General features: G+C 61.1%; 34 protein-coding genes and 1 riboswitch. Of the genes, 17 read left to right on the top strand and 17 right to left on the bottom strand.

Going from position 1 to position 48982, the window contains the following annotated elements:
* Window positions 1-309 (bottom strand): fibrinogen-like YCDxxxxGGGW domain-containing protein (locus HMPREF3055_RS06405; protein ID WP_256387803.1); only part of this gene is annotated, 309 nt, incomplete at its 3' end.
* A gap of 555 nt (window positions 310-864) precedes the next feature.
* Here HMPREF3055_RS06405 and mfd point away from each other — a divergent pair.
* Entirely contained in the window at window positions 865-4614 is a 3750-nt protein-coding gene (gene mfd / locus HMPREF3055_RS06400) for a transcription-repair coupling factor (RefSeq protein ID WP_070738611.1), read from the top strand.
* Window positions 4615-4768: 154 nt separating this feature from the next.
* On the top strand, window positions 4769-6187 hold the full coding sequence (locus tag HMPREF3055_RS06395; protein ID WP_049355952.1) for an NAD(P)H-quinone dehydrogenase: 1419 nt from the start codon (window positions 4769-4771) through the stop codon (window positions 6185-6187).
* A gap of 156 nt (window positions 6188-6343) precedes the next feature.
* Here HMPREF3055_RS06395 and HMPREF3055_RS06390 read toward each other — a convergent pair whose 3' ends face one another.
* The 4 genes from HMPREF3055_RS06390 to HMPREF3055_RS06375 form a co-directional block, all read right to left on the bottom strand.
* Window positions 6344-7744 (bottom strand): MFS transporter, encoded by a 1401-nt coding sequence (locus tag HMPREF3055_RS06390; RefSeq protein ID WP_070738610.1) that lies wholly within the window; start codon window positions 7742-7744, stop codon window positions 6344-6346.
* A 388-nt stretch (window positions 7745-8132) separates the two neighbouring features.
* A complete protein-coding gene (locus tag HMPREF3055_RS06385; protein WP_070738608.1) occupies window positions 8133-9953 on the bottom strand; it encodes an acetyl/propionyl/methylcrotonyl-CoA carboxylase subunit alpha in 1821 nt (606 codons plus the stop codon).
* Between the two features lie 151 nt (window positions 9954-10104).
* Window positions 10105-10812 (bottom strand): Maf family protein, encoded by a 708-nt coding sequence (locus HMPREF3055_RS06380; RefSeq protein ID WP_070738606.1) that lies wholly within the window; start codon window positions 10810-10812, stop codon window positions 10105-10107.
* A gap of 333 nt (window positions 10813-11145) precedes the next feature.
* Entirely contained in the window at window positions 11146-12561 is a 1416-nt protein-coding gene (locus HMPREF3055_RS06375; RefSeq protein WP_070738604.1) for a dicarboxylate/amino acid:cation symporter, read from the bottom strand.
* A 440-nt stretch (window positions 12562-13001) separates the two neighbouring features.
* Here HMPREF3055_RS06375 and HMPREF3055_RS06370 point away from each other — a divergent pair, with 440 nt between their 5' ends.
* Window positions 13002-13934 carry a hypothetical protein gene (locus HMPREF3055_RS06370; protein ID WP_049349992.1) on the top strand — a complete coding sequence of 311 codons (933 nt, stop codon included), beginning with the start codon at window positions 13002-13004 and terminating at the stop codon, window positions 13932-13934.
* A gap of 100 nt (window positions 13935-14034) precedes the next feature.
* Entirely contained in the window at window positions 14035-15327 is a 1293-nt protein-coding gene (locus HMPREF3055_RS06365) for a glutathionylspermidine synthase family protein (protein ID WP_070507805.1), read from the top strand.
* Window positions 15328-15457: 130 nt separating this feature from the next.
* On the opposite strand, the gene HMPREF3055_RS06360 is transcribed toward HMPREF3055_RS06365, so the two are convergent.
* The 6 genes from HMPREF3055_RS06360 to HMPREF3055_RS06335 form a co-directional block, all read right to left on the bottom strand.
* A complete protein-coding gene (locus tag HMPREF3055_RS06360; RefSeq protein ID WP_070738602.1) occupies window positions 15458-17215 on the bottom strand; it encodes a DUF885 domain-containing protein in 1758 nt (585 codons plus the stop codon).
* 232 nt (window positions 17216-17447) lie between these two features.
* Window positions 17448-19907: a restriction endonuclease gene (locus HMPREF3055_RS06355; RefSeq protein WP_070738600.1), complete on the bottom strand. Its 2460-nt coding sequence runs from the start codon at window positions 19905-19907 to the stop codon at window positions 17448-17450.
* 463 nt (window positions 19908-20370) lie between these two features.
* Complete coding sequence (locus tag HMPREF3055_RS06350; protein ID WP_246826908.1) at window positions 20371-21459, bottom strand: restriction endonuclease; 1089 nt, start codon at window positions 21457-21459, stop codon at window positions 20371-20373.
* 298 nt (window positions 21460-21757) lie between these two features.
* Complete coding sequence (locus HMPREF3055_RS06345) at window positions 21758-22156, bottom strand: acyl-CoA carboxylase subunit epsilon (RefSeq protein WP_012903982.1); 399 nt, start codon at window positions 22154-22156, stop codon at window positions 21758-21760.
* Between the two features lie 65 nt (window positions 22157-22221).
* A complete protein-coding gene (locus HMPREF3055_RS06340) occupies window positions 22222-23823 on the bottom strand; it encodes an acyl-CoA carboxylase subunit beta (protein ID WP_044150688.1) in 1602 nt (533 codons plus the stop codon).
* A gap of 318 nt (window positions 23824-24141) precedes the next feature.
* Entirely contained in the window at window positions 24142-24423 is a 282-nt protein-coding gene (locus HMPREF3055_RS06335) for a YciI family protein (protein WP_049341641.1), read from the bottom strand.
* A gap of 231 nt (window positions 24424-24654) precedes the next feature.
* Between HMPREF3055_RS06335 and HMPREF3055_RS06330 the strand changes: the two genes are divergently transcribed.
* The 9 genes from HMPREF3055_RS06330 (at window position 24655) to gatB (ending at window position 36110) form a co-directional block, all read left to right on the top strand.
* Window positions 24655-25596: a biotin--[acetyl-CoA-carboxylase] ligase gene (locus HMPREF3055_RS06330; RefSeq protein WP_070688309.1), complete on the top strand. Its 942-nt coding sequence runs from the start codon at window positions 24655-24657 to the stop codon at window positions 25594-25596.
* 106 nt (window positions 25597-25702) lie between these two features.
* Window positions 25703-26191: a glucose ABC transporter permease gene (locus HMPREF3055_RS06325; protein WP_070688307.1), complete on the top strand. Its 489-nt coding sequence runs from the start codon at window positions 25703-25705 to the stop codon at window positions 26189-26191.
* Between the two features lie 324 nt (window positions 26192-26515).
* Window positions 26516-27667, top strand: coding sequence for an adenylate/guanylate cyclase domain-containing protein (locus HMPREF3055_RS06320; protein WP_070688305.1), 1152 nt, complete (start codon window positions 26516-26518; stop codon window positions 27665-27667).
* Entirely contained in the window at window positions 27664-28557 is an 894-nt protein-coding gene (locus HMPREF3055_RS06315) for a PP2C family protein-serine/threonine phosphatase (protein ID WP_070634121.1), read from the top strand. The genes HMPREF3055_RS06320 and HMPREF3055_RS06315 overlap by 4 nt, the downstream gene beginning before the upstream one ends.
* 283 nt (window positions 28558-28840) lie before the next feature.
* Entirely contained in the window at window positions 28841-31024 is a 2184-nt protein-coding gene (gene ligA / locus HMPREF3055_RS06310) for an NAD-dependent DNA ligase LigA (RefSeq protein WP_070738694.1), read from the top strand.
* A gap of 696 nt (window positions 31025-31720) precedes the next feature.
* On the top strand, window positions 31721-32473 hold the full coding sequence (locus tag HMPREF3055_RS06305; RefSeq protein WP_070738596.1) for a transglycosylase family protein: 753 nt from the start codon (window positions 31721-31723) through the stop codon (window positions 32471-32473).
* 215 nt (window positions 32474-32688) lie between these two features.
* Entirely contained in the window at window positions 32689-32985 is a 297-nt protein-coding gene (gene gatC, locus HMPREF3055_RS06300) for an Asp-tRNA(Asn)/Glu-tRNA(Gln) amidotransferase subunit GatC (protein WP_005507016.1), read from the top strand.
* Window positions 32986-33000: 15 nt separating this feature from the next.
* The gene (gene gatA / locus HMPREF3055_RS06295; protein WP_070634997.1) at window positions 33001-34605 is read left to right on the top strand and encodes an Asp-tRNA(Asn)/Glu-tRNA(Gln) amidotransferase subunit GatA; all 1605 of its coding nucleotides are present in this window, start codon (window positions 33001-33003) and stop codon (window positions 34603-34605) included.
* A complete protein-coding gene (gene gatB / locus HMPREF3055_RS06290) occupies window positions 34605-36110 on the top strand; it encodes an Asp-tRNA(Asn)/Glu-tRNA(Gln) amidotransferase subunit GatB (protein WP_070738594.1) in 1506 nt (501 codons plus the stop codon). The genes gatA and gatB overlap by 1 nt, the downstream gene beginning before the upstream one ends.
* A 490-nt stretch (window positions 36111-36600) precedes the next feature.
* Here gatB and HMPREF3055_RS06285 read toward each other — a convergent pair whose 3' ends face one another.
* The 5 genes from HMPREF3055_RS06285 to HMPREF3055_RS06265 form a co-directional block, all read right to left on the bottom strand.
* A complete protein-coding gene (locus HMPREF3055_RS06285) occupies window positions 36601-38778 on the bottom strand; it encodes a S9 family peptidase (protein ID WP_070738592.1) in 2178 nt (725 codons plus the stop codon).
* A gap of 221 nt (window positions 38779-38999) precedes the next feature.
* Complete coding sequence (gene rsgA, locus HMPREF3055_RS06280; protein WP_070738590.1) at window positions 39000-40232, bottom strand: ribosome small subunit-dependent GTPase A; 1233 nt, start codon at window positions 40230-40232, stop codon at window positions 39000-39002.
* Window positions 40233-40340: 108 nt separating this feature from the next.
* Window positions 40341-41171 (bottom strand): ABC transporter, encoded by an 831-nt coding sequence (locus tag HMPREF3055_RS06275; RefSeq protein WP_070738588.1) that lies wholly within the window; start codon window positions 41169-41171, stop codon window positions 40341-40343.
* A 1-nt stretch (window position 41172) separates the two neighbouring features.
* On the bottom strand, window positions 41173-41943 hold the full coding sequence (locus HMPREF3055_RS06270; RefSeq protein ID WP_246824606.1) for an ABC transporter permease: 771 nt from the start codon (window positions 41941-41943) through the stop codon (window positions 41173-41175).
* Window positions 41944-42029: 86 nt separating this feature from the next.
* Window positions 42030-43016, bottom strand: coding sequence for an ABC transporter ATP-binding protein (locus HMPREF3055_RS06265; RefSeq protein WP_070634114.1), 987 nt, complete (start codon window positions 43014-43016; stop codon window positions 42030-42032).
* A gap of 340 nt (window positions 43017-43356) precedes the next feature.
* A riboswitch (SAM riboswitch) is annotated at window positions 43357-43469 on the top strand.
* A 103-nt stretch (window positions 43470-43572) separates the two neighbouring features.
* On the opposite strand from HMPREF3055_RS06265, the gene HMPREF3055_RS06260 reads away from it, so the two are divergent.
* From HMPREF3055_RS06260 to HMPREF3055_RS06250, 3 genes are all read left to right on the top strand, one after another.
* A complete protein-coding gene (locus HMPREF3055_RS06260; RefSeq protein ID WP_070634113.1) occupies window positions 43573-44919 on the top strand; it encodes a bifunctional o-acetylhomoserine/o-acetylserine sulfhydrylase in 1347 nt (448 codons plus the stop codon).
* Between the two features lie 189 nt (window positions 44920-45108).
* Complete coding sequence (locus HMPREF3055_RS06255; RefSeq protein ID WP_210399386.1) at window positions 45109-46422, top strand: homoserine O-acetyltransferase MetX; 1314 nt, start codon at window positions 45109-45111, stop codon at window positions 46420-46422.
* 354 nt (window positions 46423-46776) lie between these two features.
* The gene (locus HMPREF3055_RS06250) at window positions 46777-47127 is read left to right on the top strand and encodes a MerR family transcriptional regulator (RefSeq protein ID WP_049355077.1); all 351 of its coding nucleotides are present in this window, start codon (window positions 46777-46779) and stop codon (window positions 47125-47127) included.
* Window positions 47128-47258: 131 nt separating this feature from the next.
* Here the strand turns inward: HMPREF3055_RS06250 and HMPREF3055_RS06245 are convergent, their stop codons facing one another.
* Window positions 47259-48074 carry a MerR family transcriptional regulator gene (locus HMPREF3055_RS06245; RefSeq protein WP_070738586.1) on the bottom strand — a complete coding sequence of 272 codons (816 nt, stop codon included), beginning with the start codon at window positions 48072-48074 and terminating at the stop codon, window positions 47259-47261.
* 94 nt (window positions 48075-48168) lie between these two features.
* On the opposite strand from HMPREF3055_RS06245, the gene HMPREF3055_RS06240 reads away from it, so the two are divergent.
* Window positions 48169-48921, top strand: coding sequence for an alpha/beta hydrolase (locus tag HMPREF3055_RS06240; RefSeq protein ID WP_049338867.1), 753 nt, complete (start codon window positions 48169-48171; stop codon window positions 48919-48921).
* Window positions 48922-48982: the final 61 nt, after the last annotated feature.

Here is a 48982-nt window from a genome sequence, read left to right as displayed (position 1 = left end):
CCAGCCGCCGCCATCAGTTTCCTGATCGCAGTAGAACTGCGCCGGGCCGCTCATCTGCGGGGTGTACAGCCAATAAGTGCCAGAAGAGGCAGAAGGATTAACCTGCTTGACCTCGTAGCAGGAAGCAGCCGCCTTATCGCTGCTGGAACCATCATGGGTGCCGGTAGCAGCCGAAGCGGGAGTAGTAGGAGTAAGCGGTGCCGCAGTGAAAGCGGTACCAAAAGCGAGTGCGAAAGCGGCCCACTTTTTAGCAGACCATGAATGGGCATGGCGCTTTTCAGCGGGTTTGTTCGTGTATGTGGTTGTCATATGCGTCTTTCTGATGCGACGTTCCGGAAGAAACATCGAAAGATACGGTGAATTTAGCGCACTAGAAAAACCGCAGTAAATACTGAAAACCTGAGGTTGGTTGGAAGAGGTAAACAGAATCCGGAAGGGGATATACTGTCTGGTTTTTCTGTAAGCGTTAATGATTAGGGTACAGGATTAAGCTGTGAAAATAATGGTGCACAAAGTGCAAAGATGCCCGTGAGTGTGTGATTTGCGCCCCATGCGATGAACGTTGTGGCACAGGAACAGACACGGAAGAAAACCATACTCAAATATCACCCACGAAAGCGACAATCGAGTGCAAAAAGGAATATATTCCGTCACAGAAGAGTACAAGAGAAAAATGCCAGAAAAAGCAGACAAGTCCTACAATGGAAAAGCCGCAAAAAACACCCCAAAACGCACAAAAAGCACCGTGAGATAAAGGCAAATTCACTCGGACACCCCAACCGGCACCGCCCAATACCGACCATCCATAGAAGCCCTCCACCAGCTCAACCGCCGCAAGCGAAGACCCCAGATTCAGGAGAACCCGTGAGCACCACCCGAAAAGCTACCGCACAGCCCCTCGAGGCACCCCTGCACCCCCTCCTGAACACCCTCAACCAACTCAGCAGCTGGGCCGCAATCCGCACCGCCGCCTCCGCGAAGCCCACCGAACGTAGCGCACGCACCCTCATCGGCGCCGTCGCCGGAACCCACGCCGCGCTCATTGCAGACATCTCCACCGCAGTACGCGACACCACCGCTGAAGCGCTCAGCCTCATTATCGCCCCCACCGACCGCCAAGCAGAAGACCTCGCCGCAGCCCTGCGTTCCTACCTGCCCGCCGCAGACATTGCGCTCTTCCCCGCCTGGGAAACCCTGCCCCACGAACGCCTCTCACCGCGTTCCGACACCGTAGGCCGCCGCCTGCAGGTACTGCGCGCCATGACCGGGGATGCGGCTAACCGCCCGCAGGTCGTCATCGCGCCCGTGCGTGCCGTCATCCAGCCCATCGTCACCGGCATCGAAAAGCTCGAACCCGTGCACCTGGTTCGTGGCGAAGAATACCCCTTCAAGGATGTGGTGCGCGGCCTCAACGACGCCGCATACTCCCGCGTAGACCTGGTTGCCAAGCGCGGCGAATACGCCGTACGCGGCGGCATCATCGACGTCTTCCCGCCCACCGCAACTACCCCCGTGCGCCTCGAATTCTTTGGCGACGAACTCGACGAAATGCGCCACTTCTCCGTCGCCGACCAGCGCACCCTCAGCGGGGGAGAGGAGCTCACCGAACTCACCCTGCTGCCCTGCCGCGAACTGCTCATCACCCCCGAGGTCATGAGCCGCGCCGCACGCCTGAAGGCAGACTACCCGGCAGCCGCAACTATGTTCGAAAAGATTGCCGGCGGAATCTACGTCGAAGGCATGGAATCACTCACCCCGCTACTCATCGAATCCATGAACACCCTCACCGAGCTACTGCCGGCTGGGTCCATGATTATCAACGTCGAACCCGAGCGTGTGCGTGCCCGCGCCGAAGACCTCGTCGCCACCAACGAAGAATTCCTCGCCGCCGCCTGGGACACCTCCGCAGAAGCCGACGCAGTAGCACCCATCGACCTCGGACAGCTCCGCATGAGCGACAGCGGATTCCGCACCATCGACCAAACCACCACACAGGCACTCGAAGACAAACTCAGCTGGTGGGAAATCACCGAACTCGTCACCGACGCAGACCTGCTCGAAGACGCCGCCGCAGGCGCACTCGAAAACCAGAGCATCGCCGACGCCATCGAAGACGGAATCGACACCTACACCGTCAACGCCACCCCCGCAACCGCATTCAACGGCTCCGTCGAACGCATGCTCAGCCAGGTCGGCGACCTCATCCAGCAACAGTGGACCGTCCTCGCCCTCACCAACGGCCGCGGCTCCACCGACCGACTCATCGACCTCTTCCACTCCGGCGAAGGGGCACCCGCCGTACCCGCAGCCCGCCGAACCAGCCTCGAAGCCGACCCCGCCGGCGACCTCGAACACGGCATCGTCGAGGTCTGCGAGGCACCCGCCTCCGCAGGTTTCCTTATCGAGGAGGCTAAGCTCGCCGTCTTCACCGAAGCCGAACTACTCGGCCGCCGCGGAACCTACGCACCCCGAGGCGCCGCAGGACAGAAATTCAAGACGCGCCGCCGCCGCAACGCCGTCGACCCGCTCGCGCTGAATCCCGGTGACTACGTGGTGCACGAACGCCATGGCATCGGCAGGTTCGTCGAGATGACCTCCCGCCCGGTTGCTGGTGCATCCCCGGTCAACGGCGTGCAGCCCATGAAGGAATACCTTGTCATCGAGTACGCCCCCGCCAAGCGCGGTGGCGCGCCCGACCGCCTCTTCGTACCCTCCGACCAGCTGGATTTGATCTCCAACTACGTGGGGGGCGAGAACCCGAGCCTGTCCAAGATGGGCGGCAGCGACTGGGCTAAGACCAAGTCCCGCGCTCGCAAGGCAGTCAAGGAAATCGCCGCCGACCTGGTGAAACTCTACTCGGCACGCCAGGCCTCGCGTGGTCACGCCTTCGCCGCAGACACCCCCTGGCAGCGAGAGCTGGAAGAGTCCTTCCCCTACAACGAGACTCCCGACCAGCTCACCGCCATCCACGAGGTAAAGGAGGACATGGAGAAAGAAATCCCCATGGACCGTCTCATCTCCGGCGACGTGGGCTTCGGCAAAACCGAGGTCGCCGTACGTGCCGCGTTTAAGGCGGTACAGGACGGCAAGCAGGTCGCGGTGCTCGTGCCCACGACCCTGCTCGCCCAGCAGCACTACGAGACGTTCAGCGAGCGCTTCTCTGGCTTCCCCGTGAAGATTCGCGTGCTCTCCCGCTTCCAGAAGGCGAAGGAAACCCGCCAGATTACCGAAGAAATCGCCTCCGGCGCGGTGGACGTGGTGATCGGTACCCACCGCATTCTCTCCGACAGCGTAGTGTTCAAGGACCTGGGCCTGGTCATTATTGACGAGGAGCAGCGCTTTGGCGTGGAGCACAAGGAGAAGCTCAAGCAGATGCGCACCAACGTGGACGTGCTCGCCATGAGTGCAACCCCGATTCCGCGCACCCTGGAAATGTCGCTAACCGGTATTCGTGAGACCTCCACCCTTGCCACCGCGCCGGAGGAGCGCCACCCCGTGCTGACCTTCGTCGGCCCGCGTACCGACAGCCAGATTACCGCCGCGATCCGCCGCGAGATCATGCGTGAAGGACAGGTTTTCTTCGTGCACAACCGCGTGGCTGACATCGACGATGTTGCCGCCGAAATCGGCAAGCTCGTGCCGGAGGCGCGCATCGCCACCGCCCACGGCCGCATGAGTGAATCGCGCCTGGAGCAGATTATTGTGGACTTCTGGGAGCGCCGCTTTGACGTGCTGGTGTGCACCACCATCGTGGAGACCGGCCTGGATATTTCGAACGCGAATACCCTCATTGTCGACCACGCCCAGAACTACGGTCTGAGCCAGCTACACCAGCTGCGTGGCCGCGTGGGCCGTGGTCGCGAGCGCGCCTACGCCTACTTCCTGTACCCGGTGGATAAGACCCTCGGCGAGATTGCGCACGAGCGTCTGAAGGCGGTGGCGACCCACAATGAGCTGGGCGCTGGCCTGCAGCTTGCGATGAAGGACCTGGAGATTCGCGGTGCCGGCAACCTGCTTGGCGGCGAACAGTCCGGTCATATTGCCGGTGTTGGTTTTGACCTGTACCTGCGCCTGGTCGGCGAGGCGGTCGCAAACTACCGCGGCGAGAAGGAAGAGCGCGAGGTCGAGACGAAGATTGACCTGCCCGTCAACGCGCATATTCCGCACACTTACATTGATTCTGAGCGTCTGCGCTTGCAGGCATACCGTCAGATTGCTGCCGCCGATACCGAAGAGAAGATCGCGGAGGCTCGTGAGGAACTGGTCGACCGTTACGGCGAGCTGCCGGAGGCGGTAGAGAACCTGCTTGCCGTGGCGACGGTGCGTATGCACGCTCGTGCCGCCGGTATTCATGAGCTGGTGGTGTTGGGGCCGAAGGTTCGCGTGGTAACCGCTACGCCGCTGCCGGAGTCCCGCCAGATGCGTCTGAAGCGCGTGTACCCTGGCTCCACGCACGCCCAGCCGAAGGGTATGGACACCTGGCTGACGCTGGTTCCGCGCCCGAAGACCATGCCGGTGGGCGGCAAGGACCTGGTGGACGGCGCGATGCTGCAGTGGGCTGAGAAGTTCATCAACTCGATTTATGCCGAGAAGCCGCAGGCTCTCGAGGAGTAGAGACCTACAGGGGTAGGTGTCGCCCTGTCATATCGGGCGGCCGAACCATGATGCCGAACCATGAAGATGCTCGCCGTGCAGGTTGCCACAATATGGCATATCTGCACGGCGAGTGCGTTTGCCCCGTAGGGGCGGCATAGCTCACAATTAAGGCATGACTTCAAAGGTGAACTACGCATCTCAGCGAATTGTAATTATTGGTGGTGGCCCCGGCGGCTATGAGGCAGCGATGGTGGCTGCCGCATCCAACGCGGACGTGACTTTGATCGAACGCAACGCCATTGGTGGCGCCGCCGTTCTGACTGACGTTGTGCCCTCTAAGACGCTGATCGCTACGGCGGATATGATGACCCGCTTCTCCGAGGCGGGTAGCTTGGGCATTGAAAACACGAAGGGTAAGGCGCCGCAGCTTCGTGTTGATATGGACCGCGTGAACCGCCGAGTCCGCGACCTGGCCCAGCAGCAGTCTGCCGACATTAAGCGTGCCCTGGCCTCTGCTGGTGTGAAGATTATTCACGGTACCGGTAAGCTTCTTGACCGCCACACCGTGCAGGTGACCGATGAGGCGGGCCTCGTCTACCCCCTGCACGCAGACTTTGTGCTGTTGTCGGTGGGTACGCATCCGCGTGAAATGGCGACCGGTATGCCCGATGGCGAGCGCATCCTGACCTGGACTCAGCTGTACAACCTCTCCGAGGTTCCCGAGGAGCTGATTGTGATTGGTTCGGGTGTGACCGGTGCCGAGTTCGCGTCGGCGTATAACGGTCTGGGCTCGAAGGTGACGCTGGTGTCTTCGCGTGACCGCGTGCTTCCCGGTGAGGATGAGGACGCAGCTCGCGTGCTGGAGGACGTCTTTGAGCGTCGCGGCGTGCGAGTGATGCCGCGTTCCCGTGCGGCTGCTGTTGAGCGTACTGAGGATGGCTCCGGCGTTATCGTGACCCTGTCGGATGGTCGTAAGGTTTCTGGCACTCACTGTCTGGTTGCTATTGGTTCGATTCCGAACACTGAAGATTTGGGCCTGGAAGACATCGGTGTTGAGCAGACCCCGAGCGGCCATATTAAGGTGGACGGCGTGTCCCGCACGAGCGTGAACAGCATTTACGCCGCCGGTGACTGCACGGGTGTGTACCCGCTGGCTTCCGTGGCTGCGATGCAGGGCCGTATCGCTATGGCGCACATCCTCGGTGATGCGGTGCGTCCGCTGCGCACCGATAAGGTTGCCGCGAACATCTTCACCTCCCCGGAAATTGCGACCGTGGGTGTGAGCGAGAAGGACCTTGCCGAGGGTGCCTACCGCGGTGACGCGGTGACCCTGCAGTTGAGCACCAACCCGCGCGCGAAGATGATGGCGATGCGCGATGGCTTTGTGAAGATTTTTGCTCGCCGTCACTCCGGCACCGTCATTGGTGGCGTTGTGGTTGGTCAGCGTGCTTCCGAGCTGATTTACCCCATTGCCCTGGCGGTGGAGAAGAAGCTCGCGGTGGATGATCTGGCGGATACTTTCACGGTCTACCCCTCGCTCTCTGGCTCTATTGCTGAGGCGGCACGCAAGCTGCACACTCGCGGTCTGTAAGGCTCAAAACCTGTTAGGTGCTGAGCTGGGCGTTCCCCGCCTGGCGCAGCATCCCGGAACAGTATAAAAGCGGTGGGGGCCGCCTCCTGAATTCCTTGGATTCAGGAGGCGACCCCCACCGCTTTGCCGTAGAGACGCTTTAGCCCCTGCGAAGTTTTACTTCGTGGTGCTGACAGCGTTCATGTCCACGTCACGGGTCTCGTGAGTGAGCAGGATGAAGACAACGCTCAGGATCGAGGCGAACGCCAGGTAGCCGCCCACGGCACCCACACCGTAGGAGGTGTTCAGCCAAACAGCCACAAACGGGGTCAGCGCCGCACCGAGGATGGACGCCACGTTGTAGGCAATACCGCTGGCGGTGTAACGCACGTTGGTGGGGTACAGCTCCGGCAGGTATGCGGACATGGAACCGAAGGACAGACCCATCAGGCACATACCGATAAAGATGAAGAGGGTAACCACAGCGGCGTTTGCGTTCGCGCCGGTACCAACAACGGAGGGGGAGATGAACAGACCGAAGGACAGGCCGAAGACAGCCATCGCGATGGTGGTCCACAGCTGCTGGATGCGGCGGCCGTACTTATCAGCCAGCCAACCCGAGATCGGGATGAAGATCGCGAAGCCAGTAATGGAGATCAACTGAATAATCAGGAACTCGCGGTAGGGGATAGCCAGGCCGCCCTTATCGGCCTTGCCGATACCGTAGGAGAGAACCCATGCGGTCATCAGGTAGAACAGCACGTAGCACGCCACCATGATGAAGGTGCCCTGAATCATGGGCCACCAGGCGACCTTGAACGCCTCAACGAGCGGGGTCTTAACCTTCTCGTTGTTAGCGGCAGCCTTGGCGAAGACGGGGGTCTCCTCCAACTTGAAACGAACGTACAGACCAACGGCGACCATCACGATGGACAGCAGGAACGGAATACGCCAACCCCAAATGAGGAAGGGGTGCTCGAGGTTCTTCGCATCGGTTGCGGAGTTGAAGGTAATCCAGCTGGTCAGCAATAGCATGAAGCCGTTCGCAAGCACGAAGCCGATGGGCGCGCCGAGCTGAGGCCACATGGCGGCGCGTGCGCGCTTGCCGTCCTCAGCGTATTCGCTGGCGAGCAGTGCCGCACCGGACCATTCGCCGCCCAGACCCAGGCCCTGGCAGAAACGCATAATGGTCAGCATGGTCGGTGCCCACAGACCAATCTGGTGGTAGGTGGGCAGCAGGCCGATGATGAAGGTCGCCAGACCCATGGTCAGTAGCGCACCAACGAGGGTTGCTTTACGACCGATCTTGTCACCGAAGTGACCGAAGATTACGGAACCGAGGGGGCGGGCAATGAAGGCGACGCCGAAGGTCGCGAAGGAAGCCAGAAGCTCGGTGGTTGCGTCCTTCGCGGGGAAGAACAGCACGGGGAACACAGCCACTGCTGCGGTGGCGTAAATGTAGAAATCGTAGAACTCGATGGTGGTACCAACGAGCGAGGCGAGAATAACTCGACTGCGAGGAGTCGTATTCTTCACCGATGCAGCAGACACTTTCGTGTCGGGTGCAGAGGTGCTCATAAGGAAAACTCCCGAAATGGTGAACTGTGTGTACAGGTGGAGCCGGGGCGTCCGTTACCGGTCAGCGCGTGAGGCGGGTGTGCCGTAGGCGCGTATCGGGTGCCGTGACCGCATCGGGTGGGTGCGGTAGGCGTAGGAATCTGAAAGGCTCCTCTAAAGTGCAACATTATAACTCTGTTCAGAAAAGACCCAACAAATACAGCCACTATCTGGACGTAATCGCAATAAGGGGGCCGCTCAAACCCCACAGAAGCAGACAAGAGCGGACATAGAAAATCCCCCGGAAAGATACGAGACATTACCTCATACCCTTCCGGGGGATTCGTATAGCCTATAGCGCTCGCAGTCGCGAGACCGCGGTATCGAGACCTCAGTACCGAGCGAAGCGTTACTTAATGGTCGCCAGCACCGCACCGGAGGTGACGGTATCGCCAGCCTTAGCGGACAGGCCCGAAACCTTACCCGCCTTATGCGCGGTAATGGGCTGCTCCATCTTCATCGCCTCCAGCACCAGAATCAGGTCGCCCTCAGCGACGGTGTCGCCGTCAGATGCGGCAACCTTCACGATGGTGCCCTGCATGGGGCTGGTCAGCTCGTCGCCGCCACCCTTTGCCGCGCTACGTGCCGAACGGGACTTGCGGGTCTTGGCGGCAGGCTTAGCGGCAGGCTTAGCACCACCGCCCAGATCGGGCAGGGACACCTCCATGCGCTTGCCGTTGACCTCAACGACCACGGTGGTGCGCTCGTCCTCATCGGAATCCACAGTGCCGGGCGCACCGGAGTACATGGGGATGGCGTTGTTGAACTCGGTCTCAATCCAGCGGGTGTGCACCTTAAACTCGCCGCCCTCAGCCGGCGCGAAGGCGGGATCATCCAGCACGACGCGGTGGAACGGAATGACGGTGGGCATACCCTCAATGGTCAGCTCAGCCAGGGCACGGCGGGCACGCTGCAGAGCCTGCTCACGATCCGCGCCGGTAACAATGAGCTTAGCCAGCATGGAGTCGAAGTTACCGCCGATAACGTCGCCAGCCACGAAGCCAGAATCCCAGCGAACACCGGGGCCGGTGGGCACGGTCATCTTCTCGATCGTGCCGGGGGCGGGCATAAAGGAACGACCCGCATCCTCACCATTAATACGGAACTCGAAGGAGTGACCGCGCAGAACCGGGTCCTTCTCCTCAATCTTCTCACCGCGGGCAATACGGAACTGCTCACGAACCAGGTCAATACCCGAAATCTCCTCGGAAACGGGGTGCTCCACCTGCAGTCGAGTGTTGACCTCAAGGAAGGAGATGGTGCCGTCGGTGCCGACCAGGAACTCACAGGTGCCGGCACCCTGGTAGCCAGCCTCACGCAGAATTGCGCGGGACGCCTCGTACAGGCGCTCGTTCTGCTCATCGGTCAGGTAGGGGGCGGGCGCCTCCTCAACGAGCTTCTGGTTGCGGCGCTGCAGGGAGCAGTCACGGGTGGAAACCACCACGACGTTGCCATGCGCATCCGCCAGGCACTGGGTCTCAACGTGGCGGGGCGAATCCAGGAAGCGCTCGATGAAGCACTCACCGCGACCGAACGCCGCGGTAGCCTCGCGAACAGCGGACTCGTACATCTCAACAATGCTCTCGCGGTCGCGTGCCACCTTAATGCCGCGGCCACCGCCACCAAATGCGGCCTTCACCGCAATGGGCAGGCCGTGCTCATCCGCGAAGGCGACAACCTCATCGGCGGACTTGACCGGGTCCTTGGTGCCGGGCACCAGGGGAGCACCTACCTTCTGCGCGATGTGGCGTGCCGCCACCTTATCGCCCAGCTGGGTAATGGACTCGGGGGAGGGGCCAATCCAGGTCAGGCCCGCGTCGATGCACTTCTGCGCGAACTGCGCGTTCTCAGAGAGGAAACCGTAGCCGGGGTGCACGGCGTCAGCACCGGAGCGGATAGCAATCTCAATGAGCTTGTCCATCACCAGGTAGGACTGTGCCGCGGTGGCACCGCCGAGAGCGTAGGCTTCATCGGCGAGCTTTACGTGCTGGGCGTCGCGGTCGGGGTCAGCATAGACGGCGACGGTCTGCAGACCCTCATCGCGGGCTGCACGAATCACGCGGACAGCAATTTCGCCGCGGTTAGCGATCAGAATCTTGCTGACCGGGCCGGTGTGACGGCCGGGGACTGCAGTAAATTTCTTGGCGGCTTCTGCCTGGTGCTGAGTCACTTAAAGCTCTCCTTTAATCTCCTGCTCCAAGGATACATCGGCAGGATTGGCGAATATAACGCGCATCATACTGTTCTATCTTATCGATTGGTGTTCAATAATGTGTATTTCAGGGCGCGCTTTGAGACAGATTTATACGATTGCGCTGGATCTAATCTTCATTTTGGGGCGCCAGCCACAGCTCGGTTACCGCGACCTCGCGGCGGCGCAGCATATCGCGTAGCGCGTGGATGGACAGGCCCACCACCGTGTGGAACTCACCCTCAATACCGCGAATAAACGCCGAACCGTAACCGTCCAGGGTGAAGGAACCGGCTACCCAGAGCGGCTCGCCGGTAGCAATGTACGCCTCGATTTCCTCGGGGCTGAGCTCATCAAAGTGGACGGTGGCGCTACGTAGTTCAGAAACGGTGGGCAACTCAGAAGTTGCAGGCGGTTCAGTGCCCGGCTCAATACCGCGCAAATCCACTAGAGCGTGACCGGTGTGCAGCACGCCGTGGTTGCCGCTCATTGCGCTGATGCGCTCGCGTGCCGCCTCGGCAGTGTGCGGTTTACCGTAGGCAACGCCGTCAAACTCGAACACCGAATCGCAGCCCAGAACCAGCGCATCCCGCACACCTTCAGCAGCAAGTTCAGCGGCAACTGCCTGCGCTTTCAGCTGCGCCAGCAGGGATGCGGTTTCAGCAGGGGTGAGTCCCGCACGTCCCTGTGCTCGCGCCTGTTCGTTGGCGGTAGCGAGCGCGGCGTCCTCATCTACGGAGGAGACGCGCACCGTGAACGCGATGCGGGAGTCTTCCAGGAGCTTGCGGCGTGCCGGGGATGCGGATGCAAGAATCAAACGGATCGGTGTGGTACTCATAGGTTCTATTTTAGAGCCTTGCGGGTGAGCCTTACCCTCGAGTGCAGATTGAAGGGTGTCAAGAAGCTGGGGGAATGGGTAGAAAAGTAAGGGGGGGGGGACGAAAAGAGCGTGTCCCATCCCCCTCAACCACGTAGGAGATGGAACACGCCGTTCAAAATCATAACTCTTCTCAATCGTTAAAGAAAAAAAGAATCAATAGTGACACTTTTATGACGTTTGACAAATGTATTTTGCCCGTGCTGTGCGCTCATGCTGGGGGCATGGGTAGCGGAGAAGCTACACGGCGCTAAGCGGTACCGCCTAGCGCCGTGTGCGTGGGCCTTCGTCAGATTAGCGGCGTACCGCGCCTGCGTCCTCTACTTCGTGAAGTCGCTGCGCCTCGCCGGCGATGCGCTCATCGTAGAATTCCTGAGCCACGAAGCCGCCCTCCGAACGGGGAGCGTTGTAAAGCTCCTCATCCAGGATGCCCTCGCGGCGAGCCACAATCGCGGGAACCAGAGCTTGACCGGCAACGTTCAGGGCGGTACGACCCATGTCAACGATCGGGTCAATCGCCAGAAGCAGACCCACGCCGTCCAGGGGCAGACCCAGAGTGGACAGGGTCAGAGTCAGCATCACGATAGCGCCGGTCGTACCGGCAGTCGCAGCCGAACCAAGTACGGACACCATCACAATCAGCAGGTACTGGGTGAAGTCCAGCTGAATACCGTAGAACTGAGCCACGAAGATCGCGGCAAGAGCCGGGTAAACCGAGGCGCAACCGTCCATCTTGGTGGTCGCACCCAGCGGAACGGCGAAGGATGCGTAGGCGCGGGGAACGCCCAGGTTACGTTCGGCAACGGTCTGGGTCATCGGCATCGAACCCATTGAGGAGCGGGACACGAAGCCCAGCTGGAGCGCCGGCCACACACCCGAGAAGTACTGGCGGACCGACAGACCGTTCGCGCGAACAATAATCGGGTAGACCACGAGGAAGACCAGCAGCAGGCCAATGTAGAGGGCGATGACGAACGCGACCAGCGAACCCATCGACGCCCAACCGTACGCGAACACTGCCTTAGCAATCAGACCCACGGTACCCAGCGGTGCCAGGCGAATAATCCACCACAGAATCTTCTGAATAATCGCCAGAGCGCTCTTGACCACGTCAATGAACGGCTTGGCTGCCTCACCGACCTTCAGCGCGGCAATGCCGACCGCGCCGGAAATGACCAGGATCTGCAGCACGTTGAAGTTTGCCGAGGCGGTGATGCCGGAATCACCGGACTTAGCGCTGACACCCAGACCCAGGAAGTTCACCGGAATCAGACCGGTCAAAAACGCGGTCCACGAACCGGTCGAGCCGGTGTACGCCTTGCCCTGCACCTGCGCGCCCACGCCCGGCTGAACAATGAGGCCCATCGCAATACCAATGAGCACCGCGAAGAACGCGGTAATCGCAAACCAGATGAGCGTGTTAACCGCCAGACGCGCCGCGTTCGTTACCTGCGACAGGTTAGAGATGGAGGCGACCACGGCGGTGAAAATCAGCGGAACAACAGCCGCCTTCAGCAGGGTGACGTAGGAGGAACCAATGGTATCCAGGGTCACCATGAGCCAGTTGGGGTTGTTCTTCGCGTCCCCGCCCAATGCGAGGGCGAGCGCGCCGAGAACAATACCCAGAATGAGGGAGGCAATGATTTGGTTGCCAAAAGAAGTAGCCCACTTGGGCAGACGTGAACGAGATGATGCATGCGGTGTAGACATGTGGCATACTCTAAAACTTTTGCGCGCTCCGGCGCGAGTTTGTGTGAAGAAGTGTTTCAATCCGGTGCAGTGTAGGGGATGTGTGACGAACCGTGACCATCCTGTGGCATCTTTCGGCTGTACATCCCGCAGTCTAACCAGCAACGCAGCCCAACCCAGCTGCCCAACCAGCAACGCCGCCAGTTGCCCCCCACATAGGCGGTTAAATCGGCTGATAGTTAATTAGGAATCGCCGCCAAAGCAAACAGAAAGGAAACAACTGCGCAACATGCGGCGAAGCTTGCTGAGATTTTGCCGTCAGCTAATAATCCGAAAGCTAGGGCTTGATATGCTGGAATCACACCGATAGTCCGGCGAAAGTCGCCGGATGATGCTGTACCCACTCAGCTTCATGTACGCGTTGAATGTTACGCCACGCACCACCTTTCAAGGAGAGATGCATGAGTTCTGCTCCCCAATACCCCGGCGGAACCACCACCCCTAACGGCTCGAAGAAGCCCCGCAATCGCATGGAGGCGGTTGCAGATTTCGCTACCCGCGCCGCACAGACCTCAGCCCAGCAGACCCTGAACCTGGGTGCGACCCGCCCCGGTATCGCCAAGATGATTGCCGTAGCTGGCGCTGGCGTGCTGCTGGTTGGCGGTGGCATCTTCGCCTACAACTCCATGCACCAGGAAGAGAACGCGTTCCTGTCGCAGGGCGAAGAGTACGCCCGCGTCTGCCAGGACGCAAAGACCGGCCTGCGCGTGGAAGATAGCGAATGTGAGAAGGCAGGCGTTCAGGAGCCGACCGACTCGTCCAGTAGCGATTCCTCGGGCTCGTCGAGCTCGTCGGGTTCTTCCGGTTCCTCCAGCTCCTCGGGCTCTTCTGGGTCGTCGGGCACTTCCGGTTCGACCACCACCCACAATAATTCGAATGCGTTCCTCTGGTACTACCTGGGCCGCCAAAGTGCCGCGAACTCTACCGGCACCCCCACGGTTCCCGGTGTGGGCACCAAGCTCTCCGGAGGCAGCACCACCCGCCCCAACAACGGCACCGTCTACAGCGGTGTGTCCTCCAAGGGCGGTAGCTTCGAAGACTCCTACCGCAGCGCGAAGAAGTCCTCCACCGTCTCCTCCGGCAAGGTGACCAGCACCAATAACTCCGGTAAGACCTCCACGGTGCGTAACAAGACCACCGGCTCGGTCTCCAGCGGTAAGCAGGGCACCAGCAATAGCGGTAGCACTGGCTCCTACAGCAAGTCGAACACCTCCAAGTCGGGTTCGTCCTCGAAGTCTGGTTCCTCGTCCAAGTCTGGCTCTTCCTCGAAGTCCGGTAGCAAGGGCGGTTTCGGTGGCGGCTCGAAGTCCGGTGGCGGCCGCTCCGGCGGCTAAGCCATCAGCCATGACACTGAATGCGGGCAGGGACTGAACGGTCCCGCCCGCATTTTCCTCACTATTTTCCATTCACTACTTCGAAGGAGCCTAGCCCCTCATGCGCCGCGAAGAATTTCCCGTCGGCCGACCCGACTGGGAGAACGTCATCATTGAGGAAGGCCTCACCTACAGCGTGGACGGCCCCCACGACACCGACCACTACTGGAACGAATACGCCGCCTACATTTTTAGCCCGCAAGAAATGGACTCTGTGCGAGCCCAGGCGGAAGAAATGCACCGCATGTGCCTGGAAACCGTCGAGTACATCGCCTCCGGTGCGTTCGGCACCCTCGGTCTGCCCCAGGCGGCGTTCAACCTCGCCGTAGAATCCTGGAACCGTCGCGACGCCGACTTCTACGGCCGCTTCGACTTCACCTACTCGGGTGTGCCCGGCGACCCGATGAAGCTGCTCGAATACAACGCCGACACCCCCACCGGCATCGTGGAGGCGGCAGTCAGCCAGAAAACCTGGGCGAAAGACCAACGCCTCGATACCCGCGGCTACGCCCACTGGGGTGAAATCGGCGAAGCCTTCACCAACCGTTGGCGCCACATCTTCGCAGCCGAAATTGCCGCTGGCGTGCAGCCCGTACTGCACCTGGCGCACGTGAGCCCCGAGATTGACGAGAACAACGAGGACTACAACAACCTCTGGCTCATCGCCTACTCGGCGCAGCAGGCGGGCATCAAAACCCACATGATTCCCATCGACGAAGTCATCTTCAACGAGGACACCAAGAGCTGGGAAGACGCCTACGGACGCGCCATCACCAACCTCTTCAAGCTCTACCCCTGGGAAGACCTGGTCACCGACAGCGAAGCAGGCTACGACAAGCTCCTCTTCGCCTACCATGACTCCATGCAGCGCTGGATTGAGCCGGCGTGGAAGATGTTCCTCTCCAATAAGCTGCTGCTTGCCGCGCTCTGGGATAAGTACCCCGGCCACCCGAACCTCGTACCCACCTACGCGGGCCACCGCGGCGGCATGCGCAACTGGGTTCGCAAACCCATCTTCGGACGCGAAGGCGACGGCGTAGAAATCTACGCCCCCGACTACGACGTCTTCATCAAGCCCGAAGACGATGACTTCTTCGCCAACGCCCCCGAAAGCGAATTCATCTACCAGGAGTACATCCCGGCACCGCGCTACGAGGGCATTATTAACCCGGTCAGCCACCCCATCCTTGGCGTGTGGGTGGTCGACGGACGCACCGTAGGCGTGGGCATCCGCGAATCGAACGGCGCGCTCACCGACTACTGGTGCCGCTTCGCCCCGCACCTGGTGGACCTGAACGATTCCACCGGCATGGGATTCGGCACCACCGACCCCGGCACCGCAAACTTCGGATAGCCCGGAATCCCGATAGATAAACCTTGCATGAAAAGGTGAAGCCCCCGCCTCAGCCGCAAAGCTGAAGCGGGGGCTTCATCTATAGAGTTCCTATGCGGAGGCTCTAGTCCAGAGGGTACTCGTCTAGAGGCTACTCGTCGTCCTCGTCATCGTCATCCTCAGTATCCAGAGGAAGCATCATCTCATCGGTCAGGGCGCGGCGCAGAGTGTCCAGACCCACCGAACCGAGCAGAAGCGCACGAGTGTGGAACGCACGCATGTCATCGCCGCGGCGCAGAGCCTGATCGCGCAGCTCCAGCCAGAGGCGCTCGCCAATCTTGTAGCTCGGAGCCTGACCCGGCCAACCCAGGTAACGCAGGAACTCGAAACGCAAGTGGCCCTCGGACTCGTCCAGGTTCAGCTTCAAGAACTCGTAACCCAGCTCAGAAGTCCAGATGGTGCCCGGCTCAACGCCCAGCTGCTCAGCCCACTCAGCGGGAATCGGCATCTCGCAGTGAACACCAATATCGAAGACCACGCGGGCGGCGCGCATACGCTGAGCGTTCAGCATGCCCATGCGGTCACCCGGATCCTTCAGGTAGCCCAGTTCCTCCATGAGGCGCTCGGCGTACAGCGCCCAGCCCTCACCGTGACCGGACACCCACAGCATGTTCGTGCGCCAGGAGTTCATGGTGCCCTGCAGAGCCGTAGCAATAGCAATCTGCAGGTGGTGACCCGGAACGCCCTCGTGGTACACGGTGGAGGTTTCACGCCAGGTAGTGAACGTGTCCTCACCCTCGGGAACCGACCACCACATGCGGCCAGGACGCGAGAAATCGGGGGAGGGGCCGGTGTAGTAAATACCACCCTCGTTCGTGGGCGCAATGCAACACTCAATGCGGCGCATGGGGCCGCCAATTTCAAAGTGAGTATCCGCCAGGTTCTCCACCGCGGCGTCGGCGAGCTTCTGCATCCACGCCTTCAGCTCATCGGTGCCGTGCAGCTGACGTGCCGGATCCTCATCGAGCAGCTGCTTCGCACGCTCAATGCTTGCGCCCGGCTCAATCTCCTCGGCAACCTCACGCTGACGAGCAATAATGCTCTCCAGCTCCTTCACGCCCCAGGCGTAGGTCTCGTCCAGGTCAATGGTGGTGCCCAGGAACGAACGGGAGTGCAGGCTGTACGCCTTACGGCCCACAGCGTCGCGGGAGGGAGCGACCGGCTGCAGCTTCTCCACCAGGTAGCTGTTGAGGCGGCGGTAGCCTTCCTTCGCAGCCTCGGCACCGGCGGCAGCCTCATCCTTCAGGGCGGGGACAGCCTCGGCGACCTCAGCCGCCAAATCATCAAAGAAACCACCGGGAGCGTAGTACGCGGCGGTCTGCTCAATGACAATATCCACCTGGCGGCGCGGGGCAACCTTACCCTCTTCACGAGCCGCCTCAAGAGTCTGGATGTATCCCTCCAGTGCCTCGGTGACGCGGTGCATACGCCCAACAATATGCTCCCAATCCTGCTGGGTGTTGCGCTTCATCAGGTCGAAGACCGAGCGCACTTCCTGCGGGACGGACGCAATATTGTTCAGCTGCCAGCCGCCAAAACCAGCCTTGTACTGCTTGCGGTACAGGCTCAGACGCTCCTGCAGAGCATCCAGGGTGACCAGGTCAACGTCATCAATAGGCAGGACGTTATCGACCTTCTTCAAAGTCTTCTTCGCAAGGCGCGCAAAAGCCTTCTCGCCGGCGGGCGAGTAATCGGGGTACAGGGTCTCTACGCCCTTACGACCAAGCTCGGTTGCATGGACGGGGTTCAGGTCGAGGACCTTTTCAAAGTATTCGTTAGCAATCTGATCGACGTCGGTCAGCGAGCGCTTCAATCGGTAGATGCTGGGAAGTTCCTGGTAAGTGCTCATGTTCATATCCTAACGCAGGGGTGTGCCTCCAACCACGATTTTCGGTGATTTAGCTCGCTTAAACCGGCAATATTACGGGCTGAGCGGCACCGAACACGACGAAAAGGGCTCACCTGTGGACAACTCACCGGGGCGCAGGCGCGAAAATGCCCCGGCTTTCTCCCACCTGAACGTGCAGGAGAGAGAAAACCGGGGCATACCCAAGATGGGCTAAAAGCTGCTAGCTGGTGACTTAGCCGGCGAAGTATTCACCGTTCAGCTCCAGCAGACCGTTTGCGCTCTCGACCACGCCGAGGCGGTGCGCAATGAGGCGGTCCTGCAGCTCATCGCCGGATACCAAGTCCACCAGAATATTCGGGTACTTGGTCGAGCAGCGGATGAACTCGTCGTACGCCTCATCGCTGAACGGTGCGTTCGTGATGAAGGTGCCGAGCTGACCACCGCGGGCGTGAATCGCCAGGAAGAACGCGGTAATATCCTGCGGCTGAACGCTTGCGGACAGAACACCGCCAGCTGCCGGGCGCAGGGTACGCACGTAGAATGCACGTTCTTTTTCGCCGGTGGCGGGGATTGCCACGCCGTCCACGCCCTGAGCATCCAGAGCCTCTACCGTGTAGCCGCGCATCAGGAACAAATCGAAACCAATGCTACGGAAACGCTCCTCAGACACCTGCGCCAGCGCCGGAGCCAGAGCCTCACGGCGGAAGACCTGACGGTAACGCTTCAGAGCCTCACGCACCTGAGTGGCAGCCACCTGCAGAGCAGTCGAGGGCTCAGCAGCAGAAACAGCCGGAGTGGAAACAACCGGCTGGGCAGGAGCCACAACGGGCGCAGAAACAGCAGGAGCGGGCACGGCAGGCTGGGCGGTAGCCGCAGCGACCGGTGCCGGAACCTCAGCGGGCACCTGGATAGTAGCCGGCTGGGTAGTAGTTGCCACCGGCGAACCAGCCGGACGCGCCAACAGCGCCGGAGAAGCACCCGGCACCGGAGCCAACGGCTCACGCGAAGCACCCTCACGAGCCGCCAGACGAGCCTGACGCTCCGTCGCGCGCGCCTCCTTAGCAGCCTGAAGAGCCTCCTCACGAGCCTGCAGCTCAGCCGCAATATCCTGAGGCAGCTTGTGCTTGAGCGACTGCGGCGGCAGCGGCGCCATGCGGGCGGTCACCGCCTCCGGAGCACCCTCCGGGAAACGCTTGAGCAGCTCCTTACCCGCCTCGCTCAGCTCGTAACGCTCCGGGTTCTTGCGGGAGGTACGGCCCGTACCCTCACGCAGAGCGTTCAGGTAGCGTTCGCCCTTGAGCACGTGCATCGCCACCGAATAGCGGTTACGCAGACGCGGGGTCAGCTTATAACGGTGCGGAGCAATCTCACCCTGCAGGTACGGGATATCCAGGGCGAGCTTCAACTCATCGTAGATGTCGTAGTAGGAGATACGCGGGTTCTCCTCCACGAGCTTCAGAATCGGGTACAGCAACTGATGCGGGTACGGCAGAGCATCCACCGCCGCGGGATCCAGCAGAGCCGAAGCCACCAGCTTCTGAACGCTCGGCTCAACCATCTGCGCCAAAGCCGGTGCAAACGCAGGACCCAGCGAGTAGACGGTCTCACGCTCGGAGAGATAGTGGTGGGCAATCAGCACATCGTAGAGGTAATCCTGCGCGTCAATCTGCACAAAATAGGGGTTCGAGGACGCCTGCTGAATGCGCTCGTCGCGGTCAAAGACCTGCTCCAGGCTCGGAAGGCTCAGCTCCACATCGGCGCCGTGGTCGTTGAGAGTATCGAGCAGAAGAACGCCCATATGGGTCAGCAGAGCATCGGTTGCGGCAATATCCTCAGCGGTAATCGAGGTGCCCTCATCCTTAACCAGCGCCAGCACGGAGCTCAGCTCGCTTGCGGGCACGCCAGTCTCCTCGTGGCGTGCCACCAGCTCCTTCGCAGACGGGGACAGCGAGTACAGCGTCAGCGGCGAATCCGTGTGCTCGTGAATGGTCTTGGTGCGCAGGTAGCCCTCACGGGTCAGCAGGCTCAACGCCTGAGCAATCACCGGCTCCACGATGCGCTGCTCCAGATACGACAGACCGTACCAACCCTGCACGAAACCGCACTCACGCAGCACCAGCTCGCGAATCTTCACGGGCGCCGCCGCGGGATAGGACGGGGTAACGCTCAGGACAATGGGCAGAAGCTCACGCACCGTAATGTGCGAGAGCAGAACCGGGTAGAACTGCTTCAGATAGTGCAGGTACACGCCGCTCTGCAGAGGCAGAACCGGCAGAAGAGCCTGCGCCTGCTGTTCCTTCGGGGTACCCAAAAGCTCACGGCCAGCCTCGCTGAGGGTGTAGTGCAGGTTGCCCGGATGCAACTGGCTGAGGGACACCTCAAGATAATCAGCATTGACCAGCGCCGCAATCAGCTTATTGAGTGCCTCACGGAAGAGGACATTGTCACCGACCGCAATGAAACGCTGAGTCATGTTGAAACCCAGGTCCACGCCAACCGGGGTGTACATATCGGGGAAGAAAACCTTCTCGCCACGATCCTGCGCGCGCTCAAAATGGCGGAGCAGAGAGAAAGCCGCCGCAATGCTGAGAGTGCGTGCTTCCTCGGGTAGGGCCTCCCACGAAATTTCCTGCTGCAGAGAGTGCAATTCGGAATGATCGATATGGAGCATTGTTTTATTCACAAAAGCCACGCCGGGCTCCTTATCTGGTGTTATTTATCGTGCGGTCGTTCTTCATAAAGTGCAGTCATTCGAGAGGGAAAATATTCACACAATACTGGGCGACACCATCTTTATTTTTGGGTCGACACTTTGGTAATCCCTCGTGAAGAGAAGCGGGAAAGGCAGATTACTCAGACCCTCCCGCTCACGTACCGTCTTCTATGACGAACACTTCAGAAAGAACGCTATAAATTATGGTGAAGCGCTGATACCGTCACGGGTATATACACTTCGTGAAATAATGCGAGTATATATAACGCATTACCCTCCCATTGTATCGGCTGGTTCAAGAAATAACCTAGATTTCTAAAACCAGCCGATATATGAAAAATATCCTCAAGGAAAAGTGAAAATACATTAAGTGAAATAACGCAGGAAATGCGCGAAGACCAGAGACGTTCAGTGAGAAATACTCACCGCAAAATACCCCCGGCTACTCCATGCCGCGAGCAAAATACTCCTCATCAATGCGATAACCGCACTCGCCCTCACCATCAAGCACACCCACACGATGGCGAATCATCAGCTCCACCAAGTGGTGCTGATCAACCAGAGCAATATTGCGTGCGCCCGGCAAGCCCTGCAAATACTCAGGCACCGGATGTGCAAAAGCACCGCAGGTCACCAAAACACCCTGCAGGCCGCCGTGCAGAAGCACTGCACCGGCAAGCTTCTGAATCTCGTTGGGGGTGACCTTCATAGTTCCGCAATAATGCTTCACCTGAATATAAATCGGCGCGAAATCCAGGCCATCAGAATAGCGGGCAATAACGTCAACACCCTTATCATCAGCACCGCCGGTTACCTCGGTGTTAAAACCAAGAGCCGTAAAAATATCGGCAACAATCTGCTCAAAATATTCTGGCGTCACCGCGTGAATATGCTGAATCAAATCCTGCGTAAAATGCTCCGCGAACTCAGCCTGAGCGTGAATCACCGGCGAATCGCTGGCACGCAAAATAATATCCAGAGGTGACTGACCGGCGGGCCAGGACCCCGCAGCCTCCGCAGAATTCAAAGCATGCGCAAGATGCGCCGCGCCGGTTGCCTCATAAGCAGCGGTGGCGGCATCAGCATGATCAGCGCCTGAGAAATGCGGCAGAGCATGAAGGACGCCGGTATCAGGAGTGCCAAAAATGAGGCGATGCTCCTCCTGCGCATTCTCCAGTAGCGCGTTCGCCTGCTTCTTCAGCTTCTTCACGCTTTTTGCCGTCAAACTCTGAGAGCACAACGCCTGCACCTGCTTCACCACACGCGGCGGCACCGAACCGTGCAGATGCGGGGTGCAGGTCAGCTCGGCGCCCAGGGGAGTGAGCAGGTACTTCCTCTTCTCCCACGGGGTCAAACGAGGCATAAGCTGGGCATAACGAAGTGCCACCAAGATTTTCAAGGTGGTACGCACAGCCACCGCAAAATCGGTGGATTCAAGAGCCGGTAGGTTCTTCTTCGACCCCAATGCCTTAGTCTGCTGCCGCAACTGCTCGCTAACATAGGCGGCGGTGCGGGGCACAGTCTTCGACAAGCGCCGTAGCGTCGGCAACAGAAGCGTGATATAGACATCCGGTGGGGGCCTATGGTTTTTATTCAGCATCTTTGCCATGGTCCCTGCCAATTTACTAACACTATTGTGATGGTATATACATCGTAGCATCAGGGCGTATCATCATCGCTTTATCGTTTCTAATATGACAAAACCGCAAGAACCAGCGCATTAGATGTACAATAACGCAATATAAATCTTGAATTTGAGGCAAAACAATATATTCCCGTCACACCGGCTGGCGTGACGGGAATATAAGAAGCATAGTTAGCAGCCCGCATTACATGGGGCGAGCGCGCCTCCACGAACCGGGGCCGGGACGCAACGAAACACCCAGGCGCTGACCGCGGTTCAGGATGCGCGAAGCGGCACCCACCAGCAAGTTCTGCTCCTGCTTTGCGGCGCTCGCCTGCATCATCGCAACCACAGCGGTGAGGGCGGCAATCTCCTCCGGAGTGGGGGAGCCCTTAACCACCTTCAGTAGAGGCTCCTGCTCAGCGTCAGCATCTACCGAAGGCTGAGCAGAATCCTTCGGCGGGGCGCTGGATGCGGTATCTGCGTGCGCAGAAGAATGTGCGGAGCTACGCTCAAGCTGCTCGGGGCTCTCAGCAGCCTCCGAACTATCCTTCTTTTTACCGAATGAGAAATAACTAAGCGGGTTGTAGCCTGCCAAAGGCACGCCTCCTTAGAAAACCTAAATCGTGCGAAGGCCCGCGCCACAGACGGTGCGGGCACAACGGAAGCCTACAGCGGGATGTTGCCGTGCTTCTTTGCCGGGGTAGACGCACGCTTATCGTGCAGGGCACGCAGCGATGAAATAATGCGCACGCGAGTCTCGCTCGGGGCAATAACCTCGTCAATGTAACCCAGCTCAGCAGCCTGGTACGGGTTCAGCAACTCTTCCTCATACTTGGTGATCAGCTCAGCGCGGCGAGCCTCAACATCGCCACCCTCAGCCGCCAGAGCAGCCAGCTCACGACGGTACAGAATATTCACCGCACCCTGAGCGCCCATCACGCCAATCTGAGCGGTGGGCCACGCCAGGTTAATATCGGCACCCAGCTTCTTCGAGCCCATCACAATGTACGCGCCGCCGTACGCCTTACGGGTAATGACGGTAACCAGCGGAACGGTCGCCTCCGCGTAAGCGTAGAGCAGCTTAGCGCCGCGGCGAATAATGCCGTTGAACTCCTGATCGGTACCGGGCAAGAAGCCGGGAACATCCACAAAAGTCAGAATCGGAATGTTGAACGCATCGCAATGGCGCACAAAACGGGCAGCCTTCTCGGATGCAGAAATGTCCAGGCAGCCGGCGAACTGCATCGGCTGGTTCGCCACAATGCCGACCGTGCGGCCCTCAACGCGGGCGTAACCAATCATCACGTTCGGAGCGTACAGCGCCTGCATCTCCAGGAAATGGCCGTCATCGACCACGGACTCAATGACCGCACGCATATCGTAAGGCTGGTTCGCAGAATCCGGGATGAGAGTATCCAAATCCAAATCGTCCACGCACACCTGCGCCTCCTGGTCATGCTCCAGGGGCAGGGACTCTGCAAGGTTATTCGAGGGCAGGAACTCGAGGAGCTCACGCACAAAGTCGAAAGCGTCTTCCTCGTCCTCAGCCAGGTAGGTGCTGGTACCGGTCACCGAGTTGTGCTGACGCGCACCACCGAGGGTCTCCATGTCCACATCCTCACCGGTCACGGTCTTAATGACGTCCGGGCCGGTAATGAACATGTGCGAGGTCTTATCCACCATGATGATGTAGTCAGTCAGAGCGGGGGAGTAAGCGGCACCGCCAGCGCAGGGGCCCATAATGACAGAAATCTGCGGAACCACACCGGAGGCGCGCACGTTCATGCGGAAAATATCGGCAAACATCGCCAGGGAAGCCACGCCCTCCTGAATACGGGCGCCACCACCATCGTTAATGCCGATAACCGGGCAGCCGTTCTTCAGAGCGAACTTCTGCACCTTCACAATCTTCTCGCCGTTCACCTGCGAGAGAGAACCACCGTAAACGGTGAAGTCCTGCGAATACACGGCAACCAGGCGACCGTCCACGGTGCCGTAACCGGAGACCAAACCGTCACCCAGGGGCTTCTTCGCCTCCATACCGAACGCGGTGGTGCGGTGGCGGGCGAGGGCATCAAACTCTACGAAAGAACCCTCGTCCAGAAGCATGTCGATGCGCTCGCGGGCGGTGTTCTTACCGCGTGCGTGCTGCTTCTCAATAGCTGCCTCACCGCTGGGCGCGAAGCTGCGCTCTCGACGTGCATAAAAATCAGCGAGCTTACCGGCGGTGGTGCTCAAATCAAATTCCTGCTGGAGGTTCTCGGACATTATTCCTCGTTCCTGCTCCACCCGATCGTCGGGAGCCAGTGGTTGCGGTGATAAGGTGCTCAGGTGCCCCGAAGAGCACTCTTGAACAATGTGCATATCTTTCAACTATAGTGCGAACTAGCCCACATATGCCAGGTGAGAAGCCAGAATATCAACACTAGATACACTTTTATGCACTCAGTACCCAAGAAGGTGCATATAGTAAACGAAAAGTGCGAAAGCGCGGCTCAAAAGAGCGCAGAAAACCCCCTTTTCGCTTCGGCAATCCTTGTCGACGGAAAGGGGGTTTGCGTTCAAACTTTCAGCGTGAAATGACGCTTAGATGGTGCCCAGGACCGGGTTCCACTCGGTGATGGTGTGAGACAGAACCGCGCCACCAATGTTCATGGGGTCGCCAGCAACCAGCTTCTCAGCTGCCTCAACGGAGTCAACCTTTGCAATCAGCAGAGCGCCAGCGGGGGTCTCGCCGTCCAGCAGAGGACCCGAAACGATCAGGTTGCCCGCCTCAATCTGCGAACCAAGGTACTCGCGGTGAGCCGGACGGTACTTCGCCTGCTCCTCGGGAGCTGCGTAAACGTAAGTAATTGCGTAATAAGCCATAGCGGTCTTCTTTCGAGCAGGGCGGAGGAACCTCCGCAGCCGGTCGGTGCTTGATGCACCCTCACTGTCTAATGTACCGTCTCGGGCGCCGGGTGGGCATCACCGGCGGCAAGAAATTGGTATGGTGAGAAACCAGTGCGACTCGGTAGAAGCTGGCAGGTTTCGACGGTGAGCTGAAAGAGGGTCGGCATACTGCAGAGTAGTTTCGGACAGAGTGGAAAGGCGCAAGCTATGGAGAAGAACATGCACATCGAGAGCGATTATTCGGTTTTGGATGTGCCACGCATCCGCACCATTGCAATGGAAACCGGGTACTCCAGCGTAAACCTCTACGATGAGGTCGACTCCACCACCACCCGCGCCCGCGAGCTACTTATGGACGGCACGGACCCCGAACGCGAACAGCTCGGTGAGCTCTCCGTCTACGCCAGCCTCTACCAAAGCGCCGGACGCGGCCGCCTCGCCCGAGCCTGGACCGCCCCTCCCGGAGCCTGCCTCGCCGCAAGTATCGTGGTGCGCCCGCACGCCTCCGCAGACCCGCTCGCCCGAGAACTCCCCGAAGGCAGCTACCACTGGATGACCCTCATCGCCGGGCTCAGCGTGGTCGATATTTGGCGCAGCTACGGCGTCGATGCTGCCCTCAAATGGCCCAATGACGTCATCGCGCAGGGTGCTAAGGGGTGCGGAATTCTCGCCCAGCTCGTTCCCGAAAGCGGCTCCACCGAGGGGCAACGCAGCATTATTGTGGGCATCGGACAGAACACGAACATGTCCGCCGAGCAGTTGCCCGTACCCACCGCCACGAGCCTGAGCCTGTGCACCGGTACTGTGATTGACTCCTCCGAGGTGCTCACCCGGCTGCTCAGCATCTTCGCCCGCCGCTACCGCGCCTTCGTGCGCGCCGGCGGCGACCCCGAACGCCCCGACCCGCTCACCCCTGATAGCCTCAGCCTGCTTGACCAGGCGCGCGCCGCCACCGCAACCCTCGGCGCCAGCGTGCGCATGAGTCTGCCCGACGGAAGCACCGTAGAAGGCACCGCCAAAGACCTCGACGCGCAGGGGCGCATCCTCATCCGCCGCGAGGACGGATCCCTAGAGCCCTACGCGGTGGGCGATATTGAGCACCTTCGCCCCGCCAACGGTAGCTACGGAGATTTTCAGCAGGCACACTAGAACCAACCCCTAAAATGTCAGCCCGGCACGTCAACTGCATTAACCCACACCACCTCAACCGGCGCCTCCAGCCGGAATATAACAACCAGCACAGCTAAGGAACACCATGCGCCTGCGCGGAAAACTCAACCCCGGTGAGCATGTCATCATCGCCACCCGACAGCACTACGGTGCCCTGCTGCCCGCGCTTGCCTACCTGCTGGTTGCTATCGCCGCGTCAACCTTCGCCTCCACGGCACGGTCCTCACCGATTCTGTGGACTCTTGGCATGATTTGCGCGGTAGGTGCCCTGCTCGGTGCTGTGCGCACCGCCTGGCGTTGGGCAACCACCTACTACCTGCTGACCACCCACCGGCTCGTGGTTCGCCGCGGCGTAATGACCCGAACCGGAGACGAATCCCTCTACCTGGATTCCATGGGGGAGCGTTGGGCAAAACAGCGCGGCCCGGGAGCCTGGCTAGGCTACGGTTCGGTGTACGTAGTCTGCCGCGGCGTGCATCACCGCCTGACCTACGTGCCCGACCCGAAGCGCTTTGAAAAAGAAATTAAAGCCGCCCGACGTGACTGCTACGCCCTGCGCTCTCGCTATATTTAGAGCTTCTTCGCCCCCGCCGCCGACTCGGGCGGGAGCTGTCGGGTTGGCTCAGAGCCTAAATCAGTCGCTAAATCTGCCGAAAAAATGCGGATTAGAGTATTCTTAAATGTGAATTACTCCACTAAACTATCCTAGGGTGCGGGCGCTTTTGTGACCCAAACACCACAGCGGAGGGGTATATTAACAAGGCGCTACACGGTGAGCATCATCGCAGTGACGCAATGCAAAACCCACAGAGTGTAACGAGGCACCTCGTAACCTCGTGCCACCACGGTGTAAACCAGACAGTATTGTCCGGCAGAGATGAAAGGAGCGGCAGCGGCAATGAGCACGGCAGACCACCATGAACCTGCGCACTCTCCGCAGGGCACCGGCGCCACCATGGGCCCCGAAACCCAAATGCTGAACCTCAAAATTCTGCAGAACCTCGCCCAGAACAATATCTACCGAGACGAGGAATCCAAGGCAGGAATCCGAGCCCTCGAAAAGTCGCTCCTGGGACAGGGCCGCCGCTACACCCCCCTAGAAGCCGCAGAATGCGCCGGACTTCCCTTCGAAACCGCCCAGCGCATCTGGCACAATATGGGCTTCCCGACGATTCCCAACCACTCGCCCTACTTCACTGAAACAGACGTGCAGATGCTCGCCGACCTACAGAAGTTGGACGCAGAAGGCGATATCCGCATGGAATATGTGGCATCCCTCGTGCGTGCCGAAGGCCAACTGACCGACCGCACCGTCGCCTGGCAGATTGAGGCGCTCGTGCACAACATCATGGTCACCGAAAACCTCAGCGATAATGATGCCCGCCGCAAGCTCCTCAAAGACTTCCCGCGCTACCTCGAGGTTCTCGAGCGTCTGGCGCTATACGCATACCGTCGCCAGATGTACGCCGGAATCCTGCGCCTGGGATTACGCGAAAACAACGTGACCACCTCCGGCCTCTCCCGCCTGCCCCTGGTACGCGGTGTAGGATTCGTGGATCTGGTCTCGTACACCTCTCTGGTACGTAACCTAGACGCGGCGGCTCTTTCTCAGCTCATCAACCACTTTGAGCAGAGTTGCCTGGACGTTATTGCGCCCCTGGGCGGTCGCATTATTAAGACTCTCGGTGACGAAGTTTTCTTCCTCACCGAAACCCCGGACGCTATCGCAGAGATTAGCCTGCAGCTCTCCGAAAAGATTGGTGCCGACCCGCAACTGCCGGATGCACGTGTCGCCTTCATCTGGGGTGAAGTTCTGGCTAACCGCGGCGACGTGTACGGCTCCAGCGTGAACCTGGCTGCGCGCCTGGTCTCCCTCGCTGAACCGGGTACCGTACTGACCGATAATGAGACAGCAAACACGCTCCGACAGGTGGGAAATCGCTATATTCTCACCTCTCAAGGGACGCGAAACGTTAGAAGCTTTGGTAACGTAGACCCCGTGGCGGTGACTCGTCGCGCGAACTACACAATGGAGATAGACCTCTCATGACTGAACTGAAACTACGTACCGGTGGTGCAACGCACCGCGGCGCACATCGAGAAAATAACGAAGATTCGATGGTCGTTGCCGGTTCCCTTTGCGTGGTCGCGGACGGCATGGGAGGCCACGAAGCCGGCGAAGTAGCATCGCGCCTGTGCGTGCGTCAGCTTGCCTACTCGCCTTTCTTCACCATGCCCGGTGGCCGTAGCGAAGAGGAGCAGCAGGCCTACGCTGAACGCCTCGCCGCCATTGACGACTCCGACCCCGCCAAGCGTCGTCGCCGCGCCAACACCGTCCTCAACAACGAAATCGTGGGCACCCTGAACCGCCTGCACGATATTCTCGGCGAAACCAACGAAGAAATTAAGCAGGCACTCTCCCGCGCTGGCGGCACGACCGTCACTGGCGCCTGGCTGACCAGCATCGGTGACCGTAACCTGTGGGTTATTTTCAACGTGGGTGACTCCCGAACCTACCGTCTGCTGCGTGAAGACGACGGTATTCACCACTCCGCCATGGAGAAGCTGCCCGGCTCTGAGGGTTCCGCCTCGCTGGAGCAGGTCACGAGCGACCACTCCGAGGTGCAGTACCTGGTTGACGAGGGTCAGATTACCGCCCTGGAGGCGCTGACCCACCCGCGCCGCAACGTGATTACCCGCGCCCTCGGTACCGGCAACTACTGGGAACCGGACTTCTGGGTTCTGCCCGCCCGCGCCGGTGACCGCCTGATGCTCTGCTCCGATGGCCTTTCCGGTGAGCTTTCGCACGAATACATGGCGCGCGTACTCACCTCGATTCGCCACCCGCAGGACGCCGCTGACGTGCTCCAGCACGAGGCGCTGCGCTCCGGCGGCCGCGACAACATTACGGTGATTGTTGCTGACGCTGTCGAGGCCTAAACTTCATACCTTATGATTCACCCCCGCTCTCTTCGGGTACTCGTGCGAGTGCCTTCAGGAGGTGGGGGTGAACTGTATCTGCACACAGAAACTAAGGAAGCGCGATTCGGGAAGTGGCTACGGTGTTTTTGCGCCAGTGTTCGCGCGCGAGGAACCTGCCAATATGACGAGCGATAGGGGAGAGGCGGAGCAAAAACGCTAGACTGGACGGGTGACTGAGAACAACACCACCCAGCAGACTGCCACCGCCGAGACTCGAGCAGAGAGCCCCGCAGAAAACTCCGTGGAAAACACCGCAGAAAACACCGTGGAGATTACCGAGGCCCTGCGTGCTGAGTACGCGGAACTGACCGATAAGATTCGTGCCGCCCGCCGCGCCTACTACAACGAGGACGCGCCCTTCCTCTCTGACGCCGAGTACGATAAGCTCTACCGCCGCCTCGAAATCATTGAGGCGGAGCACCCGCACCTGATCGCCAACGACTCGCCCACCCAGGAAGTCGGCGGCGAAGCCATCGAGGCCTTCGCACCCGTCACCCACCTGCAGCGCATGTACTCCCTCGAGGACGTCTTCTCCTTCGAAGAGCTACGCGCCTGGCTGACCAAGACCGAAGAGAGCGCCCGGACCCTCACCGGCAGCGCACCGCAGTGGCTGACCGAGCTGAAGATTGACGGCCTGGCGGTGAACCTGCTCTACCGCAACGGCACCCTCGTACGCGCGGCAACCCGCGGCGACGGCACCACCGGCGAAGACGTCACCCACAACGTGCGCACCATCGCGAGCATCCCGCAGCAGCTGAGCGGCGAGAACCACCCCGAAGAGATTGAAATCCGCGGCGAAGTGTTCATCTCCTCCGCCGATTTTGAGAAGCTCAACGAGTCCATGATTGCCGCAGGAAAGAACCCCTTCGCGAACCCGCGTAACGCCGCGGCAGGCTCGCTACGCCAGAAGGACGCGGCGATTACCGCCTCGCGCCCGCTGAGCATGTACGTGCACGGCATCGGTTCGCGCACCGGCCTGGATATTGCCACCCAGTACGAGACCTACGATTTGCTCGCCTCCTGGGGTCTGCCCGTGAGCCCCTACAGCGAAATCGCCGCCAACACCGAGGCGGTCTTCGACTTCATTAACAAGTACGGCGAGCAGCGCCACTCCCTGGTGCACGAGATTGACGGCATCGTCATTAAGGTCAACGACTTCGCGACCCAGGCTCAGCTGGGCTACACCTCCCGCGTGCCGCGCTGGGCGGTGGCGTACAAGTACCCGCCCGAAGAGGTGCACACCAAACTGCTGGACATCCGCGTGGACGTGGGACGCACCGGCCGCGTGACCCCCTACGGCGTCATGGAGCCCGTGTTCGTCTCCGGCTCGACCGTCGAACGCGCCACCCTGCACAACCAGGACGTGGTCAAGGCCAAGGGCGTGCTCATCGGCGACACCGTGGTGCTGCGCAAGGCAGGCGACGTGATCCCCGAGATCGTCGCCCCCGTGGTTGCCCTACGTGACGGCACCGAACGAGAGTTCGTCATGCCCAGTGAATGCCCCTCCTGCGGTTCGCCCCTTGCCCCCGGCAAGGAAGGCGACGTGGACCTGCGCTGCACGAACCCGCGCTCCTGCCCGGCGCAGCTGACCGAGCGCGTGTACTATGCGGCAAGCCGCGGAGCCTTCGACATTGAGGCGCTCGGCTTCGAAGCGGCAAAGGCGCTCACCAGCCCCGCAACCCCGGACACCCCTCCGCTGACCACCGAAGCGCACCTGTTCAGCCTCAACATTGAGGATTTGCGCGATGTCACCATCGAGCGTGAGAAGAAAGTCAAGGGCGTGGGCACCGGAAAGATGGAACGCGTGCCCTACTTCTACACCAAGCCGACCAAGGCACGCCCCGAGCCGAAGCCCACAAAGAATACGCTGAACCTCTTCGCCGAGCTGGAGAAGGCAAAGCAGCAGCCGCTGTGGCGCGTGCTGGTTGCCCTCTCGATTCGCCACGTGGGCCCGACCGCTGCCCGCGCGCTCGCCGCGGAGTTCGGTTCGATGCAGGCAATCCGCGAGGCTGACCGTGAACGCCTTGCCGCTGTGGACGGTGTGGGAACCACGATTGCCGACTCGATTATTGAGTGGTTCGCTGAGGACTGGCACGCCGAGGTTGTGGACTCCTGGGCTGCCGCCGGTGTGCGCATGGAAGATACTCGTGACGAGTCCGTGGAGCGCACCCTGGAGGGCTTGACCGTGGTCGTGACCGGCACGCTGAACGGTTACACCCGTGATGGCGCGAAGGAAGCCATTATTTCTCGCGGCGGTAAGGCATCTGGTTCTGTATCTAAGAGGACCCACTTTGTGGTTGCGGGCGCGAACGCCGGCTCGAAGCTGGATAAGGCTCAGCAACTGGGACTGAAGGTGCTGGATGAGGATGGCTTCACCGCTCTGCTTGAGGGCGGTCCGGAGGCTGTTGAAGCTACCGCCGAGTAGACCCGGTAGCGGGGTCATCTGAATCTGACCCCTGCAATATATAGAGCATTCAGGCTCTGGAGTGCGTGCTCCAGGGCCTGAATGCCAATTTCTGGCATTTGTAATTACCACAGCTTTTAAGGCGGAAGCGCCTTAAAACACTCCCAAAGCGAAGAAATATTTAAAAAATATTTACACGCTGTTCAAAACCCTTAAAGGTGGTGCCCATCAACCCCGAATCGGAAAACTCAGCAGGGGAGCGCATCCGAGTTAAACCCCTAGAAAACCCCGAAATTCCGGGGTGAAACCCTTAATGTGCGCGGGGCTCAAGGTCTTAAATAATGTTTCCTGCACTTTTAACCTGAAAGAACCCTGGGAGAACCCGGGACGTTCGCTGTGAACTTGAAATCGGGTTGGAATCATAAAAAACCTCGGCTATCTTTGAGACCAGATAGATTCTCGCAAGGGAATCGCCTGTGTGGTTTCAAGCTTGGAACGCTTGAAACGATGCCCGGTTCTACCGCACGTCCCCATCGAGGAAACGCCACCCGGATTCCGCACATAAGTGCAGAATCGCTCACGGTGACATGAAATCGGTGGAGAGCCGCTCACATGGTAGAGCCAGAATATGAGTAACCTACTTCGTTATCAAAGGGTGAGCGGCGGCGCGCTAGAGTTCCGGGGACGGAACGAGCGGGGACGGCCCCAAGGAGCATTATGAAGAACACTTCCATTCGTCGTACCGCAGCAGCTCTCGCCATCGGTGGCGCTGTAGCAGCTACCATGTCGATGCCCGCTGCAAACGCAGTAGACGGTGCTACCTGGGACGCACTGGCACAGTGCGAGTCCGGTGGCAACTGGTCCATCAACACCGGTAACGGCTTCTACGGCGGTCTGCAGTTCACCCAGCAGTCCTGGAACGGCGTCGGCATGTCCGGCTCCCCCGCGACCGCTACCCGTGCACAGCAGATCGAGGCTGGCGAGCGTCTGCTCGCTATCCAGGGCTGGGGCGCATGGCCCGCATGCTCCGCTAAGCTTGGCCTCTACGGCAAGACCGGCGCAGCTCCCACCTACACCGAGCCCACCACCACCGTGGCTGCACAGTCGCAGACCCAGCAGACCTACACCGCTCCCGCGGCACAGGCTGCACCCGTAGCTCCTGCAGCTCAGGCTGCACCCGCAGCAGTTGAGGCACCCGCAGCAGCTCCCGCTGCACCGGTAGCACCCGCTGCACCCGCAGTTGAGGCTCCCGCAGCTCCCGCAGCAGCACCGGCAGTTGAGGCTCCCGTAGCAGCAGCTCCCAAGGCTGCAGCAGGCACCTACACCGTGGTTCCCGGTGACTCCCTCTCGCTGATTGCTGCAAAGCTCGGCGTTGCAGGCGGCTACCAGGCAATCGCAGCTGCGAACACCGACATCATCTACAACGTTGACCTGATCTTCCCCGGCCAGGTTCTGACCATCCCCGCCTAAGGATTAACCCCCAAGCGTAACGTGGACACGTTGTAGCCCAACGCCCCGCACCTCACACGAGGAGCGGGGCGTTGAGCATTTAACCCGAAAATAGGGGAGAGGAGCACCGCCTGACCACGCAAACCAGCAGGTAAACCCTCCAACCCCCAATGAGACGGAAAACGCAACCTCCACTACACTAGAGAAGAGACAAGAAAACAAACTACGGGAGAACCATGTCTGCCATCACCTTTGAACAGGTAAAGCACCTGGCATCGCTGGCACTCATTGAGATGACCGATGAAGAACTCACCGCGATGGCGTCTGAGCTGGACGTCATCGTCGCATCCGTTGAGACCATGTCGCAGAAAGCAACTGCCGACATCCCCGCGACCAGCCACCCCATCCCCCTCGAGAACGTCTTCCGCGAAGACGTACCCGTCACCACCCTCACCCAGGAAGAGGCGCTCTCCGGCGCCCCCGACGCACAGGACGGCAAGTTCCGCGTGCCGGCAATCCTCGACGAAGACTAAGAGGAGAACAACCAAGTGAACGAACTGATCCAGCTCACCGCCGCAGAAGCAGCAGAAAAGCTCGCATCCGGCGAAATCACCTCCGTCGAGCTCACCCAGGCACACCTGGACCGCATCGCAGCCACCGACGGCGCACCCCTGAGCGACAACCGAGCAGACGGCAAGAATGGCCTCAACGCCTTCCTGCACATCAACGCCGAAGAAGCACTCGCCACCGCAGCAGCAGTGGATGCAGACCGCGCAGCAGGCAAGGAACTGCCCCCGCTCGCAGGCGTACCCATCGCCGTCAAGGACCTCATCGTCACCAAGGGCCAGCCCACCACCGCAGCATCGCGCATGCTCGAAGGCTGGATGAGCCCCTACGACGGCACCGTCACCCGCAAGGTCCGCGAAGCACGCATGCCCATCCTCGGCAAGACCAACCTCGACGAATTCGCAATGGGCTCCTCCAACGAGCACTCCGCATTCGGCGTAGTCCGCAACCCCTGGGCACTCGACCGCGCACCCGGCGGCTCCGGCGGCGGCTCCGCAGCAGCCGTCACCGCCTTCCAGGCACCCCTGGCGCTCGGCACCGACACCGGCGGCTCCATCCGCCAGCCCGCCGCACTGACCGGTAGCGTCGGCGTCAAGCCCACCTACGGCTCCGTCTCCCGTTACGGCGTCATCGCCATGGCATCCTCCCTCGACCAGGTAGGCCCCGTCGCCCGCACCGTCCTGGACACCGCACTGCTCCACGAAGCAATCGCAGGTCACGACCCGCTCGACGCAACCTCCCTGCCCGATGAGCCCGGCAACTTCGTTGAAGAAGCCAAGGCAGGCGCAGAAGCCGCACGCAAGGGCGACCTGTCCGGCCTGCGCATCGGCGTCATCAAGGAACTCGGTGGCGGCAACGGCGAAGGCTTCGAAGCAGGCGTCCTCGCACGCTTCCGCGAATCCGTCGAAGAGCTGCGTGCCGCAGGCGCAGAGATCATCGAGGTCTCCCTGCCCTCCGTCACCGAAGCCATCAGCGCCTACTACATGATCATGTCCTCCGAGGTGTCCTCCAACCTGGCACGCTACGACGGCGTCCGCTACGGCCTGCGCGTCGTACCCGAAGACGGCCCCGTCACCATCGAACGCGTCATGTCCGCAACCCGCTCCGCAGGTTTCGGCCACGAGGTCAAGCGCCGCATCATCCTCGGCACCTACGCACTGTCCGCAGGTAACTTCGACGCCTACTACGGCGCCGCACTGCGCGTACGCACCCTCATCCAGCGCGACTACGCGGCAGCATTCGAAAAGTGCGACGTGCTCATCTCCCCGACCGCGCCCTCCACCGCGTTCAAGCTCGGCGAGAAGACCGAAGGCGACCCCATGGCAATGTACCTGGGCGACGTCGCAACCGTGCCCGTCAACCTGGCAGGCGTCCCGGCGCTCTCCCTGCCCGGCGGCCTCTCCGAAGAGAACAACCTGCCCGTCGGCATCCAGTTCACCGCACCCGCACGCGAAGACGCACGCCTCTACCGCGTCGGCGCAGCACTGGAAGAACTGCTCACCGCAAAATGGGGCGCACCGCTCTACAAGAGCCTGCCCGACACCGAAACTCTGATCCGCGACTTTGACTTTGGGGGAACCAAGTAATGAGTGAAGAAGTCCTCAGCTTCGAAGAAGCCATCGAAAAGTACGACCCGGTCCTCGGCTTCGAGGTGCACGTCGAACTGAACACCAAGACCAAGATGTTCGACTCCGCACCCAACGAGTTCGGCGACGACCCCAACACCAACGTCACCCCCGTATCGCTCGGCCTGCCCGGCGCGCTACCCATGGTGAACAAGACCGCTGTTGAGTCCGCCATCAAGCTCGGTCTGGCACTGGGCTGCGACATTGCAGACAAGTCCTACTTCGCCCGCAAGAACTACTTCTACCCGGACTCCCCGAAGAACTTCCAGACCTCTCAGGCTGGCGGCCCCATTGCGGAAAACGGTTCCCTGGACGTTGAGCTCGAAGACGGCACCATCTTCACCGTCGAAATTGAGCGCGCCCACATGGAAGAAGACGCAGGCAAGCTCACCCACGTCGGTGGCGCAGACGGCCGAATCCAGGGTGCAACCTCCTCCCTGGTCGACTACAACCGCGCAGGCGTGCCCCTGATCGAGATCGTCACCCGACCCATCGTCGGTGCTGGCGAGCGCGCACCCGAACTGGCACGCGCCTACGTTGCCGCAATCCGCGACATCGTACGCTCCCTCGGCATCTCCGACGCCCGCATGGAACGCGGTAACGTCCGATGCGACGCCAACGTCTCCCTCATGCCCAAGGGCGCAGAGAAGTTCGGCACCCGCTCCGAAACCAAGAACGTGAACTCCCTCCGTTCCGTTGAGCGCGCTGTCCGCTACGAGATTCGCCGCCACGCAGCGATCCTCGAACGCGGCGAAAAGGTCACCCAGGAGACCCGCCACTGGCACGAAGACACCCGCGAAACCTCCTCGGGCCGCCCCAAGTCCGACGCCGACGACTACCGTTACTTCCCCGAACCGGACCTCGTACCGGTCGTCACCAACAGCGAATGGATTGAGCGTCTGCGCGCCGAACTGCCCGAACCCCCGGCAGAGCGCCGCCGCCGCCTCAAGGGCGAGTGGGGCTACTCCGACGAAGAGTTCCGCGACGTCGTCAACGCTGGCGCACTCGACGTCATCGAAGAGACCGTCGCCGCAGGCGCAACCGCAACTGCAGCCCGCAAGTGGTGGATGGGCGAGATTGCCCGCCGCGCAAAGCAGGCTGAAGTTGAGCTCACCGCCCTCGGCGTGGAGCCCGCAACCGTGGTCGCCCTCGAAGCGCTCATCTCCGAAGGTAAGATCAACGACAAGATCGCCCGCCAGGTGCTTGAGTTCGTCCTCGCCGGTGAAGGCACCCCCGCCGAAATCGTTGAGGCACGCGGCCTCGCCGTGGTCTCCGACGACGGTGCGCTCACCGCAGCCGTTCAGGAAGCCCTGGCAGCAATGCCCGACGTTGCCGACAAGATCCGTGTCGGTAAGGTTCAGGCTGCTGGCGCTATCGTCGGTCAGGTCATGAAGGCTACCCGCGGTCAGGCTGACGCCGCCCGCGTGCGTGAGCTGATTCTGGCTGAGTGCGGCGTGGAAGACTAAGCTCTTCTGCTGACCCGGCTCTAACGAAAGAGGCGCTGTCTCCAGTGTGGGAGGCGGCGCCTCTTTTGTGCTCTCTTGTCCCATTCCAGGTTCTGCACGGTTCCGCATGGAAAGCGGTATTCGTCCTCGTTCCTACAGGGAACCCGCCCTCGCTTCGCTTCGGGCACCCTGATGTCACGTTCGGACGATACCGCCTTTCCTTGCTGGGGTACTGTGCGGGTGCGGCCGCGTTTTCCGGATGCGCCCTCAGGGTGTCACACGGACGCTCTCCGCAGCGCAGCGAGGAGATGACGGAGCGTCCGGGTGACGGGTGCCCCTGCGTAGGCGCGGAGGAAATATGCGGCGCCCCGCCCCTGCTTAGTGAGGGGAGAAATGAGGACGAACACTGTCCCTCCAGTAACGCAACGTATTTAAACGAAGAACGCTCCGTCCGTATCACTTAGATACAGACGGAGCGTTCTTTTTAACGCGTGGCTTGCTTGGTTATAGCCTACTCAGTAACGCCGAGGTTAGTCAGCAGGAACGCGTAATCCCAGGCGATTTCACGCCAACGCGTGTACCGGCCCGAACCACCACCGTGACCGCCCGACATATCAATCTTCAGCAGCGGCACCGGCGAGGACGGGTCAATCTGCTCACGCAGCGCCGCAACCCACTTCGCAGGCTCCACGTAGAGCACGCGCGTATCGTGCAGGCTCGTCACCGCAGCAATTGCCGGGTAGCGGACCGGGCGGATGTTCTCGTACGGGGTGTACGACTTCATGTAGGCGTACACTTCCGGGTCCTCAATCGGGTTGCCCCACTCTTCCCACTCCATCGCCGACAGCGGCAGCTCCGGGTCGAGGATGGTGGTCAGCGCATCCACGAACGGTACGGCAGCCAGGCAGGCGGCGTACTTTTCGGGGGCGAGGTTCACGACGGCGCCCATGAGCAGGCCGCCGGCGCTACCGCCGTAGCAGCCGATACGCGCCTCATCAGCCCACGGCTTAGCCGCAATGTAGCTGGTGACGTCCACGAAGTCGGTGAAGGTGTTCTTCTTCGCGAGCTTCTTGCCGTTCTGGTACCAGGAGCGGCCCATCTCGCCGCCGCCGCGAATATGCGCAATGACGTAGATGACGCCGCGGTCCAGGATCGACAGCATCGGGATGGAGAACATCGGGTCCATGGATGACTCGTACGAGCCGTAACCGTACTGGATGACCGGGTGCGGCTTGCTCATGTCCAGGTCGGCGCGGTGAATCACCGAGATCGGGATGAGCGTGCCGTCCGCCGCCGGTGCCCAGTCGCGGTATGCGCGGTAGTCCTCACGGTTGTAGCCGCCGAGTACCGGGGTTTCACGGCGCAGCAGCAGGGTCTGCGACATGGGGAAGTAGTCGTAGACGCGGCGCGGCGTCAGGTACGAGGTGTAGGCGATACGCAGCACGGGGGAGTAGTTCTCCGCACGCAGCACGGAGGCGGTGTACAGTTCCTCGTCGAAGCCGGCAGGTTCCATGAAGGTCACACCGGCGGGGCGGCGGCGGCGCCACTGGATGGGCAGCTGCTCACGCGGTGCAAGGAAGATGCGGGTGGTCGTGTCCGCGCGGGCGGTAACAACCAGGTGCGTTGCGGTGAAGGTGAAGCCCTCCAGGCGCACGTGTTCGCTGTGGCGGATGACCGGCACCCAACGCTGCGCGTACTCTTCGAGGCTTTCGCCCTCGCGCGGCATATCTGCGAGGACCAGCTCGGAGTTCAACGCATTGTAGTCGTGCTGAATCAGCAGGTGCTGCTCGCCGGCAATGTTGAGCGGCTCGGCATAGTATTCGATGCCCGCGCTCTTGGGGATGAGCAGGGTCGGCTCGCCCTTGGGTTCGCGGGTGGGGATGAGGCGCACTTCCGTGTACTCGGAGTTGGAGCTGGTGATGACTACGGAGGAACGGTCGGAGCTCATGGCGGCGCCGAGCCACATGGTGTTGTCCGGTTCCTCGTAGATCAGGTGGTCTTCGGTGCCCTGCCCGACGTCGTGCACGTAGACACGCCAGGGGCGCCACGACTCGTCGGGCACGAGGTAGATGAGCTGTTCGGCGTGGTTGATGAAGAAGGAGCCCGCCGCAATGTTGGGGATGGTGTCTTCGAGGAAGGTGCCGGTTTCCATGTTGAGGAAGCGCTGCTCGTAGCGTTCGTCGCCCTTCTCATCCACGGAGATGCTCAGCAGCTTGCCGTTACGTGCCGGCTGGAAGCTACCGAGGGAGAAGAACTCCATGTCCTTGGCGTATTCGTTGCAGTCGAGGATGACGACCTCGCCCTCAAGCACCTCGCCGGGGGTGACGGTCGGCGGGGTGTAGCGCACCACCTCGTCGCCCTCGTGCAGGGCGGGGTAGCGGTAGAAGACGGGGTACTGGCCGCCGGGCACCATACGGCTGTAGTACCACCAGTCACCGATACGGTTCGGGACGGTCAGATCCGACAGCAGGGTGCGGTTCTTAATCTCGTTGAAGATGGACTCGCGGAGGGGCTGCTGGTCTGCGGTGACAGCTTCGGTGTATTCGGCTTCTGCCTTGAGGTAGTTGAGGACCTCTTCGCTTTCCTTGTCGCGGAGCCATTCGTAGTGGTCGATGAAGACGTCGCCGTGGTGTTCGCGGCGGTGCTCGACCTTCTTCGGTACGGGCGGGGTGAGGTTCTGTTCAGCCATGCTGCCACCTCTTTCAATGAGTTATGGGTTTGTGAATGGTGTGTGCCGTCTGCGCCCGCCTCTTCTACCGCCGAGGGGACGGGGTGCGGGGGACTGTGGGCACGCCTAGTTCTAGTGTATCGAAGAGTGAGGCAGGCTACTATATTGCCGCCCGTACAGGATTGCCCGGCTCAGCTGGTGGAAGCCCCGCCTAGCCTCGCCGGGGCGTGCGCGTTTATCGGCTAGTTGGCGCGGCCCTTAATGGACATGAGGGTGCGGCGGCCCGCCTTGTTCGCCTTCGTGAAGGCGCGGTTGCTCTGCCGGTACTCGCGCTCTTGAGAGCGTAGGCGCAGGCGTGCAGATTCTGCCATCATCCTGCGGTAGCGTTCAAAACGTTCGGGGTCGAGGGAGCTGTCGGCGAGCGCCTGCTGCACCGCGCATCCGGGTTCGGAGCCGTGGGAGCAGTCGCTGTACCGGCAGGCGGCGGCGTAGCTGGAGACGTCGTCGAAGGTTTCGTCAATGGCAGCGCTATCGCTCGTGGCGGCGAGGGCTCGCACGCCCGGGGTGTCAATCAGCACTGTGCCAGCTGAGGATTCTGTGCCGGAGCCTTCTGCGCCGGATTCTCCAGCACCGAAGTATCCAGCACCGGGCAGAACAATCATTTGGCGGCTGGTGGTGGTGTGGCGCCCCTTGCCGTCAGTGCCGCGAACCGCGGAGGTCGCTTGCACCCGGTTTTCTGAGCTGGCCTCGCGGGGGTCGGCTCCGGGGTTGAGCAGGGCGTTGACCAGGGTTGATTTACCGGCACCGCTACGGCCCAGGAACGCGGCGGTGCGTCCGGCGACGAGCTCCGCCACTGGAGCGGGGTCGTAGCCGTTGTCCGTGCAGACGGCGAGCACCGCATCCACGCCGCCCGCGAGGGATTCCTCGTAGCCGGCGAGCTGTTCGGCCGTCACCAGGTCACCCTTGGTGAGAATCAGCGCGACCTGCACCCCGGAAGCGTGCGCCAGGGCGGTGTAGCGTTCAATGCGCCCGATGGACGGCTCGGGGAAGCACGGCTCAACGATGCAGAGCATATCCACGTTGGCGGCGACGGGCTGATCCGCGGATTCTCGGGTGGCGCTGGGGCGGGTGAGGTAGCTTCGCCGGGGCAGAATCGCGAGGGGCTTATGCTCTGCGGGCTGGGTTTCACCGCCGGTTCCGGGGATGGGCTGGGCGAGCACCCAGTCGCCCACGACGGGGTATTCCTCTTCGCCGTAGTCGTTCTCGACCGGACGCAGGGGAGCGGAGAGCTTCACGAGCTCGCCCCGCTCGCAGGTCAGCAGCTCGCAGCGGGTGCGGTGCACGGCGCTGACGCGGGCGAGGGTGAAATCATCAAGGGTGCCGTCGAGGGTGAACGCGGCGCGAATTGCTGAACCCTGCCAGGAGGGGTCGAAGCCGAGGGCCTCTAAGGTGTATGAAGCGGGAGTAACGGTCACAGGAATAGTCTTTCGTGGTTTCGGCGCCCGGTTGGTTGTCATGCCTGGATAGCGCGCCGGGGGAGAGGGCGTTTAAAAGGTTCGTTCTTTTTATCTCGGGTACGCGCCTTATAGCAGCGAGGCGCGGGCGCCGGCACGGATGCGGCGGGCGGCGAGGAACGTAAGCCCCAACCCCGCCGCGGCGTGGAGTCCCGCCAGGGCTGTGTCCGCCGCCAGGAGCGCGAACAGATCCGGTGCGGCGCCGCTTGCAATACCGCCAGAGGTATCTAGAGCCTGCACCAGCCGGGAGCCGGGAGCCCAGGAACACACCCACGCAAGCCACGCGGGGTAGGTGCTCACCGGAACGATCACACCCGCGCTGACCGGCAGAATAATGGACAGAAAATTGGACCCCGTGTACGGATCTGACAGGTACAGGCCCAGCCCGGCGGCAAAAATGCCCAGGCAGACCCCGCCCAGAACCGCAACCGGCATCAGCGCGATGGCGCCGAGCAGAAGCCCGGAACCCGCCCCGGTAGGGGGTGCCGTGAGGGAGAGCAACCACACGATGCCCACGTTGCTCAGGCCCGTTACGGATGCCAACAGCGCGGGCACCGCCGCCGCACCCAGCCAGTAGCCCGCATCCACCGGGCGTGCCGTGCACACGTACTCGAAGACGCCAATCCACCGGTCGGTGGCAACGCGCGCGACGATGCCGGCGGCCACCGAGCTGAGGGTGGCAATCAGGGCGGTCGCGCAGCCGATGCGTACCGTATCGTTCGCGGCGAGGTCGGCGCCCAAAAGCACCGTAAAAAGCACGTTAAGACCGGGTACGAGCACCAGGGTTGTGATGGCCGTTCCGAGGGTTGCGAAGGTAATAGAAGATGACCAGCCGATAGAGGCGGTAGACAGTGCCCGGCGCACCACGCCGGGCAGGGAATCAGTAGAGAGAACACGCACGCTACATCGCCCCCAGGGTGCCGCGACGACGGGCGGAGGCGAGAGCCTTCCGGGCAAAGAGGAAGGCGCACAACGCCCAAGCGAGGCTCACGGCGAGCGTCTGCGCAACGGGCAGGAGCGCATCCGCCGGGGTAGTGATGGTGGTACGCCCAAGTAGGAGATGAACCGGCGCCTGCAGGGGAATGAGCATGCCTACAGCATCTAGCCAGGCGGGCGCTTCAATGGTCGTGAAGAGAACCCCGGAAAGAATAAAAACCGGCACGAGCAACAGCTCCTCGTAGGCGATAGCGTTCGGTGTGGCCACGAAGAACACCGCAATCATGAACGTTACCGACAGGCACGCAAGCCACAGCAGGGGAACGCCCAGAACGTAGCGCGGCCAGAGTGCTGAAAAGTCCGTGACCTGCGGGTTAAGCGTCACAAGAGCCCAGATGAGCCACGACAGGGGCAAAGCCGCCATACCCACAATGGATGCGCTCGAAACGATAGCCGCCAGCACCCGCACCGGAGAAATCGACCCCGAACACAGGTACACGAGGGTCCCACGGAAACGCTCGAAATTGATGATGCCCGCAGACACGATGCAGACCGACCACATGCCCACAATGCCCGCGCGGGTCCACGCGAGGGTCGGGTCAACGGAGTGACCCGCGGAGCTCTGCGCCGCCGCATGCACCGCAAGAGCCTGAATAATAACCGACCCGAGCACCGTACTGATGAGTAGCTGAATGAAGTAGGGGACCGTCAGGAACTGGCGCAGGCTAAAGCCCATGAGCCGCAACTGACGGGCGCACTCCTGCCGTAGGTCGCCCCCTCGGCTCTGTTGCTGGGAGTCTTTCGGACGCCGTGTCTGAGCGTTCATCGCTTGAGCCCCTCCGCCATTGCCAGGTATGCCTCTTCCAAGGTTGCCGGGCGTGTGTACGGTTCGGTCCGTGCCCCGATACGTGCGGTGGCAAGCCCCTCCGCGAGGATACGGTGCGCCTCGCCCGCCTCGAACGTGGCGCGCTCGCCATGCCAGTAGAGGGTGAGTTCCCAGCCGGAACCGCGCGGGGCGAAGAGCACCGTAGCCTTATCGCCGAGGAGCCCACGAAGCGTATCAAGGCCCTCGGTGGCGGTGGCCTCGACCTGTACCACGGTCGTGGCGGCAATGCCGGCGTGCGCGGCGATGTCTTCGAGGCTGCCGCTCACGGCGACGGAACCGGCGCCTAACACGGTGATGGTGTGCGCCAGGTCCTCGATTTCGCCGAGTAGGTGGCTCGTCAGCAGAACGGCGGCGCCGTCTTCCGCGAGGGAGCGGATGAGGGTTCGCACGGTTAGGGCGATATCGGGGTCGAGCCCGTTGGTCGGCTCATCCAGCAGGAGCAGGGCGGGGGAGCCGAGCAGGGCGCGGGCAATATGTAGGCGCTGCTTCATGCCGCGGGAAAACTCCTGGACAGGCTGCGTTGCCGCATCGGTGAGTTCCACACGGGCTAGGGCATGCTCCACCTCGTGTCGTCGGGTCCGCCCGGAAACCCCCGCAACATCGGCGAAGAACAGCAGATTGTCGCGGGCACTGGCGCGCGGGTAGAAGCCGTTCTCCCCGCCCAACGCGAGGCCCACGTGGCGGCGAGCCCGCTGCGGGTGAGCGATAGCATCCACACCGTTCACGGTGAGGATACCGCCGGTAGGAGTGAGCAGGGTCGAGCACATCTGCACGGTGGTGGTTTTGCCCGCACCGTTGGGGCCGAGGAGGGCATGAATCTCACCGGAACTAACGCGAAGCGACACCCGGTCGACGGCGGTAAAAGCGTTTTCACCTTTGCCAAAGACGCGGCTGAGCTGCGCCGCATCAAGAACAAGAGACATGGTAGGTAACCTTCGGGTATGACCCTCTGGCCCCTATACCGGAGGGATGCTGAGCAGGATAAACGGCGTAGCGAGCCGTAGCGAGTTGTACCCTGCGTGAGTGTATGTGTCATTTCAGTGTACCGAAAAACCGTAGATAAAAGTGATGGGGGTTACTGTGTGGATGGTGGGTGTCCGCCTCCGCATCTCGATTGCCTCGTCCTCGGATTGCCCCGGCACCGTCGTTCGCGTTTTATGACAGACGTTAAAAAACGTCATCTTTGCAATGAAATGTCTTAAAGTACCGCGCACCCACAAAATCCTTGACCCCGCCCCGTGCCCTATGACACTCTAAATAACAGGTCAAGAGCGCCAGCGATAAGCCCCAGCTAGCTGGCCGGCAACCCTCCTCCGCGGTGGGGTGCCCTGGGTGAAGACCGGGCGGCACGCACAAGCGTGACGCAAGCGCGGGACCGATGTGACCGAAACCGGTACATCAATCGTGACAGGATTATTCGACGACGATTCCTGTACCGTCGGCATGCGGCCCCTTAAGAATCCCCAATAGGAGCCACGCATGAGCAACAACACTACCGTCCCGACTCCCGCCAACCCCGCCGGTTGGAAGTTCGAAACCCGCCAGATCCACGCAGGTCAGGCGCCGGATGCCGCAACGGGAGCTCGGGCACTACCTATCTACCAGACCACTTCCTTCGTCTTTGACAGCGCCGAGCAGGCAGCGAACCGTTTCGCCCTCGCCGAGCTGGGCCCCATTTACACTCGCCTCAACAACCCCACCCAGGAAGTCATCGAAAACCGTATCGCTTCCCTGGAAGGCGGCGTAGGCGCGCTGCTGCTGGCATCCGGTCAGGCAGCTATTACCTACGCAATCCTGAACATTGCCGGTGCAGGCGACCACGTTGTTGCTTCGCCCTCCGTGTACGGCGGCACCTACAACCTGCTCAAGTACACCCTCGCCGACCTGGGCATTGAAACCACCTTTGTTGAGGACCCGGACGACCTGGACGCATGGCGCGCCGCAGTCCGCCCCAACACCAAGCTCTTCTACGGCGAGTCCGTGCCCAACCCCCGCAACGACGTGCTCGACATTGAGCCCATCGCCAAGATCGCGCACGAAAACGGCGTACCCCTGATCGTGGACAACACCGTACCCACCCCGTACCTGCTGCGCCCCATCGAGCACGGCGCAGACGTAGTCGTCCACTCCGCCACCAAGTACCTGGGCGGCCACGGCACCTCCATCGGCGGCGTGATCGTTGACTCCGGTAACTTCGACTACGGTGCAGACCCCGAGAAGTTCCCCAAGTTCAACCAGCCCGCCCCCGGCTACCACGGCCTGGTCTACGCACGCGATTTGGGTAAGGACTCCGCGTTCGGCGCGAACCTCTCCTACATCCTGAAGGCGCGCGTCTCCCTGCTGCGTGACACCGGCGCCGCAATCTCCCCGACCAACGCCTTCAACATCGGCATCGGTCTGGAGACTCTCTCCCTGCGCATCGAACGCCACATTGAGAACGCCACCAAGGTCGCCCGCTGGCTCGAAGCAAACCCGCAGGTCGACAAGGTTATCTGGGCTGGCGTGGAATCCTCCCCCTGGTACGAGCGTGCACAGAAGTACCTGCCCAAGGGCCCCGGTGCGGTGCTCGGCTTCACCCTCAAGGACGCAACCCTGGAGGAGACCCGCGACTTCGTGGACGCCCTGAAGCTGCACTCCAACGTGGCGAACATCGGTGACGTACGCTCGCTCGTGATTCACCCCGCCTCCACCACCCACTCCCAGCTTTCCGCTGAGGAACTGGAGAAGATTGGCGTGTACCCGAACTTCGTCCGCCTGGCAGTCGGTATCGAGAACATCGACGACATTCTCGCCGACCTGCAGCTGGGCTTCGACACCCTCTCCTAAACGGTGATGCAACCCGCAGGTGGACCGGCAAGCTACGGCTTTTCGGTCCACCTGCGGATTCCCCGTTACGGAGCATGTTGTAACTGTGCGGCGTTGCTGCCGCCCAACCTGTTGCTTCTTCTACCCACAGACGAGTACCCCGCTCACACCCGGCACCACCTCGCCGACCAACCCAGTGAAGGGAACCCCATGACCACCCAGAGCACTAGCCAGTCCGGCACTACCAGCCAGCCTGTCACCGCACCCATCCCCGTGGCGGGCACCCGCACCGAGCACCCCGAAGCGCAAGGCTATCTGCGTCAGCTGAACATCGGCGACCTGGAGCTCGAGTCCGGCGTGACTCTGCCGCAGGTGACCATCGGTTACGAAACCTGGGGTACCCTCAACGAGACCGGCGATAACGCCATCCTCATCCTGCACGCACTCACCGGTGACACGCATGTCTCCCGCGGCGTGCCCACCCCGGACATGCCCGCCCCGCTGATTCGCGCTATCGAATCGGACGGCTGGTGGGAAGGCGTCGTCGGCCCCGGCTCGGTCGTGGACACCAACCGTTACTTCGTGATTGCCCCCAATATTTTGGGCGGCTGCTACGGTTCGACCGGTCCGGCCAGCATCATTCCCGAAGGCTACCCGGGCGCCGGCGAGCACTGGGGATCCCGATTCCCGCTCGTCACCATCCGCGACTCGGTGCGTGCTGAGGCGCGTCTGGCCCGGGCCCTGGGCATCACGAGCTTCCGCTACGTCATCGGCGGTTCCCTCGGGGGCGCACGCGCCGTAGAATGGGCCGCAACCAACCCCGAACTGGTGCGCGGATGCGCGGTCATCGCCTCCGGTCCTTCGGCCACCGCCGAGCAGATTTCCTGGGCGCACACGCAGAACCTGGCGATTCGCTCCGACGCGAACTTTGCCGGCGGCGACTACTACAACGGCCCCGCGCCGGTAACCGGTCTTGCCCTGGCACGCCGTATCGCGCACACCACCTACCGTAGCCCCGCCGAGCTGGAGCACCGCTTCGGCCGCGAGGAGAACCGCGGCGAAAGCACCGTGGGCGGTTCTCTGGGCGAGCCTCGTGGCCGCTACGCTATCGAAAGCTACCTGGACCACCACGGCGCCAAGCTGGTTGAGCGCTTTGACCCAAACAGCTACCTGGCAGTGAACGAGGCACTGATTTCGCACGACGTGGCGCGTGGCCGCGGCACCCTGGCGCAGGCGCTGGCGCACACCGATTGCGAGTGGACGATTGCGGCGGTGAACACGGACCGTCTGTTCTTCCCGCACGAGTCGCACCGCCTGGCGGAGGCGCTTCCCACCCCGGTGCCCGTGGACATTATCGAGTCGAACCACGGCCATGACGGCTTCTTGATTGAGGCGAAGCAGGTGGAGAAGATTCTGGCGCGCGCCCTCGGCGTTGAAGATGAATCCGCCGCCCCGAGTGAGGCGCAGCGTGAACGTGAAGCTTTGGAATCGATGACTCGTCTGTACGGCGCTGTTAATCGCTAACTCGACCGGCGCCCGAAGGCGTTTCACGCATCCTGCTGAATGTTGTTTTATCCAAACAGTGGGTGTGGGATTGTGAGGGAATGACTGGGTATTCTCAACTGTCCTTCCGCCCACCGTGAATTAACCTTCACCCATAGGGTTATGTAATAAAATGTCGGGCGTTCGTATGATGCGAGTGTCCGGCATTTTTTCTATCTTTATGAAGAGTGTTATGCCAAGTCAGGGAATATTTTCCGGTTTTTCGGGTGTTTTGCGAAACCTCCGCGAGATATCGCGAAGTAACCTCCTGTTGCACCGGAAGGTAAAGGTTCTCGGTTTGCTTTAGACCAGCTCTAACCCCATAGCATTAACGCTGTGGTAAGTATTCAAGAGGTAGCGGAGCAGTTGGGGGTGAGCACCCACGCCCTGCGATATTACGAAAAAGAGGGGCTCATTGCGGTGCCCCGTGATGCTCACGGAACCCGTATTTTTGATGAGGAGTCTATCTCCGCAGCACGGTTTATTGCTACCTGCCGTCAGGCCGGCATGAGTCTTGCCGACATTCGCACGATTTTGAGCAATCCGGACGACCACGCCCTATCCATTGATGTGATGGAGCGTGCCCGTCAGAAGATTGAGGATGAGATTGTGGGGTTGCAGCAGAACCTTGAGCACCTGGATCGCCGTATTCAGGAGCACCGCCGTCACCTCGACAGCACCCGCTAGGTAACTAGTCTTCTGCAGACGCGTATAAACGCCCGGTATTCCCAACGTTGGGAATACCGGGCGTTTTTCTGTGCTCAGCTGGCATGCTCGGCTACTCACCCCTAGCTACTGGGTATTTTCAGCCCGTAGGTTTAACCCCAAGCCGCTTTTTCCGGGTCAATACCGTGGGCACGAGCATTCTCGTAGATGACCTCCCGCAACCATTCCGCGAGCCCGGTCGCAAGCTTCTCGTAGTGCGCCTTGAAACGGGCATCCTCAACGTAGCCGCGGGCCAGAATAGCGTGCTTGGCGGGGGTGACCTCGAAGAAGAACAGGGAGGCGCGGTGCCGCTCGGCGAGCGCGTTCGCCTCCTCACTGCCCGGCTTCACGCCGCGGTTGAACGCCTCGACGAGGGCCTGCTCCACCTCCTCAACCTGCTGTTTGCCGTTCTGCCAGTCGGCACGGTTCATCGTTGCAGTGCGGCGCTGGTATTCAGCCCAGTCGTCAGTATTCACGTAACGTTCCTGCGCTTCCTGCTGGTGGGCGAGGCTGAACCCTTCACCCATAATCTCTGCTTTTTCGGCAGCGGTGAGCTGCTCATTTTTAGGTGTCATAGTGTCCTCCAAAAGACGTTCGATGGTTTCAAGCATGCGACCGTACGCGGCGATTTTGCGTTGAAGCATATCTCGTTGAGCGAGCAGATGCTCGGTGCTGTTCGCCCGATCCTGCAGTATGTTGCGAATAGCGTCAAGGCTCATGCCGATGGCGCGGTATCCCATGATGACGGTGATTCGTTCAAGGTCTGTATCGGTGTAGTACCGGTACCCGTTGAACTCATCATGTGCCGGGTTGAGTAAGCCCCGCTGCTCCCAGTGGTGAAGCGTGCGGACTGTGAGCCCGTGTAGTGATGCCGCTTCTCCCACGGTGTATTCGTGCTGCCCGTCAGGTGGTGTTATGTTCGCGTCCATGGTTTCACTCTAAAACCTCACGTTAGGTGAGGGTCAAGCTAGCGGCGGAACCTGCGGTGCAGGTTTGTGGGGGAGTCCTCGCTAAGATGGGTGCATGAGCGAAAACAAATACGTCGTCGAATACACCCGCCCCGAGAACGAACGTGCAGGCACCCACCTGGTGCTCATGCTGCACGGCTACGGCTCCCAGGAGCACGATTTGCTGTCTCTGGCGGCGCACCTTCCGCAGGAGGGCTTCACCTACGCCTCCATGCGTGCACCGCAGCCGGTTGGCACCCAGTTCTCCGCGGACTCGAGCGGCGCCTACATTGCCGCAGACGCTATCGGCTACCAGTGGTACCCGCTGAACCAGCAGCTCGAATCCGACCAGCGCGCTATTGAGCAGGCGAGCGACTACGTGCTGGAGTGGGTGCGCGCGAACCGTGAACCGTATGCTTCGGTGACCCTGCTGGGCTTCTCGCAGGGTATGGGTATCGCAACTTCGATGGTGCGTCACGCCCCCGGCGAGTTCGCCGCCGTAGTGGGGCTGTCCGGCTACGCCGTGGACTCGGATTCGCCGTACTTCAAGGACGAGGAGCTGAAGAAGACCGAACTGCCGGTGTTCTTTGGCCGCGATCAGGAAGACCCCGTCATCCCGCAGGAGATGGTGAACTACACCTACGACTGGATCCGCAAGTACACCGACGGCATTAAGGTGCTGTACGCCGGTGCGGGTCACGGCGTGAGTGCCATGGAGATTCGCCATGTGGGCGAGTTCCTGGAGGTGAAGGTGCAGGGTAAGGAGCCGCGTATTCGTGCGCAGAAGGTTGCGGAGGCGACCGGCACCGCGGAAGGCTCTGACGCCTAAAACGACTATATGGAAAGCCCCCGGGTCGTGTGTGAACTGCCTCCCGTTTCTTGGACAACGA

This window comes from Rothia sp. HMSC061C12, from assembly GCF_001815755.1.
GTDB lineage: Bacteria > Actinomycetota > Actinomycetes > Actinomycetales > Micrococcaceae > Rothia > Rothia mucilaginosa.
The sequence above is the reverse complement of the archived record's forward strand: the minus strand, read 5'-3'. Positions and strand labels throughout refer to the sequence as shown.

Coding starts and splice junctions, on each gene's coding strand:
- HMPREF3055_RS06395 (WP_049355952.1), top strand. CDS start 4,769: ATGACTTCAAAGGTGAACTACGCATCTCAGCGAATTGTAATTATTGGT.
- HMPREF3055_RS06390 (WP_070738610.1), bottom strand. CDS start 7,744: ATGAGCACCTCTGCACCCGACACGAAAGTGTCTGCTGCATCGGTGAAG.
- HMPREF3055_RS06380 (WP_070738606.1), bottom strand. CDS start 10,812: ATGAGTACCACACCGATCCGTTTGATTCTTGCATCCGCATCCCCGGCA.
- HMPREF3055_RS06375 (WP_070738604.1), bottom strand. CDS start 12,561: ATGTCTACACCGCATGCATCATCTCGTTCACGTCTGCCCAAGTGGGCT.
- HMPREF3055_RS06370 (WP_049349992.1), top strand. CDS start 13,002: ATGAGTTCTGCTCCCCAATACCCCGGCGGAACCACCACCCCTAACGGC.
- HMPREF3055_RS06365 (WP_070507805.1), top strand. CDS start 14,035: ATGCGCCGCGAAGAATTTCCCGTCGGCCGACCCGACTGGGAGAACGTC.
- HMPREF3055_RS06360 (WP_070738602.1), bottom strand. CDS start 17,215: ATGAGCACTTACCAGGAACTTCCCAGCATCTACCGATTGAAGCGCTCG.
- HMPREF3055_RS06340 (WP_044150688.1), bottom strand. CDS start 23,823: ATGTCCGAGAACCTCCAGCAGGAATTTGATTTGAGCACCACCGCCGGT.
- HMPREF3055_RS06335 (WP_049341641.1), bottom strand. CDS start 24,423: ATGGCTTATTACGCAATTACTTACGTTTACGCAGCTCCCGAGGAGCAG.
- HMPREF3055_RS06330 (WP_070688309.1), top strand. CDS start 24,655: ATGGAGAAGAACATGCACATCGAGAGCGATTATTCGGTTTTGGATGTG.
- HMPREF3055_RS06325 (WP_070688307.1), top strand. CDS start 25,703: ATGCGCCTGCGCGGAAAACTCAACCCCGGTGAGCATGTCATCATCGCC.
- HMPREF3055_RS06320 (WP_070688305.1), top strand. CDS start 26,516: ATGAGCACGGCAGACCACCATGAACCTGCGCACTCTCCGCAGGGCACC.
- HMPREF3055_RS06315 (WP_070634121.1), top strand. CDS start 27,664: ATGACTGAACTGAAACTACGTACCGGTGGTGCAACGCACCGCGGCGCA.
- HMPREF3055_RS06305 (WP_070738596.1), top strand. CDS start 31,721: ATGAAGAACACTTCCATTCGTCGTACCGCAGCAGCTCTCGCCATCGGT.
- gatC (WP_005507016.1), top strand. CDS start 32,689: ATGTCTGCCATCACCTTTGAACAGGTAAAGCACCTGGCATCGCTGGCA.
- gatB (WP_070738594.1), top strand. CDS start 34,605: ATGAGTGAAGAAGTCCTCAGCTTCGAAGAAGCCATCGAAAAGTACGAC.
- HMPREF3055_RS06285 (WP_070738592.1), bottom strand. CDS start 38,778: ATGGCTGAACAGAACCTCACCCCGCCCGTACCGAAGAAGGTCGAGCAC.
- HMPREF3055_RS06270 (WP_246824606.1), bottom strand. CDS start 41,943: ATGGGCTTTAGCCTGCGCCAGTTCCTGACGGTCCCCTACTTCATTCAG.
- HMPREF3055_RS06265 (WP_070634114.1), bottom strand. CDS start 43,016: ATGTCTCTTGTTCTTGATGCGGCGCAGCTCAGCCGCGTCTTTGGCAAA.
- HMPREF3055_RS06260 (WP_070634113.1), top strand. CDS start 43,573: ATGAGCAACAACACTACCGTCCCGACTCCCGCCAACCCCGCCGGTTGG.
- HMPREF3055_RS06255 (WP_210399386.1), top strand. CDS start 45,109: ATGACCACCCAGAGCACTAGCCAGTCCGGCACTACCAGCCAGCCTGTC.
- HMPREF3055_RS06245 (WP_070738586.1), bottom strand. CDS start 48,074: ATGGACGCGAACATAACACCACCTGACGGGCAGCACGAATACACCGTG.
- HMPREF3055_RS06240 (WP_049338867.1), top strand. CDS start 48,169: ATGAGCGAAAACAAATACGTCGTCGAATACACCCGCCCCGAGAACGAA.